Here is a 52708-nt window from a genome sequence, read left to right on the forward strand (position 1 = left end):
AAAAACAAAAATACTCAATTGAAAAATCCAATGTGAGCACGATAACTATGCCTTGTGATGTATTGAAGAGGAAGAGAAAATTATCCCGAATTCAGGTTAATAGTAATATGTAAATCGACAACAATTTCTTCTTTTTCTTGTTACTTATAATACAGCAATCTTTAAATTTTAAAATTATGCAACCCAAGCCAAGTACATTTGCAGTAGGCATACTTATCTGCGTTATCTGCTTATTATTAGGAGCTTGTAAATCAAGTGCTTCTGATATTAATACATCTGTGACCCCTAATGCATCCAACCAGGTACTTAGCAAAGTGGAAGGCACACTATCAGGATGGCAAGTATGTAACTATTAAAAACTTTTAGCTACATTTGCACGGAATAAATCCTACCAAATAAGAAAATGTATGAAAATTGTTTTTTTTGATCTGGAAACCACCGGTACTTTACCTAACCGACACGGAATACATCAGATCAGTGGAGAAATTGTTATAGATGGCGAAACTAAAGAAACTTTCGATTTCAATGTATGCCCCAATCCACAGGCTGAAATATTGGAAGAAGCTTTAAAGATAGCAGGAGTAACAAAAGAGCAGATATTAGCTTATCCGCCTATGTCTGTTGTATTCAAGCAGTTTGTTGAGATGTTAGGTAAATATGTCGACAAGTATGATAAGAAGGATAAATATTACCTGGCTGGGTTTAATAATTCCGCGTTCGATAACCCATTCCTGCGTGGATGGTTCCTGCAAAACGGAGACAATTATTTTGGCTCTTGGTTCTGGAGTAATAGTTTCGACTTAATGATCTTGGCTACTCCGCATCTGGCACATAAACAACCGGAAATGGAGAACTTTAGGTTGGCAACTGTTGCCAAGCATCTCGGCATAGAAGTGATTGAAGAGAAACTTCATGATGCCAGTTATGACATTGCGCTAACAAAAGCGATTTATGATGTGATATTTAAGGCATAGATTAAATTCAATTCAAAAAAAGGTGCAAAAATTAATCTTTGTACCATTTTTTGGTTGATTTGCGCATTGAACAGTATATCTTGCATTACACCGTTGCCAACACCGGGAATGCGTTGTTCGGTGGGTTTGCCTGCTTGCTTTCCTGTAATTGTGAATAAATACTTTTACTTCCATAATCATGCTGGCTTTTTCTGAAATTTTAATGTCGCAAGATCATGTTTGCAAACTTTCTGGGAAAGGGGTGTTTCTATAGGCCTAAAGGGTACTTGCGCTTATACAAAAAAGAAGGCTGGCGTTTAGGTCTACACAAAAAACTTCTCTTATCTCCTCTCCATTTTGAGGCAAATGGTTACCATTTCATTCTACCTTCCATTCTCCTATATTTCTTTCTTCCTTGTTGAAATTCACACCTACTTTCACTACTTTTCGTTCATCAACAGTATAGGGAATGAGGTAGCCTTTTTCGTCTATTTGGCGGAGCGCATCTTCTACTGTTCCATCCAGTTTAAACTCAAATACATAAATGTGGTCTTGGGTCTTTACTACTGCGTCGGCACGACCACGCGCACTGCGTACCTCCGATTCTACAAACTCACCTATTAGTTTGAAAACAAGGTAGAATACTACTTGGTAGTGTCGTTCGGTACGATCGTTTAGTTCGTAAGGGAAGTCGGCAAAAAAGGCACGTAAGCGATGCATAAAGGAAGGAACATCGCCACTCTCTAATTCGCGTACAAAATGTTGAATATGGAATACACGTTCACTATCCGGTACAGAGGAATAAGAAGGTTGAAGGAATTTTAGAAAAGCATACTTTACTTCTTCATTAGGAAAGCAAAGTGTATAGATGCCAAAACGAGGGTCATAATCTTTAATCGTCAGATACCCACTTTGGTAAATCAGTGGAATAGGATTATTCGTCTCTGCCCGGTATTCCGAGAAGGAGGATTGTTCTGCCTCTACGCCGTCGATAAGTGTACGCAGGTCATAGTTGCTCTCTTTCAGCAAATCTACCAAGAAAGTAGGTGTGCCGGTTTGGAACCAGTAGTTGTCTAACCGATACTTTTTTAGGGCATTCAATACGCTGAAAGGGTTGAACATGCCCTCACCGTATTCGTAGAAGTGGTAACCATCATAGAGGGCAGTCATCTTTTCTACTGTTTGCTCAAAAGTAAGGTGATTGTACTCTCCTACCTTTTTTATTTCGGGGCTGAATACCTCTACCAATTCTTCTTTGGTGATGCCGCAGAGGGTATTGTAAGTGGGTTCCATACTGATATCGCTCAATTGATTGAGATCGCTGAATACACTTACTTGTGCAAACTTCGTAACCCCGGTCAGGAAAACGAAACGCAAGTAGCGGTCGGCACTTTTAAGTACTCCATAGAAAGCTTTTAATGTTTTCCGGTATTCATCCAGCAGGGGTTCATTGAGGATGGCTTGTAGCAAGGGCTTGTCGTATTCGTCGACCAATACTACTACGCCACGGCCGGTTTGTTCGTAGGCACGGCGGATAACACCAGAAAACCGGTCGGAAAGACTTAATTCCCGTTCTTCTCTTCCCCATGTATCTTCCCATAATACTAAATGGCGTTCCAAAATCCAAACCAACCGCTCGGGCGATTCATACTTCTCTGCATTCAAGTCGAGATGCAGGATGGGGTATTCTTTCCATTCTGTTTCCAGTTTCTCGACAGCCAGTCCTTCAAACAAATCTTTCCTTCCCAAGAAGTAAGACTCAAAGGTAGAAAGCAGCAGACTCTTACCAAACCGACGGGGACGGCTAAGAAAATAAGGCTTACCTGTATTAGCTATTTGCCATACCAAGTCTGTTTTATCTACATAAAGATAGCCCTCGTTGCGAATTTCCTCAAATGTCTGTATCCCTATCGGGAGTTTGCGGGTTAAGTCTATTGCTGATTTACTCATGATTCCTACGTTTTATAACTAAAACAAAAGTAAGCATAATTATTGAAAGGACTCTTAAATGGAATTCCATTTTTAACCCTTATTGCATCAATATTTTTGATTTTATTCGTTTTAAATAATCATTTATGCCAACTGGATTTTTCTGTTCAATACAATAAAGCATATTGAGCACATCTATCATCTTAGAGGTTGCCACTGCGGCATCTTTGCTTATAATTTCACCTCCGCCGTATGCTTTAATCATGGCTTCTCTTAGCAGATGGTCGTCTATTCCTCTAAAATCTTGTGACCTGTCATACAATCTTGCATCGCCAAAATCAATAATACCTACGCGATTTTCAGCATCTATCAAGGTGTTGTTGTAATCTAAGTCGCCATGACAGAAAACAAGTTCACCTGTCCCTGTCATACATTTCGGCACTTCGATGGTAAAAAAGTTATCTATCTTTTTTAGCTGCGATTCAGAAAAAAAGTCTTTTAGTAAATCTCTATCTTTTCGATACCAATCTTGGTATTCTTCTGCTTGCTCTTCGAGCGTTTGTATCTTTATATTACCGTAGTTTTTAATGCTGTGAAGTTGCTTTAAGAATTTGCCTAATTGCGTACCTATTTCAACTTTTTGATCTTTGCTCAATTCATTTATAACTGTTCCGAGTGGCTTACCCTCTACGCCATAAAAGCCAAAGTATGAGTTATCCTCCGCTACCCAATTCAAAACAGGAATGCTTAAACTGAAGTTTTGTTCTTTTATTAATTTGAGTACAGCGATTTCCTGCTTACATTCTTCTCGGAATTTGACATTACGCGGAAATTTGAATACGATTTTTCCACCATTGATGATATAGAGTCGACTGGTCCAGCCTGTTTCATTGATTTCAATTTGACTCTCGTCAACGCACGCTAATTGTTTTACTATTTTTAGTTCGTTTTCTGCTGTCATACAAGTGCTATATTAAGAAGAAAACAAAACCTCACCATTCTTCAAAATTTTCTTCAATAAATTCTCCTAAACTTTGAGCCAGCACCTCTCGTTCGTCACAATCGTGATAAAAAATCACTACTTCCCCTTTTTCATTGATAAGGAAAGGATTGCCTGCGCCATCATCGCCAATCAGAATACTTTTTAGAGCCTCATTTTCGCGTATATCTCCATTGCCATAGGCTATTCTCATTTCTTTGGTTAACTTCACGCTATTTCGCGGGTCCTCAAATGCATAAATATCTATTCCGGCATAAGCTTCTCCAAACCGACATACAAAATCAACATAATCTTCCGGCAGATTTATATTTAGTGCAGTCTCCGCCTCATTTATTTGTTCAGTAGTGACGGGAGCGCCTTTCATTGTAGGATGCTCAGAGTAGAACTTCTCCAAACGTTTAATAAGTTTTTGATCTATCATATTAATTGTATTACTTTGCGAATTTGCGAAGATAATATAAATTAATGAAGCCCTTTATAATGTGACAGAGAAAATGAAATGCCAAGGTTGCAATTGTAACTTAATAAATTCACTATTTGGCAGTTGCTACAAATGCGAAAAGTTATTCATAAAATCTACCCAAATCCATCCCGTACTTTAGCGCCAATTCATAATATGAAATATTTAAATCTTCTCCTATTTGATTATATACTTCTTTGCGTTGTTTCTCGGTAAAACGCAAATCTTCTTTTTCCAAAAATGCATGAGGCATAAAGTCCATTAAGTCATCTCTGTTTTGATAATGACAAGCCATCATCAACACAGTTGAATACCTGAAGTGGACTTCCTGTTGAATGTCAAAATCTCCCAACCAATCCTTTTTGGTTAGTTTTGTCGGAAGTTGTACTTCGCCGCATCTGAAGCAATACCCAACTTTGGCTACAACAGTAATGCTTTCGGGAAAGCTGATGTCCTTTTTGTAATCAATAGGCTCGTTTTTATAGAAATGCCAATCTGTCTTGTCTTTTCTGGCATAAAACTGTTTCTTTTGAGTAAAGATGCTTGAAATGATAAATTCTGTTTCGACCAAAATCGGTTCGTCATAAATCCCTTTGTAAACCCCAACTAAATAACAATCGTGAAAAGACTTCATGGGAATTTCTCTAACGGGCATTCTTTCGGCTATGTCCATTAACACCTTGCCAAAGAAATATTTTCCTTGGTATTGAACATAGAATATATCGCCTTCTTGTAATTTGTCTGTCATAAAATCAATTTATAATAGAATGTATTGCATTTCTGTTATTATTGGATAAACAACTTAATATCCTCTAATGCATCAGCAATAGTTCCTGCTATTTGGCTGTCTTGCTTCATATACAATTCAAGGATGGGAATAACTTCCTCTTTATCAATAGTGGAATGTATCCGGGCTAAATGTCCTAAGCATATAACAGCTAATTGCCTGATATCTTTATGCAGTTTTTTATCTCTAATAAGTGAGATGCATTCCTTTTGTACCAATCGCCAATCATCAAAATTAAAACACAGGTACAATAAAATACTGGTTGCAGATTCTAAATTTTCTGAATGAAGGATTTCAATTGCTTCTTCGTTTATTTTTGCCTCTGTCCATTCTACAAAGGTTTCTGTGCCATTAATTTTTCCGAAAAAAGAACCTTTGGCTTTAAGTATTGCCACCTTTGATTTTAAGTAATTGTTAAAGATCAGTTGATTCTGATAATTGAGTTCGGCCTTTTCCCACTCTTCAGCATTGGTGTTTATTTGGATGAGTTTCTCAAAGGATGTGGCTTCTCTCTCTTTGGCATATTCTATCGGGTGAGGAATTTTAGTTTGTTGCTGACTTGATAGCCAATGGAACCAATAATTCTGAAGGCTTTTACAGTGCTCAAAGATGTCATCAGGTAGGGGTGTAAGTAGATATTCGTCTGTCCAGTCGTCCTTTTCATCCGAGAAAATATTCGCGTAATGAAAAGCTCGACCATTATAATTGGCTGTTCCTTCAATAATGGTCATATCCCAGTGGTTGTCAACACTATAAACTTTCTCTTTCATGGTATTTCTTTTCAGTATATATGGTGGTAAAAGGCCTTCAATGGTATCGCTTATTTTTAAATGGAGTTCTGCAAAAATAATAAAAAAAGGGATATTTGGGGGATTTTCAAAGTGGAGGTTTGTAGATTGGAGAATACTAAACAATCTTAATCGTAAAATGGGAACTGAGCGAATTTACAATCATCAGTATTGGGACAGAACGAAAAGAGAGGGCGGATCTGTTCGTGAGGTGGTGGTATAAATTATAATTTGGTGCAATTTTCCGTCACATTCTGCGTGGAAAGCACTACATTTGCCCATCTAATAATGGACAGTTTATGAAAAAGCCCATCGCTTTCCTGTCTGAAAAGAATCGGAAAAACTTTAGGAAATTGACAAAATAAGAAAAGAGACATGCAAAATAATATTATCTTTTATACCACCCCGTTAGGGAATATAAGTATCCAAGTTCAATTTGAAAACGGTACATTCTGGCTTACACAAAAACGTATGGCTGAACTTTTTGGGGTAGATGTCAGAACAATCAATGAGCATTTACAGAATATTTTCAAATCAAGAGAGTTGGAAAAAGAAGCAACTGTCCGGAAAATCCGGATAGTTCAGCAAGAAGGTTTCAGAGAAGTGTCTCGTGAATTGGATTTTTACCATTTAGATGCTATTATCGCTGTTGGTTACCGTGTAAATAGCTATCAGGCCACTCAATTTCGCATTTGGGCAACCAACACACTTAGAGAATATATAACCAAAGGCTTTGTGTTGAATGATGAGCTGTTGAAAAATGGACAAGCATTCGGAAAAGATTATTTCGATGAACTTTTAGAAAGGATTCGGGAAATTCGGGCAAGTGAACGCCGATTCTATCAAAAAGTCACAGATATTTATGCTACTGCTGCCGACTATGATAAAAATTCACCTGTAACCAAAGACTTCTTTGCATCTGTAGGCAGAGAACAGAGCCGAACGTGGCATCTCCACCACTATGCAAGATTGGGCTAACTTTCTAAATCAATTTTTAGAGCTATCCCAATATCCCGTCCTGCAAGATTCCGGTAAAGTCTCTGCCTTAGAAGCAAAATTGAAAGCCGAGCAGGAATATGAAGTGTTCAGGAAAATTCAAGATGAATATTACCTATCTGATTTTGATAAGGAAGTGAAGCGAATAAAAGGAAAAAATAAACCACCAAGGTAAAGTCTTCATCTTATTCTCGCCATGTGCCAAAAAATCCGTTGCCCTAAAACCCGATGCCTTTTTAGCGTAAACGCTGGTGGCGTTTAGGACAACTAAGTTAACTACGTTTTCGGATTTCCTACGAAACACCTATCTTTGCCGGAAATAAAACTACAACCATGGCAGAACCCTTTAAAAATATGTACAACGAGCAGTTTCTCAACCTATTCACGAAAGACTTAAAGCTCGTCATCCCAAACTTAGAGCCCCACGCATTTGTGTCTCAGGTAATGGACAAGGAATGGGAAAACAGAGAACTCAAACAACGTACCGCACACATTGCAACAGTGCTGAAAAGTTTTTTGCCGGCAGATTACAAAGCTGCAATCGCCAAAATACTCGAACTGTTGGATTGCATAGAACCCCGATATCCTCATTGTTCCAAGATAGACGATACAAAGTTTGGTCTGCTATTAGAATATGGAGGGATTCTGGATAGCTACATAGAACAATACGGACTGGACGATTACGAAACCTCCGTTAAAGCCATAGAGAGAATCACCCAGTTTACAAGTTGTGAATTTGTAACTCATCCCTTTATCGTTAAATATCCTGATGCGATGATGGCGCAAATGCTCGTTTGGTCGAAGCACGAACATTGGGGAGTAAGGCGGCTTGCATCCGAAGGTTGCCGCCCACGCCTGCCCTGGGCGATGGCCATACCAAGCCTGAAGGCAAACCCTGCCCCCATCCTCCCCATACTGGAAAACCTTAAAAACGACCCGGCAAGATTTGTGCGACTAAGTGTTGCCAACAACCTGAATGACATCGCCAAAGACAATCCCGAAGTAGTCGTTGATTTAGTGAAAAGATGGCGAGGAGAGTCGGAAGAAGTAGATTGGGTCATTAAACACGGCTGCCGGACACTCCTCAAACAAGGTAACCCGGAAGTGATGAAACTATTCGGTTTGGGATCTGCCAAGAATATACAAATTGAGAACCTCCGGATAGCAACCCCCAAAGTAAAAGTCGGCGATTCGTTGGAGTTTAGTTTCAACCTATCAAATAATAGCAACAAAAATATTAAAATAAGACTCGAATACGCCTTGTATTACCAAAAGGCGAACGGTACATTATCGAAGAAAGTCTGCAAAATCAGCGAGAAAGATTATACAGCAAACTCAATCACACGTATCACTCGGAAACACTCTTTCAAGGTAGTGACCACCCGGAAACTTCACCCCGGACTTCATCAGGTGGCTGTTATAATCAACGGAAGTGAGTTTGACAAACATGATTTCGAACTGGTAGAATGAAAAACACTGTAAGCAACCAATTGCAACCGGCGGCAGCAATAAAATACTTTGAAGACAGAAAAGACTGGCGAAAGTGGCTGACAGACAATTTTGAGACAGCCAACGAAGTTTGGTTTGTATTCCCTCAAAAATCGTCGGGCAAAAAAAGCATCACCTACAACGATGCTGTTGAAGAAGCCCTCTGCTTCGAGTGGATCGACAGCACGATAAAACCGCTTGACGAAGAACACCGGATTCAGCGTTTCACTCCCCGGAATCCTAAAAGCACTTACTCGCAAGCCAATAAAGAAAGACTCAACTGGTTGTTGGAAAACAAGATGATACACCCAAAGTTTGAAGATAAAATACGCGACGTTTTATCTGCTCCTTTTATTTTCCCCAATGACATAACCGACAGATTGAAAGAAGACTGTACTGTATGGAAAAACTATCAACTCTTTTCCGATGCATATAAGCGTATCCGGATTGCATACATTAAAGCTGCCAGGAAGCGACCCGAAGAGTTTGAAAAACGCTTAAACAATTTTATTGGTAAAACGAAGGAGAATAAAAAGATAACAGGATTTGGGGGAATTGAGAAGTATTATTGAATAGGGGGGATCTCTACTTTTTAGGGGATTGTTGGTACCGATAGCTGTAAGTTTTAGCACCTGTTGGGTGCATCGATTTAGCCCAGGGTATAGCGAGTGAAGATAGTGAGAACCCTGTCATTTTTTTTGTATACACCTTTGAATTGACTTCTTAGTGCTTTTATTTTCGCGTTGAATGATTCCGCCGAAGCATTAGTGAGTCTTTCCTTGAAATAGTTGATGATTGTTCGGTTGTGGTTTTCAAATGTTTCCAGTAAACATACAAAAAGAAAATGTTTTAAAGAAAAACATTTCATTAAAACATTAATAACTGCTAATGCTTAAAATCTTATTTCTTTGCGAAGTAATCTACAAATACGGGAACAGACAAGAATATCCGACCTTTTGTTTACAAGTTGCAATAAAAAAAGAGTAAATAGTATGTGTACACTAAATACTTGCCACTAAATCCCCATTAGGAGATTCACGTACCTTATTAATTCTGCCAATGGGTTGTTTATATAAGAATATTGAAGAGGTAGAAGTACTTGATTAGTCCCCTGCAATATAGTTTTTCGTTTTGCAAGATAAAATATAGTTTGGTCGGACCTAACGAGGCAAATGGTCGGACCTAATTATTGAAAAGGTCCGACCTAATGTCGCGTTAGGTCCGACCTTTTGAAAAGCCCCGAGTTGACTCTGAATATCTGCTATTTCCTGAAAATATTGTTCCCCTAAAGCACGCATTACCAACGATCGTTTTCATGTACAAAAGCTTTATTACGATACACAGGATGACTTGCGCGTAACTTACCGTTGGATGGCCAGAAATTTGGAGAATGAAGAAGTGTAGAGAAGAAAAAAACAGTATATTCGGACTGATCTGGGAAATGTGGGTCTGAATTGAAAAATATAAAAGCCGCAATTGCGGCTTTTATAAAGTGGGCGCTAACGGATTCGAACCGCTGACCCTCTGGGTGTAAACCAGATGCTCTGAACCAGCTGAGCTAAGCGCCCGGAGATTTTGATTTTGAAAGTGTCGATTTTTAAGTGGGCGCTAACGGATTCGAACCGCTGACCCTCTGGGTGTAAACCAGATGCTCTGAACCAGCTGAGCTAAGCGCCCGTACACTTTCGTTTCAAAAGCGATGCAAAGATACGGCTTAAAATGAAATCTCCAAAGAAAACTGCGTTTTTTTATGAAAAAACTTTTTAAGAGCTATTCCTGGGCTTCTGTTTCGGCTTATTTGATACCCTACATACAAACTTTTTTCTTTTCATTACTTATAACTCAGGGAAAAACGTTAATTTTGCGGTCTGACAAATTTCGATAGGAAAGTATGGAATTGGATATATTAACAGCGATCTCACCCATTGATGGTCGTTACAGAGGTAAGGCCGAGGCTTTAGCAGGATATTTCTCCGAATATGCACTAATAAAATACAGAGTACAAGTAGAAATTGAATACTTTATTGCTTTGTGTGAGTTGCCTTTGCCGCAACTGAAGGGTGTGACACCTGAAGTATATAACTCCCTTAGAGATATTTACCGCAACTTTACAGAAGAGAATGCACAACGTGTAAAAGCGATTGAAAGTGTAACTAATCATGATGTGAAAGCTGTAGAGTACTTTATCAAAGAAGAATTTGATAGGATAGGAGGGCTCGATGCTTATAAAGAGTTTATTCATTTTGGATTAACTTCACAAGATATCAATAACACTTCTGTTCCTTTATCTATAAAAGAAGCATTGGAGAAAGTGTACTATCCTCTTTTAGAAGAGTTGATTGGTCAACTGAAAGAATATGCAAACGACTGGGAGAATATTCCGATGCTTGCCAAAACTCATGGGCAGCCAGCCTCGCCTACACGGTTGGGGAAAGAAGTAATGGTGTTTGTCTATCGGTTGGAGCGTCAGTTGAATGTGTTAAAAGCATCTCCGCTTACTGCTAAGTTTGGTGGGGCTACAGGTAATTATAATGCTCATAAAGTGGCTTACCCGGCTACTGACTGGAAAGCCTTTGGGAATAAGTTTGTAGTAGGTAATCTCGGATTGGAACGAGAGGAATATACTACACAGATATCTAATTATGATAGCCTGTCTGCTGTTTTTGATGGAATGAAACGTTTAAATACAATCATGATAGATATGAATCGCGATTTCTGGCAATACATATCTATGGAGTACTTTAAGCAAAAAATCAAAGCTGGTGAAGTCGGTTCCAGTGCAATGCCTCATAAGGTAAATCCTATTGATTTCGAAAATGCTGAAGGTAACTTAGGTATTGCAAATGCAATATTGGAGCATCTGGCAGCTAAATTGCCAATATCTCGTTTACAGCGCGACCTGACAGATTCGACTGTGCTGCGTAATGTAGGTGTGCCTTTCGGACATGCTGTTATTGCAATCGGCAGTTCACTGAAAGGATTACGTAAGTTGTTATTAAATGAATCGGCTATATATAATGATTTGGATAATTGTTGGAGTGTAGTGGCAGAAGCTATACAAACCATTCTGCGTCGTGAAGCGTACCCTAATCCTTATGAAGCTTTAAAAGCCTTAACCAGAACTAATGAAGCTATAACAGAAAAATCAATAAAAGAATTTATTGAAGGACTGGATGTTAGCGAAGAAATAAAGAAAGAACTAAGAGTGATTACTCCTCATACTTATACTGGAGTTTGAGCTAATTAAATTAAAATGTATTATAGGCCGTGAGGTCAAAAGTGTAATTTTATTCGAATAAAAAGTATGAATACTGGAAATGAAAACTGGCAGGAAAACCCTCAGGGAGAAGATGCCAACCGTGATGGTAACAGAGATGATTTCAACCGTTGGGATAATAACCGGTCCTACAACAGAGACAGTAGCTATAACCGTGAAGAACGTTCTAATAGTTCTTATGGGGATCGCCCAAAACGTCCAAGGTTTAATCGTGAAGCAGGAGGAAGCGAACAGCGTAGTAGTTATAATAGCTACGACCGTCCTCAACGAACCTACAATCGTGAAGGGGGTGAAAGATCTTATAATCGCGAAGGTGGTAATCGCCCATCTTATAACCGCGAGGGAGGAGAGAGGTCTTCTTACAATCGTTCTTACTATAATCGCGAAGGTGGCGACCGTCCTTATCGTCCAAGATTTAATCGTGAAGGAGGCGAGCAAAACAGCGGATATAATAATAACCGTTTTGATCGTCCACAACGTTCCTATAATAACAATAGGGAAGATAAACCTTGGAGAAGCAATAATGGTGAAGACCGTAGGAGTCAGTACGGAAATACAGAACGTAAACCGTGGCAAAATAATTCGGGAGACGGTGGCGATAGACCCCGATTCCGCAAGCCAAATACAGGTTATGGTAATTCATCATACGACAATAGAGGCGGCGGTGATCGTCCTTATCGTCCGAGATATAATAATGATGGTAGATCTCAAGGGTTCCAGCGCCCCGTACGTCGTGATTCCAATTATGATCCCAATGCTAAATATACAAGGAAGAAACAAATAGAATATAAAGAGCAATTTGTAGACCCGAATGAGCCGATTCGTTTGAATAAATTCATGGCAAATGCTGGTGTGTGCTCTCGTAGAGAGGCAGATGAATTTATTACAGCCGGAGCAGTATCTGTAAACGGTGAAGTAGTAACTGAATTGGGTACCAAGATTAAACGTTCGGATGTTGTGAAGTTTCATGATGAAGCGGTCAGTGTAGAGCGTAAAATGTATATCCTTTTGAATAAACCGAAAGATTGTGTAACAACTTCGGATGATCCACAATCACGTCTTACTGTAATGGATTTGGTAAAAGGGGCCTGCAATGAGCGTATTTACCCGGTTGGTCGTTTGGACCGTAATACTACAGGTGTATTGCTGTTGACAAATGATGGAGATTTGGCTTCAAAACTTACTCACCCTAAGTTCTTGAAGAAGAAAATCTATTATGTGACAACTGATAAGAATGTAACAAAAGCGGATATGGATCAGATTGCGGCTGGTGTTAAACTGGATGATGAAACAGAAATTAATGCCGATGCAATCAGCTATACAGATGAAATAAAACGCAACCTGATAGGTATTGAAATTCATTCAGGGCAAAACCGTATTGTGCGTCGTATCTTCGAATCACTTGGCTATAAAGTAATGAAGCTGGATCGTGTGTACTTTGCCGGTTTAACTAAGAAAGGTCTTAAACGTGGCGATTGGAGATATCTGACAGAGAATGAAGTGAGCTACCTACGTATGGGCTCTTTCAACTAACAAATTTCAATTTTCAACTTATTAAAAATTATGGAAAAAATCAGTAGAACAAAGATTGTTGACTTATTGGCTGCCGAAGAATTCGGAGTAAAAGTCAATGTGAAAGGTTGGGTACGTACCCGCAGAGGTAGTAAACAAGTTAATTTCATTGCGTTAAATGATGGTTCTACAGTAAATAATATACAGATAGTAGTTGATTTAGCTAATTTTGATGAGGAGATGTTGAAGCTCATCACTACCGGAGCTTGTATAAGCGTAAACGGAATATTGATTGAATCAGTTGGCTCTGGACAAAAGGCGGAAGTGCAAGCTGGCGAGATAGAAGTGTTGGGTACTTGTGATAATACATATCCGCTTCAAAAGAAGGGGCACACATTGGAGTTTCTTCGAGAGGTGGCACATCTTCGCCCGCGCACCAATACGTTTGGAGCTGTTTTCCGTATTCGCCATCACATGGCTATGGCTATTCATCGTTTCTTTCATGAGAAAGGTTTTTTCTATTTCAATACACCTATTATAACAGGATCAGATTGTGAAGGAGCCGGACAAATGTTTCAGGTTACTACCATGAATCTGTATGATTTGAAAAAGGATGATGCCGGTACTATAGATTATAGTAACGACTTTTTCGGAAAGCAAACCAGCTTAACTGTATCCGGGCAATTGGAAGGGGAATTGGCGGCGATGGCATTGGGTGCTATCTATACATTTGGTCCTACTTTCCGTGCGGAAAATTCGAATACTCCTCGTCACCTTGCGGAGTTTTGGATGATTGAACCCGAAATGGCTTTTTATGAAATCGACGAGAATATGCAGTTAGCGGAAGATTTTATTAAATACTGTATACAGTGGGCTTTGGATAACTGTATGGATGATATTCAGTTCTTGAACGGTGCCAGAAAACATCTTTATAAGAATGAAGAAACAGACGATCTTGTAGAACGTTTGAGATTTATTCTGGATCGTGACTTTGTGCGTCTGACTTATACAGAAGGAGTTCAGATTCTGGAAAAAGCAGTAGCAGATGGTCATAAGTTTGAGTATCCCATTTTCTGGGGAGCAGACCTTGCTTCAGAGCACGAACGTTATTTGGTGGAACGTCACTTCAATGCACCTGTAATTCTGACTGACTATCCTAAGGAAATCAAATCATTCTATATGAAACAGAATGAAGATGGAAAGACAGTACGTGCCATGGATGTACTCTTCCCGAAAATCGGAGAGATTATTGGAGGTTCACAACGTGAAGAAGATTACGAAAAGCTTTCTCGTCGTGCTAAAGAAATGGGTGTGCCCGAAAAGGATATATGGTGGTATATGGATACCCGTCGTTTTGGAACGGCTCCTCACTCTGGTTTTGGTTTGGGTTTTGAACGTTTGTTATTGTTCGTAACAGGTATGAATAATATTCGCGACGTGATTCCATTCCCGCGTACCCCCAATAATGCGGAATTCTAAAAAACTATTATCATAGAAATAAAGAAAGAGAGGATTTAGGTTCTCTCTTTTTTTTGTGACATTATGGCAAAATAGATCAAAGAAAAGCTATCGGCAGTTGGAGCGAATGGTGTCAGAGCATGACAGCTTTGCCAAAAAAAGAAAAGATTAGTTTGCCAATTCAAAGAAAAGCTGTACTTTTGCAAGCCGATTATTATCTAGGATTAGATAAGAGATTAATTCATAGCGACTTAGCACATCCTTTGTCCGGGGAAAGTTAAGTGGTGGTGAAGTTTTATTTAGTAGTAACAATTAAAACAAAAAATTAAGAGTGGATACTTTAAGTTACAAGACCATTTCTGCAAACAAAGCAACTGCAACAAAAGAATGGGTTGTGGTTGATGCAACCGATCAGGTATTAGGCCGTCTCGGTTCAAAAGTTGCGAAACTGTTGAGAGGTAAGTATAAACCAAACTTTACTCCTCACGTAGATTGTGGTGATAATGTAATCATTATCAATGCAGACAAAGTTAAATTAACCGGTAACAAATGGACTGATAGAGTTTATCTTTCATACACCGGATATCCTGGCGGTCAGAGAGAAATGACTCCTGCTCGTTTGCAAGCCAAACCTAATGGCCATGATAAGTTGATGAGAAAAGTAGTAAAGGGTATGCTTCCTAAGAATAAGTTGGGAGCTAAATTATTAGGCAATATGTACGTGTATGCAGGTAGCGAACACAAACATGAAGCACAAAGCCCTAAAACAATTGATTTAAACTTACTTAAATAAGATAGAATGGAAGTAGTAAACGCATTAGGAAGACGTAAACGTGCAATTGCTCGCATTTATGTAAGCGAAGGAACAGGAAAAATCACAATTAATAAGAGAGATCTTACACAATATTTCCCTTCTTCTATCCTTCAGTATGTAGTGAAACAGCCATTAAACAAACTGGGTGTTGCTGAAAAATATGACATCAAAGTAAATCTGTGTGGCGGTGGCTTTACCGGTCAATCGCAAGCAGTTCGTTTGGCTATCTCACGCGCATTAGTGAAGATCAATCCGGAAGATAAATCAGCTCTTCGCGCAGAAGGCTTTATGACTCGTGACCCACGTTCTGTAGAGCGTAAGAAAGCTGGTCAGCCAAAAGCTCGTAAGAGATTCCAGTTCAGTAAGCGCTAATATTATTTACGATTTAGCCATTTACTATTTACGATTGAAATTACAATCATTTATTAATCGTCTAATCGTAAATTGTCGAATTGTAAATATTCAGGTTTAGTATCTAAACCACTGAGATCCCCCTTTGGCTACTCAGCGGTTGGTTTAGAAAAACAAAAAAGAAAGTAAACGAATTAAAGAATAAAAAAATGTCAAGAACAAATTTTGATACATTATTAGAAGCCGGTTCACACTTCGGACACCTTAAGAGAAAGTGGAATCCTGCTATGGCTCCTTATATCTTCATGGAACGCAATGGTATTCATATCATTGACCTCCACAAAACTGTTGCTAAAGTTGACGAAGCTGCTGATGCTTTGAAACAAATCGCAAAATCGGGCAAGAAAATACTTTTTGTTGCTACTAAAAAACAAGCTAAACAAGTAGTTGCTGAGAAAGCTGCTGCTGTAAATATGCCATACGTTATCGAACGTTGGCCGGGTGGTATGTTAACTAACTTCCCTACTATCCGTAAGGCTGTTAAGAAAATGGCTACTATCGATAAATTAACTAACGACGGTACATACTCTAACCTTTCAAAAAGAGAAGTACTTCAAATTTCACGTCAACGTGCTAAATTGGAAAAGAACTTAGGTTCAATTGCCGATTTAACTCGTCTGCCTTCTGCATTGTTCGTTGTTGACGTAATGAAAGAACACATTGCAGTACGCGAAGCTAACCGTTTGGGTATTCCTGTATTTGGTATCGTTGATACTAATTCAGATCCTTCAAACATCGATTTCGTAATCCCGGCTAATGATGACGCTACAAAATCAGTAGAAGTTATTATGGCTGCATGTTGCGATGCTATTGCTGAAGGCCTTGAAGAAAGAAAAGCTGAAAAAGTTGATATGGAAGCAGCAGGCGAAGCTCCGGCAGCCAAAGGCAAGAGAAAATCAACTAAAGCAAGATTAGACAAGTCGGACGAAGAAGCTATTAACGCAGCTAAAGCGGCAGCTTTTATTAAAGAAGACGAAGCATAATAAATACAATTATGAATTAATAATTTAGAATTTAGAATGGAATGCCTTCTTTGACACTTTGTTCTGAATTCTAAATTGTTGTTTTTACTCTTTCTCTCTTCTCTCTAATTAACTCTAAATTATTAATTCTAAATTAAAACAAAGATATGGCTCAAGTTACAATGGCAGATATCACCAAGCTTCGCAAAATGACCGGAGCAGGTATGATGGACTGCAAAAATGCTTTGACAGAAGCAGAAGGCGATTTCGATAAAGCAGTAGAAATTATCCGTAAAAAAGGACAGGCTGTTGCTGCTAAACGTTCTGACCGCGAAGCTGCAGAAGGTTGCGTATTGGCAAAAAGCGAAAACGGATATGCTGCAATAATTGCATTGAAATGCGAAACAGACTTCGTAGCTAAGAATGCAGATTTCGTAGCTTTAACTACTGAAATCCTTGACTTGGCAATGGCTAATAAAGCTGCTGATATTGAAGCTGTAAAAGCTCTTCCTTTAGGAAATGCTACAATAAACGATGCGGTAGTTGACCGTAGCGGTATCACAGGCGAAAAAATGGAGTTGGATGGTTATGCATTTGTAGCCGGCGAAACTACTGTTGCTTATATTCACCCGGGAAATAAATTAGCTACTATCGTTGCATTAAACCAAGCTGGTATTGATGCTCAGGTAGCTCGCGATATTGCTATGCAAGTAGCTGCTATGAGCCCAATCGCTGTTGACAGAGCAAGCGTACCGGCTGAAGTTCTTGAAAAAGAAAAAGCAATCGCTGCCGACAAAGCACGCGAAGAAGGTAAACCCGAAAATATGATCGAAAGAATTGCTGAAGGTCGTATCGGTAAATTCTACAAAGAAGTTTGTTTGTTGGAACAAGAATTCGTGAAAGATCCTAAAGTAACTATCGCTCAATACCTTGATAATACAAGCAAAGGGTTGACTGTTACTGCTTTCAAACGTTTCACTTTGAACGTGGAGTAATAGACTGTACTTCTCATATAAATGTATGAAAAAGCCGCATTGATTTAGTTCATGCGGCTTTTTCTTTATCCTCCGATAGGCTTTGTTTTAGTATAGCCTTCTTTTTTCAATAGTTCCAGTATTTTCAGTTTAAAATCTCCCTGGATAATTATCTCACCATCTTTGGCAGCACCTCCCACGCCGCATTTCGTTTTCAGAAACTTACCCAATTCTTTTAAATCCTCTTCGGTTCCAACGAATCCGGTAATGAGGGTAACTACTTTTCCGCCTCTGTTCTTGCGGTCTAATTGTACGCGCAGGTTTTGTTGAGCAGGTTCGGGAGTGTTTTGCACTTCATCATCCGGGGTATCGTAATTGAAATCCGGGTTGGTGGAGTATACTACATTAAGGCGGTCTTTCCAATCATTCTTTTTCATGTATCTGTTTCTTTATTGAGTATTCAAAAGTAGTACATTGTTCTTATCCCTGCAATTTTTCCGTATATTTGTCGACTGATGCGGCATAAGGTTTTCTTTAAACATCTAATTTTTAGCTAAATGAGATCATTTATACTTGTAATTCTTCTTTTTTGTTGCTTCCTATCAGCGTCTTCACAAACATTCAGTGGGAAGGTGACTACAGAAACCGGTGAAATTATTCCTTATGCTACGATCTACATTCGTGAACTAACCTCCGGCTTTATTACAGACGAGAATGGTTATTTCCAAACCTCTTTACCGGCCGGCAACTATACCTGCGAAGTTTCTTCTTTAGGATATAACCGGAAGTTAATTAGTATTCATGTTTCGGACAACGGGCTCGAAAAAGAAATTTCCCTTTCGGAACGAATTTATCAACTGAAGGAGGTAGACGTAACCGTTAATCATGAAGACCCTGCTTATGCGGTAATGAAGCAGACTATTGGTCGTGCTCCCTATTATCGTACCCTTGTTACCCGATATACGGCAGATACTTATCTGAAAGGAACAGGTAAATTGCAAAACATTCCCGGTGTGCTCAAATTGTCAAAAGAAGTACGGAAGGGAACAAAGGAAGTGGTTGGGAAATTGTTTCTATTGGAAGAGCAACGGAGAGTTACATTTACCTCACCCAATAACTGGAATAACGAAGTGAAGGCATACCGCAACTCTTTTCCCGAAGAGATTAATATCAATTTAGAAACTACCAATATCAATTTATATCAACCTACTATATTTGGAAAAGTTTCTCCGCTTAGTTCCGGGGCGTTTACTTATTATCAATTTAAGTTGGATGGTTGTTATGCTCAAGGCGAACACTTGATTAATAAGATTAGAGTCATTCCTAAAAAGAATAGTCCCGATTTAATTTCAGGGCATATTTATATTGTTGAGAACATCTGGTGCCTGTCCGAAATGGATGTGCTTGTAGATAGCGGAGGCTTCTCGGTAAAAGTAAAAGTGATGTGCAATGAAGTGCAGCCTTCTGTGTTTCTGAATACTTCTATAAACCTAAGTGCTTCTGTGGATGTAATGGGATTTAAGGGAGAAGCTTCTTATTTGTCTACCATCAAATATGATCAGATAGAACTTCGCGAAAAAACATTGCTTCCGGAAAAGGTTGAAGAGCTACTCTCTAAGGAAAAGCTGAACACACGCGAAGCTTATAAACTATCCAAGCTGATGTCGCAATCCATTGAACAGGCCGATACAACGAAGAAAGATAAGTACGAGCGTAGTTCGCGTCAGTTTTCATTAAGAGAAGATTCATTGGCTACAAAAAGAGATTCTGTGTATTGGGCTTTAGCCCGAACTGTTCCGCTAAAGCCCGAAGAGCAGGAAAGTTATGAACATAAAGAACAGTTACAACTCAGAGCCATATCCGCAGAACAAGGTAAGGCCTCGCACAGGAATACGACTCCCGAAGTAATTATGCAAACCCTGACAGAAGGAAAAACCTTTTGGACAAAGAACAAAAAAAAGTGGTTAACCTTCAACGGACTTTCTTCCTGCATCCCTGAATATAACTTTGTAGATGGAGTATGGCTGGGGATTACATTCAAATCGGGTATGTTTTTGAATAAACAAACTTCTCTGAACTTTACCCCCGAAGTTTATTATACCACCGAGCGCGAGAAAGTAATCTTTAATAATGAGTTTTCTCTTCAATACCTTCCTCGCCGATTAGGTAATTTGCGCTTGCGAGGAGGTATTACGTCGGCCGATTTCAACGGAGAAACAGGGCAATCGCGCTTAGTTAATTCATTCTCTTCGCTGTGGTTTGGTAGAAATGACATTAAGTTTTATGATAAGAGATATGTATCTGTCGACAATGAAATAGAACTGATTAATAGTTTACTGCTCTCTACCGGCATACTTTGGGAACGAAGAAATACATTAGATAATTTCACGCATACAGGTTGGTTTGGAGTAAAAGGCAAGCCTAACTTACCCCGTAATCCGTATTATGAGAGGATGCCTCAAAACGATTTGCTGAAAGCATCCGTATCTTTAACGTACACTCCGGCTCGTTACTACCGGATGCATGAAGGTAAAAAGCATTACGAAGACTCTAACTATCCTACTTTTACCTTTCATTACGAAAAGACTTTCTCGCATGGAGGAGTACAGAAATTATCGCCTTCTTACCACCGTACAGAGCTTTCCGTAGAACAAACCATCGACTTCGGTATATTCAATTCCATCTCTTGGTATGTAAATGGGGGTGCTTTTTGGGATACAAAGAATATGTATTTCCCCGACTTCAAGCATTTTACAGCTACTCGCATACCCCTTACCATTCATTCTTTCGATAAAGGATTTGCTTTGCTCGATAACTATACGCACTCCACCCATACCCGTTGGGCACAAGCAAATATAGTTTGGTATGCTCCTTACTTGTTGGTAAAACATATTCCTTTTCTTCAAAGGAAACGGTTTGATGAAGCCATCCATCTGCGCTCTTTGGCTGTTTTCGACAGACATCCATACAGCGAATTGGGCTATTCAATTGGCTGGCTGGATGCCATACGAATAGGTATATTTACCGGGTTCAATCGGTTAAAGTTTCAATCTGTGGGAGTATCGGTATCTATTCCGTTAAAACAGATACTTGGTTATTAACGGCTTGTTTTCAAAAAAAAACTGTAAATTTGTCTGTCGCTTAAATCTATAAGTTTTTATAAAGAAAGCGTTATGAACAATCAAAACCAACGGAAAAACCATATAAAAGTACCGGAACCTACGCTGCGGAGGCTGCCTTGGTATCTGTCGAATGCTAAACTCCTGAGAAAGAAAGGCGAACAATTCGTTTCTTCTACCCAAATGTCTAAGGAGATTAATATTGATGCATCGCAGATAGCGAAAGATCTTTCTTATGTTAACATCTCCGGGCGAACCCGTGTGGGCTATGATATTAACGAATTGGTAAAAGTTCTGGAAGACTTTCTTGGTTTTACCAATATTCATAAAGCTTTTCTGTTTGGGGTAGGTAGCTTGGGAGGAGCATTGCTGGGCGACTCCGGATTATCTCATTTTGGATTGGAAATAGTAGCGGCCTTTGATGTAAACCCGGAAAAGATAGGAACAGACATCAACGGAATACCCATTTTTCATACCGATGACTTTGAAACTAAAATAGCCGACTATCGGGTGAATATCGGCGTGTTGACTGTACCCATCGAAATAGCACAAGATATTACCAATACAATGATAAAAGGAGGAATTAAAGCTGTGTGGAACTTTACTCCTTTCCGTATCCGTGTGCCGGAGAACATTGTAGTTCAGAATACTTCTTTATACGCTCATCTGGCGGTAATGTTTAACCGCCTCAATTTTAACGAATTCGAATAATGAAAATTATAGCTGTTGGGATGAACTATGCCTTGCACAATGAAGAATTGGGGCATACGCATATACAAACCGATCCCGTGATATTTATGAAACCCGACTCGGCGATACTGAAAGACGGAAAGCCTTTCTTTATACCCGACTTCTCGAAAGAGATTCATTACGAAACCGAGTTGGTGGTTCGCATCAACCGGTTGGGTAAGAATATTGCTCCTCGCTTTGCCCATCGTTATTACGATGCGGTAACCGTAGGGATTGATTTTACCGCTCGCGACTTACAGCGTAAGTTTCGCGAATCGGGTAACCCTTGGGAGTTATGTAAGGGTTTTGATAATTCGGCAGCTATCGGAACATTTGTGCCGGTAGAACGTTATCCGGATTTGCAGCAGATTCATTTCCACCTCGATATAGATGGCAATAAAGTGCAAAGAGGAAATACGGCCGATATGCTTTTCCGCATAGATGATATCATTGCGTATGTAAGCCAATTTGTTACCCTGAAAATAGGCGATTTGCTTTTTACCGGAACTCCCGTAGGGGTAGGACCGGTAAGCATCGGACAACATCTGGAGGGTTATCTGGAAGAAGAAAAAGTATTGGATTTTTATATAAGATAGAAGTTGCATGAAAATAAGAGTCGGTTTTGGCTTCGATGTACACCAATTAGTGGAAGGCAGAGAACTATGGTTGGGAGGCATTCTCCTTGAGCATGAAAAAGGATTGTTAGGGCATTCGGATGCCGATGTACTCATTCATACCATCTGTGATGCGCTGCTCGGCGCTGCCAATATGCGCGATATAGGTTATCATTTCCCCGATACCGCAGGCGAATATAAGAATATCGACAGTAAAATTCTGTTGGAAAAAACAGTCGATTTAATTGCTTCCAAAGGCTATTCGATAGGCAATATTGATGCAACGATTTGTGCGGAACGCCCTAAACTCAAAACCCATATACCTGCCATGCAGGAGGTGCTTGCCAAACTAATGAAGATAGATGTAGATGATATTTCCATTAAAGCAACCACTACCGAGAAGCTCGGATTTACGGGTAGAGAAGAGGGCATTTCGGCTTATGCTACGGTATTGATCTTTTTAAAGGACTTTTCTTAAAACAATCCGTTTAGATGCATCACGGCAAGAGCTTGCTGATATTGAGGCGTTTTAGTTTCTGTGGCCAGATTGATGCCTTTTGCCAAACTGCTTCCGTTCCATACTCCGATTTCTTCGTTACCTGAATCAGCGTGTAATTAATCTCGGTGTTCAGCTATCATTTTAAATAGGTATTGATTTTATATAAAAGAAAGTAGTAAGCAATTATCCTTTACCGGGTAATTGCTTATGATTTATATAGTACTTTCTTTATCTTTGTGTCTTTGTTTTTTATTCACCCTAATTCATACAACCTAATGAAGTCTATTACAAAATTATTGCTTATCAGTATGCTATCCGGTTTCTTTGCGATAGCGAATGCCACAGTCAAACTACCTCATTTCTTCTCGGATAATATGGTATTACAACGAGATAAAGCGATCCGCATTTGGGGAACTGCTGCGAAAAAAGAAAGAGTTACCATTACCTTTAATTCTGTTGTACAAAGCGTGGAAACCGGAAAAGACGGAATCTGGAAACTGCAACTTCCTGCCATGAACTATGGGGGTCCTTATGAAATGACTATTCAGGGAAAAGAAAATACCATCACGCTAAAGAACATATTAATAGGCGATGTATGGTTGTGTAGCGGACAATCTAATATGGAATTCAACCTGGATGGCGACTTTACAGCCGAAGAAGCAATCGGGAATGCGACTAACAAAAACATTCGTTTATTGACGGTTCCTAAAACCATTCAGACAAAAGAACAGTTTGATATTGAACCGACTCAGTGGAAAGAATGTACGCCCGAAACAGCAAAATATTTTTCTGCCGTTGGTTATTTCTTCGGAAAACAGTTGCAGGAAAACCTGAATATTCCCATAGGACTGATTAACTCTTCTTGGGGAGGTACCGATATTGAAACATGGACAAGCTGGGAGGCTTCTATGAATAATTCCGATTATAGCAAATATCGTGGAAAAAGCATGGAGAAGTCTTTAGGCTTTACGATGGATGATATTAACCGCTTTCAGGAAGGCATGGAAGGCGAGAAAGATATTGCTCAAAGATGGTTCGATCCTGCTAAAAAACTTTCGGGTTGGAAGAAAAGATATGTACCCAAAGCATGGGATGCTGAATTGGCACATGAAGACGGTATTATCTGGTTCAGAACGGAAATAACATTGCCGCAGGAAGCTGATGGAGCTGAAGGGGTAATACAACTTGGTTCCATCGACGATCAGGATGTTACCTATATAAACGGAACTGAAGTAGGACGTACAGACTTCTGGATGACCAACAGAAATTACACCATTCGCCCCGGCATATTAAAAGCCGGCAAAAATGTGATAGCTGTCCGGGTGAAAGATACCGGCGTTACGGGAGGTATGGTTAGTGAGTCCGATCAGTTATTTCTCGAAGTGAAAGGGCAGAAGTATAACCTTGCCGGAGAATGGGAGTATAAACCTTATATCCTGAGTTCTTCTTTCGGGTTTAAAAACTTCGGCTATAGCCCTAACAGTTTTGCATCTCTGCTTTATAATGGAATGATTCATCCGTTGGTAGGTTATAATATCAAAGGGGCAATTTGGTATCAGGGAGAAAATAACGCAAGCAGAGCTTACCACTATAGAACTCTTTTCCCCAATATGATTAATGATTGGCGTGCGCAGTGGGGCTATGAGTTTCCTTTCTTATGGGTGCAGTTGGCCAGCTTTATGAAGGTAGAAGATCAACCGATGGAAAGTGACTGGGCCGAACTACGCGAAGCACAGAGTATGACGCTTAGCCTACCCAAAACCGGACAAGCCGTTATTACCGATATTGGTGAAGCTTTTGATATTCATCCGAGAAATAAAAAAGATGTAGGATATCGGTTGGCACATTCGACCATGAATGTGGCTTATGGAAAGAATGTACTACCTTCGGGTCCTGTATTTGAAAAAATGGAGAAAGAAGGCAATAGGCTTGTTCTTTCTTTCACTAATACAGGCAATCAACTTACTACTTCCGACAAAAATAGACATGGATACGTGAATGGCTTTGCCATTGCAGGTAGCGACAAAAAGTTTGTGTGGGCGCAAGCTTATATCCGGGATAATAAAGTGGTAGTTTTCAGTGATGATGTAACCAATCCGGTAGCAGTTCGTTATGGTTGGGCAAATAATCCATTTGATAACAATCTGGCAAACAGTGAAGGACTGCTTGCCTCTCCATTCCGTACAGATAAATAGACCTACGAGGTGCTACACCCGGGTTTACAATGTTGTATGGAAATCCGGGAGTGGCACCTTGCCACTTGGAGGTCTTTTTATTGCCCTTATGATATAAAAAGTTCCCATAATAATAAACGGAATGCTAAGAAGCTGCCCCATATTTAACAACATACCCTCTTCAAATGCTTCCTGATTTTCTTTAAAGAACTCAATAAAGAAGCGTGAGGCGAAAATGCCGATAAGTACGCTCCCGAATATAAGCCCTTGCCGTTTCCGTGCATTTGTGTACCAATACATATACATCAAAATAAAGAAGAGTATGAGATAGGCAAATGCCTCATACAGTTGTGCAGGATGACGCGGTGTCCAAGGATCGGCTATTCCTCTGGCTCCGATAAACCGGAATGCCCACGGCACATCAGTAGCTTTCCCAATAATTTCAGAGTTCATCAGGTTGCCAAGCCGGATAAAGCAACCTGCCAAAGCAACGGGTATGGCTGCATAATCCAATGACCAAAGGATGGATTGATGTGTGATGCAGCGAGAGTATACAATAACCGCCACTACAATGCCCAATGCTGCCCCATGACTGGCCATTCCTCCGCGCCAGAACATCAGAATTTCCGTTAGATGCCATGAATAATAACTCCATTCGTAGAAGAATACATGGCCAAGCCTTCCACCTATAATGATACAGGCAAATGTCAAGATAAGACCCTTGTATCCCCACTCAAAAGGAACACGATCATTCTTAAACATCTTTTCTACCAGATAGAAAGAACATAGGAATGATAAAGCATAAGATAGACCATAATAGCGGATGGAAACGGGTCCTAATGAAAACAGCTCAGGGTCGGGATTCCATGTAATATAAGCAAGTAGTGTCATTGTGGCAAGTTATAGATAAAATGTTACTAATACAAGTATATAAGCAACAAAGCTTTTTTTATTTTACTGAGATTGACTAAAATCAATTGGTTAACATTATATTTGCGTAAAAATAATAATACTCAGTTGAAAGCTTCAATGTGAGCACAATAACAATGTCTTGTGATTTATTGAAAGAGGAAGAGGAAATTATACCGAACTCAGGTTTGAAATACAATTCGTTTGTAAGTAAATAGAAAAGCATCATAATTCTTCCCCAGAGAGTTTTTTCTTCGAAAAAGTACCGCAAGTCCCACCGGTGCGTTAAGGCATTGAGTGTCAGTAGACTATAAGGTGGGTCTTTCTCTTGAAAAGTCCCACCAAGTCCCACCAAAGTCCCACCTTTTTCGATATTATTACATGAATTATGGCTTTATTTTCTCTTGTCTTTTTCTATTTGTGCGGATTTCTTCCTTTGTTAGCTCTATGCGGCAAGGTTTTGTAGACCCGGGTGTATGGGCTCTGTAGACCCGGATGTACAGATTTTGTAGATCCCCATCTATTGGTGGTGTAGACCCGGGTGTACATATTTTAAAGAAGATGCAATTTATGAGTAGTTGTAATTGTTTGAAAAAGTATTAAGATAAAATGTGTCTGGATGATATCACGGTTTAAAACTGAATAGCTCATTGATTAGGATATTGCCAATAGTGCATGATATTTTTGGCTTTCTCATGAATTTCACGATTGCCTTTTCGCCGAGCTACCAACATATATTCTTTAGCTTTGCTGTGAGCGAGTTTTTAGAGCAAAAGTTATCAATTGCACAGAAATTGAATTTTTCTAAACGATTTGACTCAGAAGAAAATATGATTGTGCGAATAGCAGAATTGAAACAGGATTGGAATAATACTTTTGAAAACAAGAATTACTCTAAAATAAAGAAACAACTTCAAATCTGATAGAGATATGAAACGAAAAATAATAATCAACAAATCGCCGAACCGATAACAATCAAGGGCTTAAACGCAATGTAGCGTAGCGGAATTTTGTTTTAAGCTTGTGTTGAACTTAAGCTCATGAACTAATTTTTTATCTATGGGGGTTCAATAAAGGGAGTTGATTCCGGAGCTTGGATTTCTGAGGTTGTTTTTTCGGTTATTGCGGATTAGCCGGTTGTTTTGATCCTCACATTTTAGCATTTTATACCGTATCTCTATCTTTTGCGTGTCCGGAGTTTTCCATTGTTGGTTTTTCTTTTGATTCAGGCAATAGACGGTCTGTCAGTTCGTATTAAACTGAAGCAAATATTTATAAACTGCCTGAAAATGAGACCGGTTTTGGAGAATTGCATAATAAAAAACCGGGCGGTGCGTGAGCCCGAAAGGTCAGTACGGTTTCCATCCGTCCCGTTTTACAGCATGGACATTGTTTCCGACTGTCTCCGGTCTTCTTTTTCGAATAGAGGGTTTCTATCCGATTTGAATCTTCAATATCCATCTCCTCTTGTACAGCCCTGAGCATCGCTTTATTGCGAGAAGCTAAAATTCCGTAATGCCTGATTTTACGGAAGCCGCGCGGAAGAATATGAAGGCAGAACCTTCGAAGGAACTCATCGGCCGACAAAGTCATCACTTTGGTTTTTGCATCATCTCTGTAATCCTTATAACGAAAACTAACTCTTCCGTCGGCAATGCTCTCCAATCGATGATTACTGATAGCAACCTTGTGTGTGTAACGTCCCAAATATTCGATTACCTGACTCGCACCGCCGAAAGGACGTTTGGCATAAACAACCCACTCTTTTGCGTAGAGTTTCTTCTTCAACTCGCCCGTCAGTTCCATGCCGCTTTCTTCCATGAAACACTTAAATTCCGACATAAACTTCCCACGATACACGGCACTCATCGCTTTGACCGGAAACAAATACTTACCGTTGGTTCGTGTATGTTTCCATTTGCGGTTTTTATCTATACCGCCTGCCGGAACGATAAGGTGGATATGCGGATGCAGCATCAGGTTTTGCCCCCAGGTATGCAAAACAGCAACTGCTCCTAAATCCGCACCAAGGTATCTTTCATCCCTGCCGAAAGTCTCCAGAGTTTCCTTTGCTGACTTGAACAGAAGATTGTACATCTCTTGGGGATAATTCAGACAGAAAACATTCAACGCTTCGGGAAGCGTAAAAACCACATGGAAATACCGGCAATCCAAGATGTCTGCCTGTCTCGCCTCAATCCATCGATCACGGTTTCCTCCCTGACATTTTGGACAGTGACGATTTCGGCAACTGTTGTATGAAATACGCTCCTGGCCACAATCCGTACAACGTTCCACATGACCGCCCATTTCGGAAGTACGACATCTTTCGATGGCTCTCAAGACTTTCTGATGAGACGTTAAAACCGGACGTTGCGCAATAAAATCTTTGCCGTATAAGCGAATTATATCGGCCAACTCATATTGGGGGCGCATCCTTAGAAGCCGTAGAGTGTATCCAACGGACTTTTCCCGACTTTGGGAATAACCTGAGCAATATGTAAATAAACCAAGGTTGTCCGTAAATTGCTGTGTCCCAACAGATGTTGAATTGTGTAAATGTCAACACCATCTTCCAGAAGATGAGTTGCGAAACTGTGTCGGAGCGTATGCATGGAGACCGGTTTGCGAATGTCGGTTTTCAGCAAAGCCTCTTTGATTATATACTGAATGCTGCGCTCCCCCATTACATCCCCAGGAGTTTGTCCCTCGAAAAGATAAACCTGTGGCTTTACCTCTTTCAAATAATGCGATAACCGCGATTTAATGTATCGGGAGAGAATAACATAACGATCCTTTTTCCCTTTGCCCTGACACACACGCACCTGCATCCGGCCGATATCGATATCGCTGATTTTGATATGGCGAAGCTCGTTCATCCTAAGACCGGCCGAATATGCAAATGCCAACAGAAAGCGGTGCTTCAGGCTGCGTGGAGCCTTGAAAAGGGCTTTGCATTCTTCTTTTGATAAGACTTCAGGGAGTTTTTTCTCTTTTTTGATAACCGGAAGTTTTAAGGCTTTCTCATCTTTACCGAATAATCGAAACCAAAAACGCATCCCGAAAACAGTCTGCTTAAAGTAGCTCTCCGATAAGTTTTCGTGTACCGTTTTTCGATAAAGATAGCTGTTGATCTCTTCTATCGATACCTCGTGAGGCAAACGCCCGAAATGCAAAGCCAAATGGCAAACATTTCGACCATAGTTGGTTATCAAACTTTTGCTTAACCTGTCGAGCACCACCCGTTCTTCAAATATTGAGTAGGCTTCTCTGAACCCCGGGACTAATTCCTTTGCCTGGGCTTCTACTGTGTAATAATTCTTTTTCTTAAATGTCATGATTACTGTTTTTAAAATCAGAGGACAAGAAAGAAATTTTTCCTATATTTGAGCGCTCGAAAGAGCAAAAGCTACCGGAGGTTTAGTTCAACAAGCGGTTTGCTGTAATGTGGGTCGTATTCCCACAGAAAATCCTGTCGGATTTTACAGCATTCACGCCTGCGCAAACATTTGTAAACCTCGCACTACAGCAAGCCGCCGGACGTTGGTGGTCATTGTCGGTGCGAAATAGGAAGCATTAATTGATACTGAAAGATTTTTGTTACATTTGTAATTCATTGAAATCAACTATAAATGGCAAAATCGACCTCTAAAATAATCGTATCAAGTACCGAAATAACTGTAACGCATATAGGTAATGAGGATTTTATCTCATTGACCGATATGTTAAAAGCAAAAGATGGAGATTTCTTTATTTCCGATTGGCTAAGAAATAGGAATACGGTCGAGTATCTTGGGATATGGGAAAGTATCTATAATCCCAATTTTAATTATGGCGAATTCGCCATAATTAAAAGTCAAGCAGGATTAAATTCGTACAAAATAAGCGTAAAAGAATGGGTTGAAAAAACCAATGCAATCGGATTGAAAGCCACGGCAGGAAGATACGGAGGAACGTACGCTCACAAAGATATAGCCTTCGAGTTCGGAATGTGGATTAGTCCTGAATTTAAAATTTACTTAGTTCGAGAATTTCAGCGTTTGAAAGACGACGAAAGCAATCGCTTGAAATTAGAGTGGAATTTGCAACGAACGTTGGCAAAAGTAAATTATCATATTCACACAGATGCAATCAAAGAGAATTTGATACCCCAAAAAATCACACAACAGCAAGTGGGTTTTGTTTATGCCAACGAGGCTGACTTGTTAAATGTTGCTCTTTTTGGCATTACGGCAAAAGAATGGAGAGAAACAAATTCTGATAAAAACGGAAATATCAGAGATTATGCAACATTAGAACAGTTGGTTGTTTTGAGTAATATGGAAAGTATAAACGCTTTACTCATTCGTCAAGGATTATCACAAAGCGAAAGGCTTATTGAATTAAACAAAGTTGCTATTACTCAAATGAAATCTTTGCTTGAAAGTAATTCAATGAAGAAACTAAAATAGAAGTTGGAGAATACAACGAACCGTCAACAAACGGTTTGCTGTAATATGGGGTGTATGCCCACAGAAAGTCCTGTCGGATTTTACAGCGTTCACGCCTGCGCAAACATTTGTAAACCTCGCACTACAGCAAGCCGCCGACCGTTAGTGGCAATGCGTGTGCGACACAGCAGACAGTAAATTATTGAAAAATGACAGAAGTTATAACGCAGAAATTGAAAAGTTCCGAATTAGAAGCGGAAATTTATTATTTGACCACTGAAGAGGGTGGAAGAGAAAATTATGTCACAAATGGTTATAGGGGTCAGTTTTATTATAATGGTAGAGATTGGGATGCTTCACAAGAATTTATAGAGAAAGAAATTTGTAACCCCGGCGAAACAGTAAAAGTTTATTTGCAAACACTTAGTCCAGATTTTCATATCGGTCAGTTTTCCGTAGGGCAAATATTTGAAATTAGAGAGGGTGCTAAAGCGGTAGGCAAAGGAAAAATAACTAAGATATTGCGTCCAGATTTTAATTATTGGGATTTCGATAGTTTTTACAATCAACTTCCGAAAACTTCTAAGCCGTATGATGACGAGAATATTCAAAGATTTTTGGTAGACTTCGATTGGGCTTTTGAGGATTTAGAAGAAATTTCAGAACTTAGATTTCAAGAAAATCTTTCTAACAAAAATGAGATGTTGGAGGTTGAGTGCATTTTGAAAAATAAGAAAATTAAATGCCGACCTCTCATTGATAAAGTTTGCGAAATATGGCGAGAAAAACTATCATTTGAGAAATCATTGTATAAAGTAGCAGTTCAGAATTTTGGAGATAAATTTGAATTTCAACTTTCATTTGCAACTTGGCATGATATGTATTTGACAGGAAAAATCGTAGTAAAAACAATATAAACAATTGACATTTCACGTAGAAAATAGAAAGAAATTGATACAATAAATACACAGCCCACAGGCAGATAATGTGCACACCTCTATCACGAAAGTTACGATGTGATGTATTACGAATACACTTTGCACAAAGAAAAAAGTGCCAAAGGCGAAGTCGATGGAGATGTGCAAGCTGGTAATATAATGTTGGTACGCAGGAACATACTAAAGAAGTATTTGAAGCTGCACAAGTGATTAATGTTACCAAAAACTGGGAACCTTATCCCGAGTTTGGACAATGGAACAGTATTGTAAAAATGAGACGTTGGGAAGATGATTTATCCACTATATTATAAATTTAAGAACAGAGATATGTATACAATAAAATTTTCAAAATATAATGCCGTAATGGGCAATAAGTAGGTATTCAAAATTAATTCATAGTATGAGAAAGTCCCCCTCCGCCCTTTGGGCACCTCCCCCTTGCAGGGGAGGAGTCGATGCCGCAGGAATTCCTCCCCTGCAAGGGGGAGATGCCCAAAGGGCGGAGGGGGTGATGATATAAACTAATTCTGAACATCTACTTAACCAATTTGGCGACTCTGTAAATAAAACAGATGGAAGGGATTTGGAAACAACTTATCAACGCTATGTATGGACAGTAACATTAAGAAATTATTAAGCTTCATCTTATTTCTATTATTAAATAATAGTTGTAGCTTTGATGACGAATATCTTTACGAAATAAAAATCAATGACTGGGCTAGTATTTCATATAACATTATTAATAATGACAGCGCCTCTATTACAGATTTTAAGTTGTATGCATATCCAGATAAAGTAATGAAGATAGACAAAAGAATAAAGCATAATGGTGATGAAAAACTAAGAAAGAGAGAGGTTTTAGAGAACTGCTGTACGAAATTAGTCTACAATGATTCTATTATTTTAATTTTAGATGGACTAGACAAAGATACAACAAGTTCACTGTATGTTTATAACAAATATTATAAAATAGAATTTCAATCGGTTAATGGAGGTATGAAAGAGGGTTTTATCAACAAACAGGTGTTGTCTGAAGAACAGTTCTATTCAATGAGCAATAGCTGTAAAAAATGTAAAGTTGTAGATGTAGGCAAATTACGAAAAATATAGTCATTGTGCAGTTTTCAAATAAACCGGGCAATCCGTATTTCGGAAAAGCGAGTTACGAGCTTGGTTACGTTCCGGGGCTTTAAGTGTCTTTTCAATGACTTTAATTGTCCCCACACTAAAACCGAATTTCATCAAAAACGCCTGATTTACAATCAACTTACTACATTCCGTTCATTTTTACTTTTTTATTCTGTACTTTTGCCGGAAATAGAAATTATAGCTTCGTTGTTTATGAATACAAATTCTTCTTTGTTAGGTATATTATGTGTTTTCTTGTTACTATGTTCCTGTAGTGGACAAAGAACTACAAAATCTGTAGAAACGGAAAAAACAAGAACCATTGCCATATCTTATGCTAATCTGTTTTCTATTCATGAGGCTAATGATTACACCACTGTAACCGTTCTCAACCCATGGCAGCAAGGAGAGGTTTATGCCAAATACCATTTGGTGAAAAACAATGAAACCACTGTTCCTGCCGATGGATACAAAGTGAAAATTCCTTTGGAAAGCCTCATGACGAACTCTGCCACTCACCTGGGCTTTCTGGAATTACTGGGAGAGTTGGATAAAGTAACCGGTGTATGTAGCGCCGATTATATTTATAACCCCACAATCAGGCAACGTGTAAAAGAAGGGAGAGTGCAAGATTTAGGCGATTCTTTTAACCTGGATATTGAGCACCTTTTATTACTTCGCCCTCAAGCAGTAATGACTACCGCTTATAATGCCGACGATGAAAATAGCCGGAAGATGATGCAAACGGGCTTAACCATTCTTTATAATATAGAGTGGCAGGAGGAAACCTTGCTCGGACGTGCCGAATGGATTAAGTTTATCGGTGCTTTCTTCGATAAGGCTGCACAGGCAGATAGCCTTTTTACAACCATAGAAACCGGATATAATGAAGTAAAAACCCTTGCTTCTACCATAGATGGAAAACCGACTGTGCTTTCCGGACAAGACTTTCGGGGAAGTTGGTCAATGCCCGGAGGCCGAAGCTTTAACGCTCAACTGTTTCGGGATGCCGGAGGAAGTTATTATTATGAAAATGATAAAGGCACAGGAAGCATAAACAATACCATAGAAGAAGCCCTTGTGCATTTTGGTAAAGCCGATGTATGGGTAGGGGTTCAGGCAAATACATTGGAAGAGCTTGGGAAAATGGATAGTAAATATAAACTTTTCAAAGCCTATAAAGGAGGCAATGTTTATAATGCCAATAAGCGTGTCAACGAAACCGGGGGGAATGATTATTGGGAAGGGGCGGTGGCGCGTCCGGATTTGCTTCTGTCTGATATGATGAAGGTGTTTCATCCCGAACTGTTGCCGGAATATGAATTTACTTATATACAGAAGGTGGAATGAAAGAGAGAATGGGTTTCTATGATTTATTGCATATAAACATTTAAAAGCTTACTTTTGGACATTAAGAATTAAATCACCCTAATTATGAATACGTTTTTTTTATCCCGTTCTTTGTTCTTGTATGTCCTTTTTAGTTGTTTGGCTTGTGCCTTTAAGCTGCATGCACAATCTCCGGCACTATCTTTTAATAAACAAGGTAAATTTAAAATTGTGCAATTTACCGATATTCATTTTAAATATGGAAATCCGGCTTCGGATATAGCTTTGGTGCGAATAAATGAGGTTTTGGAAGCGGAGCGGCCAGACTTGATAGTGATTACCGGAGATGTGGTTTATGCCAAGCCGGCCAACGAAGCTTTTCGACAAGTATTAAGTACAATATCCAAACACAAGATTCCTTTTGTTACCACCTTTGGCAACCATGATGATGAATTTGATCTGACCAGAAGTCAACTCTATGATCTTGCTCGGGAATATCCTTATTGTATGATGCCCGATCGTGGCGAATCATCTTCGCCGGACTATGTATTGGAGGTAAAGGCTTCTACCGGAGGTAGTAAAGCAGCCCTCCTTTATTGTATGGAATCCAATACATACTCTAAGGTAAAAGGAATTAAAGGTTATGGATGGTTTTCTTTAGATCAGGTAATGTGGTATAAAAAGCAAAGCGAGCGCTATACTTTGGAGAATAATGGAACTCCATTCCCCGCATTGGCTTTCTTCCATATACCGCTTCCCGAATATGCCACAGCAGTAGAAAATCAAAACGCTATATTGCGAGGCACACGTATGGAAAAAGTCTGTGCCCCCGAAATGAACTCGGGCATGTTTGCCACCATGCGCGAAGCCGGCGATGTGATGGGAATCTTTGTTGGTCACGACCACGATAATGATTATGCTGTGATGTGGAAAGATATCTTATTGGCTTATGGCAGGTATACGGGAGGCAATACCGAATACAACCATTTGCCAAACGGTGCACGAGTAATAGAGTTGAAAGAAGGCGAGCGAAACTTCACCACTTGGATAAGGCAAAAAGAAGGAGAAGTGATGGATAAATATACATATCCGGTAGACTTTTATAAGAAGTAAACCTCAATATTCTTTCTCGTTGCATTTGCGTAAGGATGAATTTAACTCATTCCATTCAAGGCTAACGAATTTTGTCTTCTTTACCTCTTCATTCAAGTATTTGGAAGCCCGGAAGCAAACCCGGCTAACCTTAACTTTGCCCGGAGAACACTCTTCGGGCGTTTCGAACCCTTCGCTGGTTATGGAAGGGTAGAATGTGCCCAACCCTCGAATAGTAATTGTTCGTCCCTCTTTCAGGTGATGGGCTATACGGTCTGTCAATTGCACCAGTACAGATAAAGTTTCCCCTTTCGAAAGAGAACTTCTATTATGTAATTCTTCGGCCAGTTGCATCTCATCCACTCCTTCGCCTTTTTTTTGAAACGCTTTGGGCACGGCATAATAGAGTTCCCGTGGTATCTTATTCGTCTTATCTACCTTCTTTCTGATTACATAATTAATAGGCATGGCATCTTTTATTAAGTTAAACTTCTTTTTAATCGCATCTCCTTTATAATTCGGTCGTATCAAACGCCCTACGACACCCGGGTGTTGTTTGCGACGACATGGGGGTGTCGTAGTGTCCAACACCCGGGTGTCGTAGGATGTTTGGTCGGACAAAGATACACGAAGAATCGTATAAAACAATTGTTTTGATCAGTTTTTGTAGGAATTAAGTCCTAACCTTCGTTACAGTATCATCTATTGAAGTTCAATATAAATCACTACCTTTGCACCTTTTAGAAAAGAACAGATGATTTCAGTAGAACAACTTAAAGTAGAATTTAATGCTACCCCGCTTTTTGAGGACGTATCTTATGTAATCAATAAGAAAGATCGTATTGCATTAGTCGGCAAGAATGGTGCCGGAAAATCTACCATGCTCAAAATATTATCCGGATTGCAGTCGCCCACAAGCGGAACTGTATCTGTGCCGCGCGATACCACCATTGGTTATTTACCTCAGGTAATGAAACTTACCGACAATCGTACGGTGATGCAGGAAGCCGAACAGGCTTTCGAACATATATTCGAATTACAAGCCAAACTCGAACGGATGAATAACGAGTTGGCCGTTCGTACCGATTATGAATCGGAAGAATACCATAAACTCATAGATCACTTTACGCAGGAGAATGAACGATTCCTGATGATGGGAGGCACCAACTTTCAAGCCGAAATAGAACGTACCTTGATAGGACTTGGTTTCCATAGCAAAGATTTCGAACGGCCTACTTCCGAATTTAGTGGAGGCTGGCGCATGCGTATCGAACTGGCTAAGTTGTTGTTGCGTAGACCGGATGTGTTGCTGCTTGATGAGCCTACCAATCACCTTGATATAGAATCGATTCAATGGTTGGAGAACTTTCTGTCTACCCGCGCCAATGCGGTGGTATTGGTTAGTCACGACCGTGCTTTTATTAATAATGTTACCACTCGTACCATTGAAATATCTTGCGGAAAGATTTACGACTACCGGGTTGCATACGATCAATTTGTGGAGTTGCGCAAAGAGCGCAGGGAGCAACAACTCCGGGCATACGAAAATCAGCAGAAACAAATACAGGATACCGAAGACTTTATCGAACGTTTTCGCTATAAAGCTACCAAAGCCGTACAGGTGCAAAGTCGCATTAAGCAGCTCGATAAGATAGAACGTATTGAAATAGATGATGAAGATAACTCCAGCCTCAGATTGAAGTTTCCTCCCGCTTCCCGTTCCGGAAGTTATCCGGTAATTTGCGAAGAGGTGGGGAAGACATATAGAGCCTCTCCCCAGCCCTCTCCCAAGGAGAGGGAGCCCGATGCCGCAGGGTCTTCCTCCCTCTCCTTGGGAGAGGGTCGGGGAGAGGCTGTGTATCCTGTCTTCCATAATGTAGACCTTACCATTAACCGTGGAGAGAAAGTGGCCTTTGTTGGTAAAAACGGCGAAGGGAAATCAACATTGGTTAAATGTATTCTCAATGAGATAGATTTTGAAGGTAAACTGACTATCGGACACAATGTGCAGATTGGTTACTTTGCACAGAATCAGGCACAAATGATGGATGAAAACCTAACTGTATTCGATACCATCGATCGGGTAGCAGTAGGAGATATTCGACTGAAAATACGAGACATATTGGGTGCTTTTATGTTTGGTGGCGAAGCTTCCGATAAGAAGGTAAAAGTGCTTTCGGGTGGAGAACGTACGCGCCTGGCTATGATTAAGTTGTTACTTGAACCGGTTAACCTCCTTATTCTCGATGAACCTACCAACCATTTGGATATGCGCTCCAAAGATGTGCTGAAAGATGCAATCCGCGATTTTGATGGTACGGTAATTGTAGTCAGTCACGACCGTGAATTCCTTGATGGCCTGGTAACAAAGGTTTATGAATTTGGTGGGGGAGTAGTGAAGGAACATCTGGGTGGAATTTACGACTTCTTACAAAAGAAGAGGATTGAAAATTTGAATCAACTCAATCTCTCAACAATGCCAGCCTCTCCCCAACCCTCTCCCAAGGAGAGGGAGAAAGCTGCGCAGTCAAATCCGCAGGGCACTGCTCCCTCTCCTAAGGAGAGGGCTGGGGTGAGGCTGTACGAAGAACAAAAAGAGTACAACAAGAGGATAAAGAAACTCGAAAAACAAGTAGCGGATTGCGAAAAACAGATTGAAGAAACCGAAGCCGCTATTGCTATGTTGGAAGATAAAATGGCTACTTCGGAAGGAGCATCGGATATGTCGCTTTATGAGAAACATCAGAAGATGAAAAAGCAATTGGATGAAGTTGTGGAAGAGTGGGAGAAAGTTTCGATGGAGCTCGAAGAGATAAAGGAGAAATAAATCTTGGTAACTATTTGCAGTCACATAGCCCGCTATGCTCCTTTGAATAAAGCAATAGCTAAACAAAAAATAAGACTAATTTATCGCAGAATAAAATTCAAAACAGTTTCTTAATGAATTAAAAATCAGCAATAATTCCCCTCTCTTTTATTAGGAGTAATCATACATTATTTTGTAACTTTGCGCAATTCATAAAAATAACGTATCAAAATAATGTCTGAAGCTAAAAAAATAAAAACCGCTTTAGTATCGGTTTACCACAAAGAAGGTTTGGATGAAATCATAACCAAACTACACGAAGAGGGAGTAGAGTTTTTATCAACGGGAGGAACCCGTCAGTTTATCGAATCATTGGGCTTTCCTTGTAAAGCGGTGGAAGATTTAACCTCATACCCTTCTATTCTGGGTGGAAGAGTAAAGACATTACATCCGAAAGTATTTGGTGGTATCTTGTGTCGCCGTTCGGTAGAACAAGATATGCAACAGATTGAGAAATACGAAATCCCCGAAATAGACTTGGTGATTGTTGACCTTTATCCTTTTGAAGCAACTGTGGCTTCGGGAGCAGAAGAGGCTGCTATCATCGAGAAAATAGATATAGGCGGTATCTCTTTGATTCGTGCCGCAGCGAAGAATTACAGCGATGTGGTTATTGTTGCTTCTCAACATCAATACAAACCGCTGCTCGATATGCTTATGGAGCATGGAGCTACTTCTACTTTGGAAGAGCGCCGTTGGATGGCTAAAGAAGCTTTTGCAGTATCTTCTCATTATGATTCTGCCATCTTTAATTATTTTGATGATGAAGAAGGTTCTGCCTTCCGTTATACTGCTAATGACCAGAAGGCGCTTCGTTATGGCGAGAACCCTCACCAGAGAGGTTATTTCTATGGAAACCTGGATGCAATGTTCGACCAGATTCACGGAAAAGAGATTTCCTACAATAATCTGTTAGATATTAATGCCGCAATAGATCTTATCGACGAGTTTGATGAGACTACCTTTGCTGTATTGAAGCACAATAATGCTTGTGGACTTGCTTCTCGCCCCACTGTTTTAGAAGCTTGGGTAGATGCATTGGCCGGCGATCCGGTTTCTGCATTTGGCGGAGTGCTTATCACTAACGCAGTTATTGACAAAGAAACAGCCGAAGAAATAAACAAGATATTTTTTGAAGTAATCATTGCACCCGATTATGATGTAGATGCCCTTGAGATACTGGGACAAAAGAAGAATCGTATCATCCTGGTGCGCAAAGAAGCCAAATTGCCTAAAAAACAATTCCGTTCTTTGCTTAACGGGGTGTTGGTGCAAGATAGAGACCTAAACATAGAAACTATTGCCGACCTGAAAACTGTAACTTCCAAAGAACCAACTCCGGAGGAAGTAGAAGATTTATTGTTTGCCAACAAAATTGTGAAGAACAGTAAATCAAATGCCATCGTATTGGCTAAGAACAAACAGTTGTTGGCAAGTGGCGTGGGGCAAACATCTCGCGTAGATGCATTGAAACATGCTATTGAAAAAGCAAAATCGTTTGGATTCGACTTGAACGATGCGGTTATGGCATCGGATGCTTTCTTCCCATTCCCCGACTGTGTGGAAATTGCTGATCAGGAAGGCATCAACGCGGTTATTCAACCGGGAGGATCTATCAATGACAAGTTATCTATTGCTTATTGCGAAGAGCATGGTATGGTAATGGTAACAACAGGAATACGTCATTTTAAACACTAAGTTATTAATGTTGAATGTTGAATGTTGAATGTTGAATGAGTTGTGAGTTATATGCATAATCATTCAAAATTGAACATTCCGCATTAAAAATTCAAAAGAAATGGGATTGTTTTCTTTTACACAGGAAATTGCAATTGACCTTGGAACTGCGAATACCATTATTATTAGCAATGGTAAAATTGTGGTAGATGAACCTTCGGTCGTTGCACTCGACCGTCGATCAGACAAGATGATTGCTGTGGGTGGAAAGGCGAAGCTGATGCACGAAAAAACCCACGAAAATATAAAAACGATTCGTCCTTTACGCGATGGAGTGATAGCGGATTTCTATGCCTGTGAGCAGATGATACGCGGATTGATTAAGATGGTAAACACACGTAGCCACTTGTTTTCTCCTTCACTTCGTATGGTAATTGGCGTACCTTCGGGAAGTACCGAAGTTGAACTACGTGCCGTGCGCGACTCTGCCGAACATGCGGGTGGACGAGACGTTTACCTGATATTTGAACCAATGGCTGCTGCTATCGGTATTGGTATCGACGTGGAAGCTCCGGAAGGTAATATGATTGTAGATATAGGTGGAGGATCAACCGAGATTGCTGTTATATCTTTGGGAGGTATTGTTTCCAATAACTCCATTCGTATTGCAGGAGATGATCTGACTGCTGATATTCAAGAATATATGAGTCGCCAGCACAATGTGAAAGTCAGTGAACGTATGGCCGAACGTATTAAGATTAATGTAGGTGCCGCACTCACCGATTTGGGCGAAGAGGCTCCCGAAGATTATATCGTTCACGGACCGAATCGTATTACTGCACTGCCAATGGAAGTTCCTGTATGCTATCAGGAAGTAGCCCATTGTTTGGAGAAGTCAATCTCAAAGATCGAGACAGCCATTTTGAGCGCGCTTGAAAATACACCTCCCGAACTTTATGCCGATATTGTACATAACGGTATCTATCTGGCAGGCGGTGGAGCTTTACTGCGTGGGTTGGATAAGCGCCTCACTGACAAGATCAATATACCTTTCCACATAGCCGAAGATCCTCTTCATTGTGTGGCTAAAGGTACGGGAACAGCACTGAAGAATGTAGACCGTTTCTCATTCCTTATGAGATAAGAATACCAACAATAGTCGATGCGGAATTTACTTGACTTTTTAATAAAGTACAACTATTGGTTCCTTTTCATACTGCTGGAAGTAGTATGTTTCGGCTTATTGTTTCGTTTCAACCATTACCAACAGGGCGTATTCTTCTCTTCTGCCAATGTATTGACAGGAGCCATTTATGAAGTGTCGGGTGGAATTAGCTCTTATTTCCACCTGAAACAAGTGAATGATGCGCTTATTGAACGTAACATCGAACTTGAAGCAAAGGTTGTAGAACTGGAGAGCGTGTTAAAGGATAACCAACTGGATTCAGTTTTTATTCATAACAAAACTCTCTCCTCTATGGCAGATATAGAGGTATTCAAAGCCCATGTTATTAATAATACTGTAAATAAGGTTGATAATTATATTACCCTGAATAAAGGTACTATTGACGGGATTAAGCCGGAAATGGGGGTGATTGACGGGAGAGGAGTCGTAGGGATTGTTTATATGACTTCTACCCACTATTCGGTAGCTATTTCTTTGCTGAATAGTAAATCAAATATCAGTTGTAAAATCAAAGGAAGCGATTATTTTGGTTATCTCCGGTGGGAGTATGGCAATGAGCCGAATGCTGCTTATTTAAAGGACTTACCGCGTCATGCCGAATTTAACATTGGTGATACAGTAATAACAAGCGGTTATTCTACCGTGTTTCCGGAGGGAATTATGGTGGGTACCATTGAAGAACTGGGAGACTCGCACGATGGACTCTCTTATCTTCTGAAAGTAAAATTAGCGACAGATTTTGGTAAAATTAGTAATGTACGTATAATCTCTCGCGAAGGACAAAATGAACAACACGATTTAGAAAAGAATAGTATTCAATAATGGTTCATAAACAGTTGCAACATACCGTATGGTTTATTGGCTTAGTGCTTTTGCAAGTACTGATCCTGAATAATATACACCTGTTAGGGTATGCAACTCCTTTCCTTTATATTTACTTTATTATTCGCTATGACACGAGCATCTCTCGCAATGGGCTGATGCTATTGGCTTTTGCCATCGGGCTATTGGTAGATATTTTTTCGAATACGCCGGGTATGAATGCGGCTGCTACGGTTTTCACGGCATTTCTGCGTCCGGTATTTCTTCGGCTTTTTACTCCGCGTGATATGGGCGACGACTTTGTACCTTCTCTTAAAACGCTGGGAACGAGCTCCTTCTTGAAGTATTCGTTTGTTACGATCTTCATACATCATTTAGTTTTGTATACTATGATGTTTTTCTCTTTTGCAGATCTGTCGTTACTGTTTCTAAAAACAATAGCCAGTACTGTACTAACCATTATTTGTATCATTGGTATTGAATGGGGAAGAAAATAAGAAATGGCCAATAAAGATTATAAGTTAGAGAGGCGTAAACTGGTTATTGCCGGTATTGCAATTGTTATAGTCCTTATTTACTGTGTCCGTTTGTTCAACCTTCAAATTCTTACGGAAGATTATAAAAAGAATGCAGATAGTAATGCATTCATGAATAAAACTCTCTACCCTTCTCGTGGAGCTATTTATGACCGAAACGGAAAATTGATGGTGTTCAATCAACCCGCTTATGACATAACTTTCATTCCTCGGGAAATCGTAGATCTGGATACCGCAGATTTTTGCCGAACACTAAATATAGAACCTGAATACTTTCTGAAAAGAATGAAGGACATTCGAGATCGGAAACTGAATCCCGGATACTCTCGTTACACACATCAGGTTTTTACCACCCAGTTATCTGCAGAAGAGATTGGAGTCTTTCAGGAAAAACGGTTTAAATTCTCCGGATTTTATGTGCAACGGCGTACCATTCGTCAATATTCTTATAACTCTGCCGCTCATGTTTTGGGCGATATTGCGGAAGTATCTAAAAAAGAAATGGATAATGACGATTACTATTCCAGGGGAGACTATATTGGAAAGCTGGGAATAGAACGTTCTTATGAAAAATATCTTAGGGGAGAAAAAGGGGCAGAAGTGCTTTTGCGTGATGCTCACGGACGTATACAAGGTAAATATAAGGATGGCGCTTTAGACCGGAAGCCGGAAGCCGGAAAGAATCTGACGCTGGGACTTGATATTGAACTGCAAATGCTTGCAGAGAAATTGATGGAAAATAAAGTGGGAGCTGTTGTTGCCATTGAACCCGAAACCGGTGAAATATTGTGCATACTTTCTGCACCTGCATATAATCCTTCTATTATGGTAGGAAGGCAGCGAGGGGAGAGTCAGCGTGAACTGCTGAAAGAGCCCACAACACCACTCTATAATCGTTCTATTATGTCATCATATCCTCCGGGGTCGACGTTTAAAACGGCACAAGGGCTTACCTTTCTTCAGGAGGGCATCATAAATAAAGAAACGGCTTTTCCATGTCATCATGCGTTTGTATATGGTGGTTTAAAAGTTGGGTGTCATGGGCATGGTACGCCTATTCCGTTTATACCTTCTCTGTCTACTTCCTGTAATGCTTATTATTGTTGGGGATTAGTGCGAATGTTGGCAGATAATAAATATAAGAATGGACATGCAGCAATGGATGTTTGGAAAGAGTATATGACATCCATGGGATTAGGAGAAAAACTGGGTGTTGATTTGCCCGGTGAAAAAGATGGATTGATGCCCGATGGAAAATATTACTCGGACAGATTTCATACAGAAAACTGGGGAGGTTTACGTATTATCTCTACGGCGATTGGGCAGGGAGAGGTTCAGGCTACTCCCATTCAGATAGCCAATCTTGCAGCAACAATAGCAAACAGGGGATATTTTATAACCCCTCATGTGGTAAAAGGTATCGAAGATAATGAATTGGAAGAAAAATACAGAGTGCCAAGATACACCAAGGTCGATTCTAAATATTATGATTATGTAGTAGAAGGTATGCGTGGTGCAGTAGTGGGCTCTCCGTATGGGGCAACTTGCCGTGGTGCTAATATTCCGGGTTTAGATATCTGCGGGAAAACAGGAACTGCCCAGAATAAAGGTAAAGACCACTCTATCTTTATGGGATTTGCTCCTATGGATAATCCTAAAATAGCTATTTCCGTATATGTGGAAAATGGCGGATTTGGAGCAAGATGGGCCGTACCCATCGGCGCTTTGCTTATAGAGAAATACTTAACCGGAGACATCGCTCCCGAACGTAAAGACCAGATAGAATATATTAGTAACGCAAACCTGATATCACATGAGTACACGAAAAAATAGTATGTGGAAATCACTCGATTGGGTTACCATTTGTATTTACCTGGTCCTGATTGTTTGCGGATGGTTCAGTGTTTGCGGAGCCAGCTACAACTATGGCGAAGTAGATTTCTTTGATTTCTCTACTCGTGCCGGTAAGCAGTTTGTGTGGATTATCTGTTCATTTGGTTTGGCTTTCATCTTATTAATGCTCGAAGACAGCATGTACGACATGTTCTCCTATATAATATATATAGGTATGATGCTGCTGTTGATAGTCACGATCTTTATAGCCCCTGATGTGAAAGGTTCCCGATCGTGGCTGCAATTGGGCCCCGTAAGCCTTCAGCCGGCAGAGTTTGCGAAATTTGCTACGGCATTGGCACTTGCCAAATATATGAATTCTTTCTCTTTCAATATGCGGAAAACAAAGAATGCGTTATTGGTAACGGCTATTATTCTGCTTCCTATGATGCTGATTGTTTTGCAAAAGGAAACAGGGTCGGCACTTGTGTACCTGGCTTTTTTTCTGGTGTTATATCGTGAAGGTATGCCGGGGGTAGTGTTATTTGCCGGTCTATGTGCTGTAGTTTATTTTGTTGTGGGGCTTCGTTATGATGTTCCACTCTATGAGGGTTCTCCCACGCACATGGGCGAGTTTTCCGTGCTTTGCATGATACTTCTGGTAGCCGGTGGTATGTTGTGGACAACCATACGTAAATGGACTCCCGCTCATACAATCTTGATAGTAAATGGGGGAGTGATAGCCATAGCATGGCTGATTTCAAAGTATGTGGTGACATTCAATCTTGTTGTGACGCTTTGGGGGCTGTTGGGAATGGTAGTAATATACCTATTATACCTGTCTTTAAAGACACGTACTTTTAAATATGTGGGAGTTGCATTGTTCGCGCTTGGCTCTATGGCTTTTCTTTATTCGAGTGATTATGTTTTTGATGAAATATTGGAACCTCATCAACGTATGCGTATTAAAGTAGTGCTTGGATTGGAAGAAGATTTAACAGGAGCAGGCTACAATGTAAATCAATCTAAGATAGCCATTGGCTCCGGTGGGTTATGGGGAAAGGGCTTCCTGAATGGAACTCAAACTAAATTAAAATATGTGCCGGAGCAGGATACTGACTTTATTTTTTGTACGATAGGCGAGGAAAAAGGATTTGTAGGATCTGTTTTTGTGCTGATAATGTATCTGATTTTAATCTTAAGGTTGGTAGCTTTGGCAGAACGCCAGCGATATACATTCGGTAGGGTGTATGGGTATGCTGTATTGAGTATTTTCCTTTTCCATCTGTTTATTAATATAGGTATGGTATTAGGGCTTACTCCGGTTATTGGAATTCCGCTTCCTTTCTTTAGTTATGGCGGTTCTTCTTTGTGGGGCTTTACTATCTTGCTATTTATCTTTTTGCGAATTGATGCAGGGAGAAACCGTAGTTATTAACAAAGTTAACGCTCTATTAATATCCCAATATCGCTAATTCCTTTTAATACATCATCTTTCATCTGGTGATTTACTCTGAAACGGAGAGTATCAGGCTTTTCTACATATTTGTCGTAAACAGGTTCGATAGCTTGGTATAAGCCTCCCCATTTAGCAGTATATTCATCATTATATTCCGGAGATACTTGAAAGGGGATGTCTTTTTTGTGTGTAATTGTATCTCCGATAGGGTATTCAATATTTAATGTCAGGTTCTTGTAGGCATAACTATTTAATGTGCGAACAAGTAGATAGATACGGTAGCTGCAAAGAGAATCGGGGATAGCAATATTGAAAAGCAGTGTATCATTCTTATTCCATTCATAAGAGGGAATATGGTGATAAGAATGATACACAACTGTTTTATCTGTACAACCAAGCGTACATAACAATGCCAGGAAGAGAATTGTTACTTTGAATGCTCTCATTCGCTTTGTTGGTTCCTATCCGTTTTTTGTTGATTATCGTTTCTATTAGGTCTCCTGTTATTATGTGAGTTATGATTGCTTCTGTTTGAACGATCATTCCTTTCATTACGCGGAGGTCGGTTTCCCTGCTCCGGCGAACCGGCTGGGTTGGGCTTTCTCTTTTTCTTATTGCGATTACTGCCACCGCCTTCTTTGTTGCCCCCTGTCTTTCGCTTATCGAAACGGGTCAGGCTTTCCTGTTCAAGCAAGTCGATTGGTTTCTTAGGCGCAGCCTTTTGATCGGATTCTAACAGGAAATCGGGTTTGATGCCTTTTTTGTTTAAGTTGATAATCTCAAACGCCCTTCTACCTGTTATAGTAACTAAGTTGGCGGGGATTACTTTATCTGTTGAATAAGTAATCTTATTACTTAAGATATCAGCTTTAAAGAAGAAGAAACTTCCATCCTTAGTCTCTAATTCGATTTCGCGAGAAGGAAGACGTTTTTGAGCTTCCACATAGCAATCTACTTCATAATTCAGGCAACACTTCAATTTAGCACACTGTCCGGCAAGCTTCTGAGGATTCAGTGAAATGTCCTGATAGCGGGCGGCACTGGTTGATACCGAAATGAAACTTGTCATCCAGGTGGCGCAACAAAGCTCTCGCCCACAAGGACCGATTCCGCCAATGCGTCCGGCTTCCTGACGGGCACCGATTTGCTTCATCTCAATGCGTACTTTGAATGTTTCGGCCAGTACTTTAATTAATTGACGGAAGTCTACACGTTCATCGGCAATATAGTAGAAGATGGCTTTATTACCGTCTCCCTGATATTCTACATCTCCAATCTTCATATTGAGATTCAGGTTCAGGGCGATTTGCCGGGAGCGAATCATCGTATCGTGCTCGCGCGACTTGGCTTCTTCGTACTTTTCCATGTCTACCGGTTTCGCTTTGCGGTACACACGTTTAATCTCGATATCGGGTTTAAGATTGGCCTTTTTCATCTGAAGCGGTACTAATCGTCCTGTAAGTGTAACCACACCTATATCATGTCCCGGAGTAGATTCTACGGCTACGATGTCTCCTTTGTTCAGATCTATTTTGTTGCTGTTGCGGAAGAAACCTTTGCGTGTATTTTTGAATTGTACCTCGACCATTTCGCCTTCTTCCGCGTTGCCGGGTATATCTGCCAGCCAGTCGTAGGTATTGAGTTTATTGTCTTGGCGGGAGCAACCTTTGCAACATAGTCCTCCACTGCCGTTATGTAGTTTGTAATCCATTTGTTTGGTATAATATATATAGTCGTAAAATAACCTTTAAGTTTTCAATAAAACAATCATTTTCAGTGAAAAATCAAAAAAAACCATCTTTGCGTTTACATTTTGCTGAATATGGCTTTGCGCCTCACTAAGTTCGTGAATCATACCCATAACATTTCTTTCGTTAATGAAAGGAGAAAAACGGGTGGCAAAGTTTTGTTCATCTGGAGTCATGTACGTTAGTTCCGGTCGGCGGAAGTTATAAACAAAGTTTTCGCGAATCATTCGTTGGCAATAATCCAGGAAATTTTTCTGCCGTTCGCGTCCCATGCCGGCTACCTGTTCGCTCCATAGTTTCATCTCTCTGATTTTACGCTGATAGGAGAGACGCATCAGGTTGACAAACAGATCAAAAAAGAGCTTCTTTTCTTCATCCAGATGAATGGCTTCCAGAGCTTTTATAAAATTACCGTTGGCTATATGGGCAATGGCATGGCTTTCTTTATCTTGTATGCCATACTTGGTTTGCAATACGTGTGCGATATTCTGCTCCTCGATGGGGCGGAGGTTAAAGCGTTGAGTGCGGCTTAGAATTGTAGGAAGAATCATGTCGGGAGCTTCCGATATGAGCAGGAAAGTTGTTTTTTCGGGTGGCTCTTCCAAAAGTTTCAGTAATTTGTTGGCACAAACCTGATGCATCTTTTCGGGCAACCATAAAATAACTGTTTTGTATTCTCCTTCGTTGGATTTCAGACTTAGCTTGCGAATAACTTCATCACTTTCTTTCGCAAATATCTGAGCCTGTGAGTTTTCGGCATCAATCTCGTTCAGCCAATGATTGAAGGTGAAGTAAGGATTCTCTGTAACAAATCTGCGCCACTCAACAATATAATCGTCGCAAACATCCTTCTTGGCTTTAGCATTTTTGATAATAGGAAAGACAAAATGCACGTCGGGATGCACCAATTTATTGAACTTTACACAAGAAGGGCAAGTGCCGCATGCATCCGAAGCACCTCTGTTTTGGCAATTAATGTATCGGGCATAAGCAATGGCTAATGGTAATTTACCCACTCCCTCTGCACCGCAAATAAGGAGTGCATGGGCGATGCGCTGTTCGTTAACCTCTTGGATTAATCGTTGTTTAGCAGCTTCTTGTCCGATTACATCTTTGAAAAACATAGCTTAATAAATTTGTCGGGCTACTTCTTTAATACTATCTACAGCTCCTATCGAGTAAAAGTGTATGCTGGGTACACCATGCGACATCAGTTCCTTGCACTGGTTAACACACCATTCGATGCCTACCTGTTGGGCTTCTCTGTCTGTTTTACACTTCAACACCTCGTTGGTTAGTGCTTCAGGGAGATCGACTTTAAATGTTTTGGGCACCATGCTCAGTTGAGATAGCTTTTTGAATGGCTTAATTCCCGGTATAATGGGCACGGTGATACCCGCCTGTCGAGCTTTCTCCACAAAATCGAAGTACTTCCGGTTGTCATAGAATAATTGAGTAACAGCATATTCTGCTCCTGCTTCTACCTTTTTCTTTAGCCAATAAATGTCAGCATCAATGTTGGGAGCCTCTTCGTGCTTCTCCGGATAGCAGGCCACTCCATAAGAGAAGGGGGCGGCCGGAACTTTCATTTCAGAACCATCTACAAATATGCCCTGATTGAAACGATTGATTTGTTCCTGTAATTCAATAGCATGGTGATAACCGTCGGACTCCGGTGTAAACACAGACTCATGCTTGGCCTTATCGCCGCGGAGCACCAACAAATCGGTAATTCCCAGAAATTGTAAATCGAGCAACACATATTCCGTCTCTTCGCGGGTAAAGCCACTGCAAAGAATGTGTGGTACTACAGTGATGTTGTATTTATTCTGAATGGCAGCAGCTACTGCTACAGTGCCGGGGCGACGACGGAGGCGACTGCGTTGAAACATTCCATTGCCAAGATCATTATAAACATATTCACTGCGATGAGTGGTTATGTTGATATATTGGGGGTCGAACTCGCGTAGTGTATCTACGGTTTCGTGAAGTTTTTCTATACCGGTTCCCTTCAAAGGAGGTAATATCTCGTAAGAGAAGGCTGTCTTTGAGGAATTATTAATTAAATCGATAATCTTCATAATATTGCAAAAGTACGAAAAAGACGGAATAATGCCATAGACAAATGAATCTTTTGGCTGTGGTGGTTTCCTTTTTTTTTTTGACTTTTCTTTTTATTTACTTTAGGGTATCCGTACTATGCTCCGGATGGAAGAGAAGTTTCCCTCTTCGCCTTCCGTTTTTATCTCCATACTTTTCTTCAGCTCCACTCCATTCGGGTGTTTCTATTGCGCTGTGATAAAGTGGCATTGGGAACCCCATCTCCTTGCGGCGTAGATAGTCTGCTTCGCGGTAAGGATCGAAGACGCTACCAGGGGGTAAAGGGCGGTTCTTGTCCATAAACCATACATAGAGAGAAGTTATTTCATAAACATGTCCTAATGATAGCACTGCCCAACTGATAGTGCCCGGCAGCCGAAAACCTAATATCTGTATGGGGTCGTAAAGACTAATTGGACGTGGTTGAAATAGTACTTCATTGAAAGGAGCTACAGTAGTAAACAAACCAAAAGTATGATGGTAAGTAACCATAGAGGTGGTTCGATCGAAGATAACACAATCACGACAACGTTTAGCAGCAACATAGCCCCAATAAAGAAATATGGAACAGCCTATAAATCCTCCTAAAAACGCCATAGAGAAACTTTCACGACTTTTTATTTTTCTCTTTAATTCACTAAGTCCTTCTTTTTTATAACAATAGATATAACTTTCTTCATAATCAGTTAGTTGAAAACTATAATCATGATTATCTACTCTTGCTGGAATAACTTCTACCATTCTATTATAAAACGAAATTGGTTTGTAATAGAACATGTAAACAAGCACTACAACCCCAATTAAGGCACAAACAATCTCTAATGGAGAATAAGTACTAGCGTTCGCTACCAGATGTTTATTATTTGCTTCTTTTAATAAACAATCCTTGCCAGAACCTATAGCGTCAGTAGGCACGGCAGGAGGAAGAGAGTAGATAAATGTTTCTAATCCAATGTATTTATCTTTGAGGGGTTTGCGATTTTTAGTCATAGCTTTCTTTTTTGTCAAATAGCATATTACTTTATTCAGTTTTTCTCTCCAAAAAGTTCATCAATGGATATGTTTTCATCTGTCATAATACTATAGAAATATTCCGCAAACTGATTGTTGTGAAAATATAGGAATGAACAAATTTTCAATTTTCCATCTATTCTCATTACTCTCATGGCATACGTCTCATTCGGAATGTTTATGCTTGGGAACTCGGGTTCCATCTGTTCTTTGTTATGAGATGCAAATATTTGACCTATTGCATGGTTTAAATCAATTCCACTTAAAGTGTCAAAATCATCATCACCAATGTCTGTTTGAAGTGGCTTAAATGTTAAAATGCCATTTCGCAAATAATTGAAATCTTTTTTTAATGGAAGAAAGAAAGTGTTTTTTAATGTTTCTTTGGTCCAAAAATCAATGCTTTTATCGAAATACTTTCCACATTTGGTCCAAAATATTTCAAAATTATCATGTAGCGAATCGTTAAATGCTATAGGAGAGCTCACATACTGCTTCATTAAATCCATGTTTTTAACTTTGGCAGCCTTGCAAAAGTTAAAAATAAGTTTAGATGCTTCAACTCTATCGTTATAATATACAGCTGTATCCCCTAATATATTGGGGGGATTGTAGTTTGTGCAACGTTTGATTATTTCGCAATCAGTAGTGTCTATAAACACTTCATAGTTTAAGATTTTTATTTCATTATTTATCTTTGCTATATATTTACCTCCTGATCCATTTATATTAAAATACCCACACGAAGAAAACTTGGCTATTTTTGAATCATTATTAGGATATAATTCAATGCACATTTCATTGCTGCCATAATATGGAATAAATTTTATTTTTTCAATTTTATCAATTCCATAATCACCTAAATTAGTACATCTTAAATATTTAAACACTTTCGTTGTGTCAGACAAATCAAGGCATTCCAATTGGAATGTTGTATCTTTTACAATAACATCTTTTACAACTGAAGTTGTATTTAGAATGCATGAATTGTTGTTAGTTGTCTTTTCACTATTATGTTCTTTCTCATCTTGCTTTTTTCCTATTTGACATGAGGCAACATTTAGCAATAAAGAACAAATCAGTATAGTTATCTTCGTGTATTTCATATACCATCATCTCCATTTGGGTTGTAACTTCCTATTATTTCTTTGATTACATTCTCTGTGTAAATATCTTTATCTGTTAATTTATCTTCTTCTCTCTCATTATAGTCTTTATTCTATTTCTACTTGTATAGTATCTTTCACCTCCTCCTTCAATGCCATCTCCTGCAGCTTTATAGAATCAGTAGTGGAAGCAAGTAAGGAATCTGGAAAATCTATAGCAATGCTGTCATCTTCGATAAGAGGATAATCTATGACTTTCCCATTATCTATTTCATAAATAATAGCTGGGATCTCTTTCCTCCAATAATAGAGCTTAGCATTTGTTCTTTTTATTTCTTCAGAAGATATTGTATGTTCAGTGGTATAATGCAAAACTGTAAGATTATTATTTACGACATATTCAGGAACCTCATCTTTTAAATGTTTAAACCCTTCCTCTGGAATTTCCCCTTTTTTATACGGTGGATAATAGTGCTTCCTTATTACTTTATATTCTTCATCGACAGCACTAAGCATATAAAAACGGTCTGACTTAAAAAGTCGTAATTCGGAAATCAACTTTCCATCTTGATTACACACTATAAGCCAGAAAGCCGATCCTTCCTCCCTTATTTTTAGATAATACAACAATACCTCTTCTCCTGTTGGGAGTGGTGGTAAGCGCTTTGATAGATAAGATGATAGAGAAGACTCATTCAAAAACCTGCTATCTTTATCTTCGTCGCAATAAATAGGGTCTGTTTCGTCGTTAGACCTATAATCCATAAAACTTTTAATATTCAATTTATATACATTCAATGTATCATAACCATAAGGAGGCAGTGAATGGTCCGACAATGGTTGATAAATATTAAGTGTATCAATTCTGCTAATACCAAAAGGTAATGGAGTAATGGGTACCTTAGCCACCAGTTCAGAAAAGGTTAAAGGCTTCTCATATATTTCATCTGAAGTATCGGTTGTTTCTACATCTACCGAAACAGAAGTAATAGTATCGGCTGTAGAGGATGTTGAAACCGATTTCTTGTTGTTGCAACTAAGACAACTAATAAGAATTAATAATAATAAATTGTTTTTCATAAGTCACTTTATTCTATTTCTACCTGCATCGTATCTTTCACTTCCTCTTCCATTATCACCTCCTGCAGTTTTATAGGATCAGTAGTGGTAGTAAGTAAGGAATCTGGCAAATTGCAAAAAATACTTATGGAATAAGTGCGTACAGATGACTTCATATACGCTACCTCAAATCCGAATCCTTTGTTCTTTTATTCATCTTTTCCTCTTCTGACTTTTCTTTTTATTTACTTTAGGAGCATCCGTACTATGCTCCGGATGGAAGAGAAGTTTCCCTCTTCGCCCTCCGTTTTTATCTCCATACTTTTCTTCCGCTCCACTCCATTCGGGTGTTTCTATTGCGCTGTGGTAAAGTGGCATTGGGAACCCCATCTCCTTGCGGCGTAGATAGTCTGCTTCGCGGTAAGGATCAAAGACGCTACCAGGGGGTAAAGGACGGTTCTTGTCCATAAACCATACACAGAGAGAGGTTATTTCATAAACATGTCCTAATGATAGTACTGCCCAACTGACAGTG

The 52708-nt window shown here is 39.7% G+C and carries 47 protein-coding genes, 2 tRNA genes and 5 pseudogenes; 32 read left to right on the forward strand and 22 right to left on the reverse strand.

All coding sequences use genetic code 11. From position 1 onward, the window contains the following. Positions 1–176: 176 nt before the first annotated feature. Both D0T60_RS15925 and D0T60_RS15930 read left to right on the forward strand, forming a co-directional pair. Entirely contained in the window at positions 177–356 is a 180-nt protein-coding gene (locus D0T60_RS15925) for a hypothetical protein (RefSeq protein WP_163219127.1), read from the forward strand. Between the two features lie 51 nt (positions 357–407). Continuing rightward, on the forward strand, positions 408–974 hold the full coding sequence (locus D0T60_RS15930) for a 3'-5' exonuclease (protein ID WP_163219128.1): 567 nt from the start codon (positions 408–410) through the stop codon (positions 972–974). A gap of 357 nt (positions 975–1331) precedes the next feature. Here the strand turns inward: D0T60_RS15930 and D0T60_RS15935 are convergent, their stop codons facing one another. From D0T60_RS15935 to D0T60_RS15955, 5 genes are all read right to left on the reverse strand, one after another. After that, positions 1332–2903, reverse strand: coding sequence for an ATP-binding protein (locus D0T60_RS15935; protein ID WP_163219129.1), 1572 nt, complete (start codon positions 2901–2903; stop codon positions 1332–1334). Between the two features lie 79 nt (positions 2904–2982). After that, positions 2983–3843 (reverse strand): aminoglycoside phosphotransferase family protein, encoded by an 861-nt coding sequence (locus D0T60_RS15940; RefSeq protein WP_163219130.1) that lies wholly within the window; start codon positions 3841–3843, stop codon positions 2983–2985. 31 nt (positions 3844–3874) lie between these two features. After that, entirely contained in the window at positions 3875–4303 is a 429-nt protein-coding gene (locus D0T60_RS15945) for an SMI1/KNR4 family protein (RefSeq protein ID WP_203558357.1), read from the reverse strand. A gap of 142 nt (positions 4304–4445) precedes the next feature. Continuing rightward, a complete protein-coding gene (locus tag D0T60_RS15950) occupies positions 4446–5090 on the reverse strand; it encodes a hypothetical protein (protein ID WP_163219131.1) in 645 nt (214 codons plus the stop codon). Positions 5091–5128: 38 nt separating this feature from the next. Then, the gene (locus D0T60_RS15955; RefSeq protein WP_163219132.1) at positions 5129–5899 is read right to left on the reverse strand and encodes a hypothetical protein; all 771 of its coding nucleotides are present in this window, start codon (positions 5897–5899) and stop codon (positions 5129–5131) included. A 489-nt stretch (positions 5900–6388) separates the two neighbouring features. Here D0T60_RS15955 and rhuM (D0T60_RS19070) point away from each other — a divergent pair, with 489 nt between their 5' ends. From rhuM (D0T60_RS19070) to D0T60_RS15970, 4 genes are all read left to right on the forward strand, one after another. Next, entirely contained in the window at positions 6389–6895 is a 507-nt protein-coding gene (gene rhuM / locus D0T60_RS19070) for a RhuM family protein (RefSeq protein ID WP_370524735.1), read from the forward strand. Beyond that, positions 6879–7088, forward strand: coding sequence for a RhuM family protein (gene rhuM, locus D0T60_RS19075; protein WP_370524737.1), 210 nt, complete (start codon positions 6879–6881; stop codon positions 7086–7088). The genes rhuM (D0T60_RS19070) and rhuM (D0T60_RS19075) overlap by 17 nt, the downstream gene beginning before the upstream one ends. A gap of 158 nt (positions 7089–7246) precedes the next feature. Further along, positions 7247–8383, forward strand: a complete 1137-nt coding sequence (locus tag D0T60_RS15965; protein ID WP_163219133.1) for a DNA alkylation repair protein — start codon at positions 7247–7249, stop codon at positions 8381–8383. Next, a complete protein-coding gene (locus tag D0T60_RS15970; RefSeq protein ID WP_163219134.1) occupies positions 8380–8973 on the forward strand; it encodes a YdeI family protein in 594 nt (197 codons plus the stop codon). The genes D0T60_RS15965 and D0T60_RS15970 overlap by 4 nt, the downstream gene beginning before the upstream one ends. 77 nt (positions 8974–9050) lie before the next feature. Here D0T60_RS15970 and D0T60_RS15975 read toward each other — a convergent pair. Further along, positions 9051–9230: pseudogene (locus tag D0T60_RS15975) on the reverse strand (transposase); the annotation flags it as partial. A 455-nt stretch (positions 9231–9685) separates the two neighbouring features. Here D0T60_RS15975 and D0T60_RS18870 point away from each other — a divergent pair. Then, positions 9686–9802, forward strand: a pseudogene (locus tag D0T60_RS18870) (DDE transposase); the annotation flags it as partial. A gap of 92 nt (positions 9803–9894) precedes the next feature. Here D0T60_RS18870 and D0T60_RS15985 read toward each other — a convergent pair. Further along, positions 9895–9969: transfer RNA gene (locus tag D0T60_RS15985), tRNA-Val, on the reverse strand. Positions 9970–10003: 34 nt separating this feature from the next. Continuing rightward, a tRNA-Val gene (locus D0T60_RS15990) sits at positions 10004–10078 on the reverse strand. Positions 10079–10292: 214 nt separating this feature from the next. Here D0T60_RS15990 and purB point away from each other — a divergent pair. From purB to tsf, 7 genes are all read left to right on the forward strand, one after another. Then, positions 10293–11639, forward strand: coding sequence for an adenylosuccinate lyase (purB, locus tag D0T60_RS15995; RefSeq protein WP_163219136.1), 1347 nt, complete (start codon positions 10293–10295; stop codon positions 11637–11639). A 66-nt stretch (positions 11640–11705) separates the two neighbouring features. Then, positions 11706–13211 (forward strand): pseudouridine synthase, encoded by a 1506-nt coding sequence (locus D0T60_RS16000; protein ID WP_163219137.1) that lies wholly within the window; start codon positions 11706–11708, stop codon positions 13209–13211. A 30-nt stretch (positions 13212–13241) separates the two neighbouring features. Then, on the forward strand, positions 13242–14669 hold the full coding sequence (gene asnS / locus D0T60_RS16005; protein WP_163219138.1) for an asparagine--tRNA ligase: 1428 nt from the start codon (positions 13242–13244) through the stop codon (positions 14667–14669). 310 nt (positions 14670–14979) lie between these two features. Further along, complete coding sequence (rplM, locus tag D0T60_RS16010; protein WP_163219139.1) at positions 14980–15441, forward strand: 50S ribosomal protein L13; 462 nt, start codon at positions 14980–14982, stop codon at positions 15439–15441. 6 nt (positions 15442–15447) lie between these two features. Beyond that, positions 15448–15834 (forward strand): 30S ribosomal protein S9, encoded by a 387-nt coding sequence (gene rpsI, locus D0T60_RS16015; protein ID WP_163219140.1) that lies wholly within the window; start codon positions 15448–15450, stop codon positions 15832–15834. 188 nt (positions 15835–16022) lie between these two features. Further along, positions 16023–16856, forward strand: coding sequence for a 30S ribosomal protein S2 (rpsB, locus tag D0T60_RS16020; RefSeq protein WP_163219141.1), 834 nt, complete (start codon positions 16023–16025; stop codon positions 16854–16856). Positions 16857–17002: 146 nt separating this feature from the next. Further along, complete coding sequence (tsf, locus tag D0T60_RS16025) at positions 17003–17830, forward strand: translation elongation factor Ts (RefSeq protein ID WP_163219142.1); 828 nt, start codon at positions 17003–17005, stop codon at positions 17828–17830. Between the two features lie 65 nt (positions 17831–17895). On the opposite strand, the gene D0T60_RS16030 is transcribed toward tsf, so the two are convergent. After that, complete coding sequence (locus tag D0T60_RS16030; RefSeq protein ID WP_163219143.1) at positions 17896–18246, reverse strand: translation initiation factor; 351 nt, start codon at positions 18244–18246, stop codon at positions 17896–17898. Positions 18247–18366: 120 nt separating this feature from the next. Here D0T60_RS16030 and D0T60_RS16035 point away from each other — a divergent pair, with 120 nt between their 5' ends. The 5 genes from D0T60_RS16035 (at position 18367) to D0T60_RS16055 (ending at position 24965) form a co-directional block, all read left to right on the forward strand. Further along, entirely contained in the window at positions 18367–20910 is a 2544-nt protein-coding gene (locus D0T60_RS16035; protein WP_163219144.1) for a DUF5686 and carboxypeptidase regulatory-like domain-containing protein, read from the forward strand. A gap of 72 nt (positions 20911–20982) precedes the next feature. Then, positions 20983–21639, forward strand: a complete 657-nt coding sequence (locus D0T60_RS16040; RefSeq protein ID WP_163219145.1) for a redox-sensing transcriptional repressor Rex — start codon at positions 20983–20985, stop codon at positions 21637–21639. Then, the gene (locus D0T60_RS16045; RefSeq protein ID WP_163219146.1) at positions 21639–22253 is read left to right on the forward strand and encodes a fumarylacetoacetate hydrolase family protein; all 615 of its coding nucleotides are present in this window, start codon (positions 21639–21641) and stop codon (positions 22251–22253) included. The genes D0T60_RS16040 and D0T60_RS16045 overlap by 1 nt, the downstream gene beginning before the upstream one ends. A 7-nt stretch (positions 22254–22260) precedes the next feature. Further along, positions 22261–22749, forward strand: coding sequence for a 2-C-methyl-D-erythritol 2,4-cyclodiphosphate synthase (ispF, locus tag D0T60_RS16050; RefSeq protein ID WP_163219147.1), 489 nt, complete (start codon positions 22261–22263; stop codon positions 22747–22749). 296 nt (positions 22750–23045) lie between these two features. Continuing rightward, positions 23046–24965: a sialate O-acetylesterase gene (locus tag D0T60_RS16055; protein WP_163219148.1), complete on the forward strand. Its 1920-nt coding sequence runs from the start codon at positions 23046–23048 to the stop codon at positions 24963–24965. 24 nt (positions 24966–24989) lie between these two features. On the opposite strand, the gene lgt is transcribed toward D0T60_RS16055, so the two are convergent. The 3 genes from lgt to D0T60_RS16070 all read right to left on the reverse strand — a co-directional run bounded on the left by lgt (position 24990) and on the right by D0T60_RS16070 (position 29191). After that, on the reverse strand, positions 24990–25835 hold the full coding sequence (lgt, locus tag D0T60_RS16060; RefSeq protein ID WP_163219149.1) for a prolipoprotein diacylglyceryl transferase: 846 nt from the start codon (positions 25833–25835) through the stop codon (positions 24990–24992). A gap of 1290 nt (positions 25836–27125) precedes the next feature. Continuing rightward, positions 27126–28289, reverse strand: coding sequence for an IS91 family transposase (locus D0T60_RS16065; RefSeq protein WP_203558358.1), 1164 nt, complete (start codon positions 28287–28289; stop codon positions 27126–27128). Positions 28290–28291: 2 nt separating this feature from the next. Continuing rightward, positions 28292–29191, reverse strand: coding sequence for a tyrosine-type recombinase/integrase (locus D0T60_RS16070; protein ID WP_163219150.1), 900 nt, complete (start codon positions 29189–29191; stop codon positions 28292–28294). 294 nt (positions 29192–29485) lie between these two features. Between D0T60_RS16070 and D0T60_RS16075 the strand changes: the two genes are divergently transcribed. From D0T60_RS16075 to D0T60_RS16095, 5 genes are all read left to right on the forward strand, one after another. After that, positions 29486–30304 (forward strand): KilA-N domain-containing protein, encoded by an 819-nt coding sequence (locus D0T60_RS16075; protein WP_163219151.1) that lies wholly within the window; start codon positions 29486–29488, stop codon positions 30302–30304. Positions 30305–30492: 188 nt separating this feature from the next. Further along, positions 30493–31200 carry a hypothetical protein gene (locus D0T60_RS16080; RefSeq protein WP_163219152.1) on the forward strand — a complete coding sequence of 236 codons (708 nt, stop codon included), beginning with the start codon at positions 30493–30495 and terminating at the stop codon, positions 31198–31200. Between the two features lie 630 nt (positions 31201–31830). Next, entirely contained in the window at positions 31831–32331 is a 501-nt protein-coding gene (locus D0T60_RS16085) for a hypothetical protein (RefSeq protein WP_163219153.1), read from the forward strand. A 231-nt stretch (positions 32332–32562) separates the two neighbouring features. After that, a complete protein-coding gene (locus D0T60_RS16090; protein WP_163219154.1) occupies positions 32563–33699 on the forward strand; it encodes an ABC transporter substrate-binding protein in 1137 nt (378 codons plus the stop codon). Positions 33700–33783: 84 nt separating this feature from the next. Continuing rightward, positions 33784–34791: a metallophosphoesterase family protein gene (locus D0T60_RS16095; RefSeq protein ID WP_163219155.1), complete on the forward strand. Its 1008-nt coding sequence runs from the start codon at positions 33784–33786 to the stop codon at positions 34789–34791. Between the two features lie 3 nt (positions 34792–34794). Here D0T60_RS16095 and D0T60_RS16100 read toward each other — a convergent pair whose 3' ends face one another. After that, complete coding sequence (locus D0T60_RS16100) at positions 34795–35418, reverse strand: HU family DNA-binding protein (protein WP_239059586.1); 624 nt, start codon at positions 35416–35418, stop codon at positions 34795–34797. 106 nt (positions 35419–35524) lie between these two features. Here D0T60_RS16100 and abc-f point away from each other — a divergent pair. The 8 genes and pseudogenes from abc-f to rodA form a co-directional block, all read left to right on the forward strand. Then, a pseudogene (gene abc-f, locus D0T60_RS16105) lies at positions 35525–37235 on the forward strand (ribosomal protection-like ABC-F family protein); the annotation flags it as partial. Positions 37236–37351: 116 nt separating this feature from the next. Beyond that, positions 37352–37597, forward strand: a pseudogene (locus D0T60_RS19080) (ABC transporter ATP-binding protein); the annotation flags it as partial. A 213-nt stretch (positions 37598–37810) separates the two neighbouring features. Then, positions 37811–39334, forward strand: coding sequence for a bifunctional phosphoribosylaminoimidazolecarboxamide formyltransferase/IMP cyclohydrolase (purH, locus tag D0T60_RS16110; RefSeq protein WP_163219157.1), 1524 nt, complete (start codon positions 37811–37813; stop codon positions 39332–39334). 100 nt (positions 39335–39434) lie between these two features. Continuing rightward, positions 39435–40457, forward strand: coding sequence for a rod shape-determining protein (locus tag D0T60_RS16115; RefSeq protein WP_163219158.1), 1023 nt, complete (start codon positions 39435–39437; stop codon positions 40455–40457). A gap of 18 nt (positions 40458–40475) precedes the next feature. After that, positions 40476–41321 carry a rod shape-determining protein MreC gene (mreC, locus tag D0T60_RS16120; protein ID WP_163219159.1) on the forward strand — a complete coding sequence of 282 codons (846 nt, stop codon included), beginning with the start codon at positions 40476–40478 and terminating at the stop codon, positions 41319–41321. Beyond that, positions 41321–41818 carry a rod shape-determining protein MreD gene (mreD, locus tag D0T60_RS16125; RefSeq protein ID WP_163219160.1) on the forward strand — a complete coding sequence of 166 codons (498 nt, stop codon included), beginning with the start codon at positions 41321–41323 and terminating at the stop codon, positions 41816–41818. Before mreC ends, mreD begins: the two co-directional genes overlap by 1 nt. A gap of 3 nt (positions 41819–41821) precedes the next feature. Beyond that, positions 41822–43690: a penicillin-binding protein 2 gene (gene mrdA, locus D0T60_RS16130; protein WP_163219161.1), complete on the forward strand. Its 1869-nt coding sequence runs from the start codon at positions 41822–41824 to the stop codon at positions 43688–43690. Beyond that, positions 43671–45128: a rod shape-determining protein RodA gene (gene rodA / locus D0T60_RS16135; protein WP_163219162.1), complete on the forward strand. Its 1458-nt coding sequence runs from the start codon at positions 43671–43673 to the stop codon at positions 45126–45128. Before mrdA ends, rodA begins: the two co-directional genes overlap by 20 nt. A 5-nt stretch (positions 45129–45133) precedes the next feature. Here the strand turns inward: rodA and D0T60_RS16140 are convergent, their stop codons facing one another. The 9 genes and pseudogenes from D0T60_RS16140 to D0T60_RS16180 form a co-directional block, all read right to left on the reverse strand. Continuing rightward, the gene (locus tag D0T60_RS16140; protein ID WP_163219163.1) at positions 45134–45595 is read right to left on the reverse strand and encodes a gliding motility lipoprotein GldH; all 462 of its coding nucleotides are present in this window, start codon (positions 45593–45595) and stop codon (positions 45134–45136) included. Next, on the reverse strand, positions 45592–46860 hold the full coding sequence (locus tag D0T60_RS16145) for a regulatory iron-sulfur-containing complex subunit RicT (RefSeq protein ID WP_163219164.1): 1269 nt from the start codon (positions 46858–46860) through the stop codon (positions 45592–45594). Before D0T60_RS16145 ends, D0T60_RS16140 begins: the two co-directional genes overlap by 4 nt. A 36-nt stretch (positions 46861–46896) precedes the next feature. Beyond that, complete coding sequence (locus tag D0T60_RS16150; protein ID WP_163219165.1) at positions 46897–48021, reverse strand: DNA polymerase III subunit delta; 1125 nt, start codon at positions 48019–48021, stop codon at positions 46897–46899. Positions 48022–48024: 3 nt separating this feature from the next. Next, complete coding sequence (gene metF, locus D0T60_RS16155) at positions 48025–48978, reverse strand: methylenetetrahydrofolate reductase [NAD(P)H] (RefSeq protein WP_163219166.1); 954 nt, start codon at positions 48976–48978, stop codon at positions 48025–48027. A gap of 97 nt (positions 48979–49075) precedes the next feature. Beyond that, complete coding sequence (locus D0T60_RS16160) at positions 49076–49987, reverse strand: hypothetical protein (RefSeq protein WP_163219126.1); 912 nt, start codon at positions 49985–49987, stop codon at positions 49076–49078. 35 nt (positions 49988–50022) lie between these two features. Beyond that, positions 50023–51114 carry a hypothetical protein gene (locus tag D0T60_RS16165; protein WP_163219167.1) on the reverse strand — a complete coding sequence of 364 codons (1092 nt, stop codon included), beginning with the start codon at positions 51112–51114 and terminating at the stop codon, positions 50023–50025. A 108-nt stretch (positions 51115–51222) separates the two neighbouring features. Next, entirely contained in the window at positions 51223–52194 is a 972-nt protein-coding gene (locus tag D0T60_RS16170) for a hypothetical protein (protein ID WP_163219168.1), read from the reverse strand. Between the two features lie 8 nt (positions 52195–52202). Further along, positions 52203–52349, reverse strand: a complete 147-nt coding sequence (locus D0T60_RS16175) for a hypothetical protein (protein WP_163219169.1) — start codon at positions 52347–52349, stop codon at positions 52203–52205. A gap of 37 nt (positions 52350–52386) precedes the next feature. Next, positions 52387–52708 (reverse strand): annotated as a pseudogene (locus D0T60_RS16180) (hypothetical protein); the annotation flags it as partial.

Source organism: Bacteroides sp. 224, from assembly GCF_010500995.1.
Lineage (GTDB): Bacteria > Bacteroidota > Bacteroidia > Bacteroidales > Bacteroidaceae > Bacteroides.

Bases quoted from the DNA above. Each gene is read 5' to 3' on its own strand.
- D0T60_RS16170 (WP_163219168.1), bottom strand. From the start codon at position 52,194: ATGAAAAACAATTTATTATTATTAATTCTTATTAGTTGTCTTAGTTGC.
- D0T60_RS16090 (WP_163219154.1), top strand. From the start codon at position 32,563: ATGAATACAAATTCTTCTTTGTTAGGTATATTATGTGTTTTCTTGTTA.
- tsf (WP_163219142.1), top strand. From the start codon at position 17,003: ATGGCTCAAGTTACAATGGCAGATATCACCAAGCTTCGCAAAATGACC.
- purB (WP_163219136.1), top strand. From the start codon at position 10,293: ATGGAATTGGATATATTAACAGCGATCTCACCCATTGATGGTCGTTAC.
- D0T60_RS16040 (WP_163219145.1), top strand. From the start codon at position 20,983: ATGAACAATCAAAACCAACGGAAAAACCATATAAAAGTACCGGAACCT.
- D0T60_RS16115 (WP_163219158.1), top strand. From the start codon at position 39,435: ATGGGATTGTTTTCTTTTACACAGGAAATTGCAATTGACCTTGGAACT.
- D0T60_RS16070 (WP_163219150.1), bottom strand. From the start codon at position 29,191: ATGACATTTAAGAAAAAGAATTATTACACAGTAGAAGCCCAGGCAAAG.
- D0T60_RS16045 (WP_163219146.1), top strand. From the start codon at position 21,639: ATGAAAATTATAGCTGTTGGGATGAACTATGCCTTGCACAATGAAGAA.
- mreD (WP_163219160.1), top strand. From the start codon at position 41,321: ATGGTTCATAAACAGTTGCAACATACCGTATGGTTTATTGGCTTAGTG.
- D0T60_RS15965 (WP_163219133.1), top strand. From the start codon at position 7,247: ATGGCAGAACCCTTTAAAAATATGTACAACGAGCAGTTTCTCAACCTA.
- D0T60_RS15970 (WP_163219134.1), top strand. From the start codon at position 8,380: ATGAAAAACACTGTAAGCAACCAATTGCAACCGGCGGCAGCAATAAAA.
- D0T60_RS15940 (WP_163219130.1), bottom strand. From the start codon at position 3,843: ATGACAGCAGAAAACGAACTAAAAATAGTAAAACAATTAGCGTGCGTT.
- D0T60_RS15930 (WP_163219128.1), top strand. From the start codon at position 408: ATGAAAATTGTTTTTTTTGATCTGGAAACCACCGGTACTTTACCTAAC.
- D0T60_RS16145 (WP_163219164.1), bottom strand. From the start codon at position 46,860: ATGGATTACAAACTACATAACGGCAGTGGAGGACTATGTTGCAAAGGT.
- lgt (WP_163219149.1), bottom strand. From the start codon at position 25,835: ATGACACTACTTGCTTATATTACATGGAATCCCGACCCTGAGCTGTTT.
- rhuM (WP_370524737.1), top strand. From the start codon at position 6,879: ATGCAAGATTGGGCTAACTTTCTAAATCAATTTTTAGAGCTATCCCAA.
- D0T60_RS15950 (WP_163219131.1), bottom strand. From the start codon at position 5,090: ATGACAGACAAATTACAAGAAGGCGATATATTCTATGTTCAATACCAA.
- rpsB (WP_163219141.1), top strand. From the start codon at position 16,023: ATGTCAAGAACAAATTTTGATACATTATTAGAAGCCGGTTCACACTTC.
- mreC (WP_163219159.1), top strand. From the start codon at position 40,476: ATGCGGAATTTACTTGACTTTTTAATAAAGTACAACTATTGGTTCCTT.
- asnS (WP_163219138.1), top strand. From the start codon at position 13,242: ATGGAAAAAATCAGTAGAACAAAGATTGTTGACTTATTGGCTGCCGAA.
- D0T60_RS16165 (WP_163219167.1), bottom strand. From the start codon at position 51,114: ATGAAATACACGAAGATAACTATACTGATTTGTTCTTTATTGCTAAAT.
- mrdA (WP_163219161.1), top strand. From the start codon at position 41,822: ATGGCCAATAAAGATTATAAGTTAGAGAGGCGTAAACTGGTTATTGCC.
- D0T60_RS16175 (WP_163219169.1), bottom strand. From the start codon at position 52,349: ATGAAGTCATCTGTACGCACTTATTCCATAAGTATTTTTTGCAATTTG.
- D0T60_RS16055 (WP_163219148.1), top strand. From the start codon at position 23,046: ATGAAGTCTATTACAAAATTATTGCTTATCAGTATGCTATCCGGTTTC.
- D0T60_RS15945 (WP_203558357.1), bottom strand. From the start codon at position 4,303: ATGATAGATCAAAAACTTATTAAACGTTTGGAGAAGTTCTACTCTGAG.
- rpsI (WP_163219140.1), top strand. From the start codon at position 15,448: ATGGAAGTAGTAAACGCATTAGGAAGACGTAAACGTGCAATTGCTCGC.
- rodA (WP_163219162.1), top strand. From the start codon at position 43,671: ATGAGTACACGAAAAAATAGTATGTGGAAATCACTCGATTGGGTTACC.
- D0T60_RS15925 (WP_163219127.1), top strand. From the start codon at position 177: ATGCAACCCAAGCCAAGTACATTTGCAGTAGGCATACTTATCTGCGTT.
- D0T60_RS16160 (WP_163219126.1), bottom strand. From the start codon at position 49,987: ATGACTAAAAATCGCAAACCCCTCAAAGATAAATACATTGGATTAGAA.
- D0T60_RS15935 (WP_163219129.1), bottom strand. From the start codon at position 2,903: ATGAGTAAATCAGCAATAGACTTAACCCGCAAACTCCCGATAGGGATA.
- metF (WP_163219166.1), bottom strand. From the start codon at position 48,978: ATGAAGATTATCGATTTAATTAATAATTCCTCAAAGACAGCCTTCTCT.
- D0T60_RS16095 (WP_163219155.1), top strand. From the start codon at position 33,784: ATGAATACGTTTTTTTTATCCCGTTCTTTGTTCTTGTATGTCCTTTTT.
- D0T60_RS16150 (WP_163219165.1), bottom strand. From the start codon at position 48,021: ATGTTTTTCAAAGATGTAATCGGACAAGAAGCTGCTAAACAACGATTA.
- D0T60_RS16140 (WP_163219163.1), bottom strand. From the start codon at position 45,595: ATGAGAGCATTCAAAGTAACAATTCTCTTCCTGGCATTGTTATGTACG.
- ispF (WP_163219147.1), top strand. From the start codon at position 22,261: ATGAAAATAAGAGTCGGTTTTGGCTTCGATGTACACCAATTAGTGGAA.
- D0T60_RS16080 (WP_163219152.1), top strand. From the start codon at position 30,493: ATGACAGAAGTTATAACGCAGAAATTGAAAAGTTCCGAATTAGAAGCG.
- D0T60_RS16065 (WP_203558358.1), bottom strand. From the start codon at position 28,289: ATGCGCCCCCAATATGAGTTGGCCGATATAATTCGCTTATACGGCAAA.
- purH (WP_163219157.1), top strand. From the start codon at position 37,811: ATGTCTGAAGCTAAAAAAATAAAAACCGCTTTAGTATCGGTTTACCAC.
- D0T60_RS16030 (WP_163219143.1), bottom strand. From the start codon at position 18,246: ATGAAAAAGAATGATTGGAAAGACCGCCTTAATGTAGTATACTCCACC.
- D0T60_RS16035 (WP_163219144.1), top strand. From the start codon at position 18,367: ATGAGATCATTTATACTTGTAATTCTTCTTTTTTGTTGCTTCCTATCA.
- D0T60_RS15955 (WP_163219132.1), bottom strand. From the start codon at position 5,899: ATGAAAGAGAAAGTTTATAGTGTTGACAACCACTGGGATATGACCATT.
- D0T60_RS16085 (WP_163219153.1), top strand. From the start codon at position 31,831: ATGGACAGTAACATTAAGAAATTATTAAGCTTCATCTTATTTCTATTA.
- rhuM (WP_370524735.1), top strand. From the start codon at position 6,389: ATGGCTGAACTTTTTGGGGTAGATGTCAGAACAATCAATGAGCATTTA.
- D0T60_RS16000 (WP_163219137.1), top strand. From the start codon at position 11,706: ATGAATACTGGAAATGAAAACTGGCAGGAAAACCCTCAGGGAGAAGAT.
- D0T60_RS16075 (WP_163219151.1), top strand. From the start codon at position 29,486: ATGGCAAAATCGACCTCTAAAATAATCGTATCAAGTACCGAAATAACT.